52 protein-coding genes and 1 riboswitch (1 of these 53 cut by a window edge) are annotated in these 56,804 nt (G+C 70.8%); of the genes, 27 read left to right on the forward strand and 25 right to left on the reverse strand.

All coding sequences use genetic code 11. The features are described 5' to 3' along the window. The first annotated feature begins 93 nt into the window (after positions 1-93). From FXF65_RS14420 to FXF65_RS14430, 3 genes are read left to right on the forward strand one after another with little or no spacing between them, the layout of a single operon-like run. Positions 94-1,365, forward strand: a complete 1,272-nt coding sequence (locus FXF65_RS14420) for a type III PLP-dependent enzyme domain-containing protein (protein ID WP_222868552.1) — start codon at positions 94-96, stop codon at positions 1,363-1,365. A 1-nt stretch (position 1,366) separates the two neighbouring features. Then, positions 1,367-2,956, forward strand: a complete 1,590-nt coding sequence (locus FXF65_RS14425) for an N-acyl-D-amino-acid deacylase family protein (protein WP_148350412.1) — start codon at positions 1,367-1,369, stop codon at positions 2,954-2,956. 56 nt (positions 2,957-3,012) lie between these two features. Next, entirely contained in the window at positions 3,013-4,464 is a 1,452-nt protein-coding gene (locus FXF65_RS14430; protein WP_148350413.1) for a GntP family permease, read from the forward strand. 3 nt (positions 4,465-4,467) lie between these two features. Here the strand turns inward: FXF65_RS14430 and FXF65_RS14435 are convergent, their stop codons facing one another. Next, positions 4,468-5,097: a TetR/AcrR family transcriptional regulator gene (locus FXF65_RS14435; protein WP_148350414.1), complete on the reverse strand. Its 630-nt coding sequence runs from the start codon at positions 5,095-5,097 to the stop codon at positions 4,468-4,470. Between the two features lie 356 nt (positions 5,098-5,453). Between FXF65_RS14435 and FXF65_RS14440 the strand changes: the two genes are divergently transcribed. After that, positions 5,454-6,857, forward strand: coding sequence for an MFS transporter (locus tag FXF65_RS14440; protein WP_222868553.1), 1,404 nt, complete (start codon positions 5,454-5,456; stop codon positions 6,855-6,857). Here the strand turns inward: FXF65_RS14440 and FXF65_RS14445 are convergent. Further along, positions 6,803-7,678: a helix-turn-helix transcriptional regulator gene (locus FXF65_RS14445; RefSeq protein ID WP_187412289.1), complete on the reverse strand. Its 876-nt coding sequence runs from the start codon at positions 7,676-7,678 to the stop codon at positions 6,803-6,805. The genes FXF65_RS14440 and FXF65_RS14445 overlap by 55 nt on opposite strands. 142 nt (positions 7,679-7,820) lie before the next feature. Between FXF65_RS14445 and FXF65_RS14450 the strand changes: the two genes are divergently transcribed. After that, complete coding sequence (locus FXF65_RS14450) at positions 7,821-8,690, forward strand: MBL fold metallo-hydrolase (RefSeq protein ID WP_148350415.1); 870 nt, start codon at positions 7,821-7,823, stop codon at positions 8,688-8,690. A gap of 14 nt (positions 8,691-8,704) precedes the next feature. On the opposite strand, the gene FXF65_RS14455 is transcribed toward FXF65_RS14450, so the two are convergent. Together FXF65_RS14455 and FXF65_RS14460 are read right to left on the reverse strand one after the other, a co-directional pair. Further along, entirely contained in the window at positions 8,705-10,333 is a 1,629-nt protein-coding gene (locus tag FXF65_RS14455) for an AMP-binding protein (RefSeq protein WP_148350416.1), read from the reverse strand. Then, on the reverse strand, positions 10,330-12,012 hold the full coding sequence (locus tag FXF65_RS14460) for an AMP-binding protein (protein ID WP_148350417.1): 1,683 nt from the start codon (positions 12,010-12,012) through the stop codon (positions 10,330-10,332). The genes FXF65_RS14455 and FXF65_RS14460 overlap by 4 nt, the downstream gene beginning before the upstream one ends. A 159-nt stretch (positions 12,013-12,171) precedes the next feature. Here FXF65_RS14460 and FXF65_RS14465 point away from each other — a divergent pair, with 159 nt between their 5' ends. The 3 genes from FXF65_RS14465 (at position 12,172) to FXF65_RS14475 (ending at position 15,568) form a co-directional block, all read left to right on the forward strand. Further along, a complete protein-coding gene (locus FXF65_RS14465) occupies positions 12,172-12,354 on the forward strand; it encodes a hypothetical protein (protein WP_148350418.1) in 183 nt (60 codons plus the stop codon). Positions 12,355-12,460: 106 nt separating this feature from the next. Continuing rightward, a complete protein-coding gene (locus FXF65_RS14470; protein ID WP_246198639.1) occupies positions 12,461-14,257 on the forward strand; it encodes an FAD/NAD(P)-binding protein in 1,797 nt (598 codons plus the stop codon). Between the two features lie 63 nt (positions 14,258-14,320). Then, on the forward strand, positions 14,321-15,568 hold the full coding sequence (locus FXF65_RS14475; protein ID WP_148350419.1) for a putative PEP-binding protein: 1,248 nt from the start codon (positions 14,321-14,323) through the stop codon (positions 15,566-15,568). Here the strand turns inward: FXF65_RS14475 and FXF65_RS14480 are convergent. From FXF65_RS14480 to FXF65_RS14490, 3 genes are read right to left on the reverse strand one after another with little or no spacing between them, the layout of a single operon-like run. Then, positions 15,545-15,742, reverse strand: a complete 198-nt coding sequence (locus FXF65_RS14480; protein ID WP_148350420.1) for a hypothetical protein — start codon at positions 15,740-15,742, stop codon at positions 15,545-15,547. The genes FXF65_RS14475 and FXF65_RS14480 overlap by 24 nt on opposite strands. Further along, positions 15,739-16,047, reverse strand: a complete 309-nt coding sequence (locus FXF65_RS14485; RefSeq protein WP_148350421.1) for a hypothetical protein — start codon at positions 16,045-16,047, stop codon at positions 15,739-15,741. The genes FXF65_RS14480 and FXF65_RS14485 overlap by 4 nt, the downstream gene beginning before the upstream one ends. Further along, positions 16,044-16,253, reverse strand: a complete 210-nt coding sequence (locus FXF65_RS14490) for a hypothetical protein (protein WP_148350422.1) — start codon at positions 16,251-16,253, stop codon at positions 16,044-16,046. Before FXF65_RS14490 ends, FXF65_RS14485 begins: the two co-directional genes overlap by 4 nt. Positions 16,254-16,442: 189 nt before the next feature. Here FXF65_RS14490 and FXF65_RS14495 point away from each other — a divergent pair, with 189 nt between their 5' ends. Together FXF65_RS14495 and FXF65_RS14500 are read left to right on the forward strand one after the other, a co-directional pair. Beyond that, a complete protein-coding gene (locus FXF65_RS14495) occupies positions 16,443-17,240 on the forward strand; it encodes a helix-turn-helix domain-containing protein (protein WP_148350423.1) in 798 nt (265 codons plus the stop codon). Continuing rightward, a complete protein-coding gene (locus tag FXF65_RS14500) occupies positions 17,237-17,440 on the forward strand; it encodes a DUF397 domain-containing protein (RefSeq protein ID WP_148350424.1) in 204 nt (67 codons plus the stop codon). Before FXF65_RS14495 ends, FXF65_RS14500 begins: the two co-directional genes overlap by 4 nt. A gap of 113 nt (positions 17,441-17,553) precedes the next feature. Here the strand turns inward: FXF65_RS14500 and FXF65_RS14505 are convergent, their stop codons facing one another. Beyond that, the gene (locus FXF65_RS14505) at positions 17,554-18,288 is read right to left on the reverse strand and encodes a hypothetical protein (protein WP_148350425.1); all 735 of its coding nucleotides are present in this window, start codon (positions 18,286-18,288) and stop codon (positions 17,554-17,556) included. Positions 18,289-18,495: 207 nt separating this feature from the next. Then, complete coding sequence (locus tag FXF65_RS14510; RefSeq protein WP_378233706.1) at positions 18,496-18,972, reverse strand: GNAT family N-acetyltransferase; 477 nt, start codon at positions 18,970-18,972, stop codon at positions 18,496-18,498. A gap of 141 nt (positions 18,973-19,113) precedes the next feature. Between FXF65_RS14510 and FXF65_RS14515 the strand changes: the two genes are divergently transcribed. Further along, the gene (locus FXF65_RS14515) at positions 19,114-19,443 is read left to right on the forward strand and encodes a WhiB family transcriptional regulator (RefSeq protein WP_342787307.1); all 330 of its coding nucleotides are present in this window, start codon (positions 19,114-19,116) and stop codon (positions 19,441-19,443) included. 73 nt (positions 19,444-19,516) lie between these two features. Beyond that, the gene (locus FXF65_RS14520; RefSeq protein WP_148350426.1) at positions 19,517-20,131 is read left to right on the forward strand and encodes a rhomboid family intramembrane serine protease; all 615 of its coding nucleotides are present in this window, start codon (positions 19,517-19,519) and stop codon (positions 20,129-20,131) included. Here the strand turns inward: FXF65_RS14520 and FXF65_RS14525 are convergent. The 5 genes from FXF65_RS14525 to FXF65_RS14545 form a co-directional block, all read right to left on the reverse strand. Next, positions 20,118-20,867, reverse strand: a complete 750-nt coding sequence (locus FXF65_RS14525) for an SDR family oxidoreductase (RefSeq protein ID WP_148350427.1) — start codon at positions 20,865-20,867, stop codon at positions 20,118-20,120. The two genes, FXF65_RS14520 and FXF65_RS14525, sit on opposite strands and share 14 nt — an antisense overlap. A gap of 75 nt (positions 20,868-20,942) precedes the next feature. Next, a complete protein-coding gene (locus FXF65_RS14530) occupies positions 20,943-22,412 on the reverse strand; it encodes a hypothetical protein (RefSeq protein ID WP_148350428.1) in 1,470 nt (489 codons plus the stop codon). A 78-nt stretch (positions 22,413-22,490) separates the two neighbouring features. Continuing rightward, positions 22,491-23,276 (reverse strand): sporulation protein, encoded by a 786-nt coding sequence (locus tag FXF65_RS14535; protein WP_148350429.1) that lies wholly within the window; start codon positions 23,274-23,276, stop codon positions 22,491-22,493. Between the two features lie 170 nt (positions 23,277-23,446). Beyond that, a complete protein-coding gene (locus FXF65_RS14540) occupies positions 23,447-23,770 on the reverse strand; it encodes a DMT family transporter (protein WP_148350645.1) in 324 nt (107 codons plus the stop codon). A gap of 31 nt (positions 23,771-23,801) precedes the next feature. Further along, positions 23,802-23,865: riboswitch (guanidine-III (ykkC-III) riboswitch) on the reverse strand. 33 nt (positions 23,866-23,898) lie between these two features. Further along, positions 23,899-25,236 (reverse strand): UDP-glucose dehydrogenase family protein, encoded by a 1,338-nt coding sequence (locus FXF65_RS14545; protein ID WP_148350430.1) that lies wholly within the window; start codon positions 25,234-25,236, stop codon positions 23,899-23,901. A gap of 240 nt (positions 25,237-25,476) precedes the next feature. Here FXF65_RS14545 and FXF65_RS14550 point away from each other — a divergent pair, with 240 nt between their 5' ends. Both FXF65_RS14550 and FXF65_RS14555 read left to right on the forward strand, forming a co-directional pair. Then, positions 25,477-27,312, forward strand: coding sequence for an acyl-CoA dehydrogenase (locus FXF65_RS14550; RefSeq protein ID WP_148350431.1), 1,836 nt, complete (start codon positions 25,477-25,479; stop codon positions 27,310-27,312). A gap of 136 nt (positions 27,313-27,448) precedes the next feature. Then, a complete protein-coding gene (locus FXF65_RS14555; RefSeq protein WP_148350432.1) occupies positions 27,449-29,170 on the forward strand; it encodes an OmpA family protein in 1,722 nt (573 codons plus the stop codon). Positions 29,171-29,218: 48 nt separating this feature from the next. On the opposite strand, the gene FXF65_RS14560 is transcribed toward FXF65_RS14555, so the two are convergent. The 4 genes from FXF65_RS14560 to FXF65_RS14575 all read right to left on the reverse strand — a co-directional run bounded on the left by FXF65_RS14560 (position 29,219) and on the right by FXF65_RS14575 (position 34,704). Further along, a complete protein-coding gene (locus tag FXF65_RS14560; RefSeq protein ID WP_148350433.1) occupies positions 29,219-30,592 on the reverse strand; it encodes a dihydrolipoamide acetyltransferase family protein in 1,374 nt (457 codons plus the stop codon). Positions 30,593-30,597: 5 nt separating this feature from the next. Continuing rightward, positions 30,598-31,575, reverse strand: a complete 978-nt coding sequence (locus tag FXF65_RS14565; protein ID WP_148350434.1) for an alpha-ketoacid dehydrogenase subunit beta — start codon at positions 31,573-31,575, stop codon at positions 30,598-30,600. A 73-nt stretch (positions 31,576-31,648) separates the two neighbouring features. Then, positions 31,649-32,779, reverse strand: a complete 1,131-nt coding sequence (pdhA, locus tag FXF65_RS14570) for a pyruvate dehydrogenase (acetyl-transferring) E1 component subunit alpha (protein WP_148350435.1) — start codon at positions 32,777-32,779, stop codon at positions 31,649-31,651. A 305-nt stretch (positions 32,780-33,084) separates the two neighbouring features. Continuing rightward, the gene (locus FXF65_RS14575) at positions 33,085-34,704 is read right to left on the reverse strand and encodes a hypothetical protein (RefSeq protein ID WP_148350436.1); all 1,620 of its coding nucleotides are present in this window, start codon (positions 34,702-34,704) and stop codon (positions 33,085-33,087) included. Between the two features lie 140 nt (positions 34,705-34,844). Here FXF65_RS14575 and purS point away from each other — a divergent pair, with 140 nt between their 5' ends. From purS to purL, 4 genes are all read left to right on the forward strand, one after another. Then, positions 34,845-35,087 carry a phosphoribosylformylglycinamidine synthase subunit PurS gene (gene purS, locus FXF65_RS14580; protein WP_067897450.1) on the forward strand — a complete coding sequence of 81 codons (243 nt, stop codon included), beginning with the start codon at positions 34,845-34,847 and terminating at the stop codon, positions 35,085-35,087. Between the two features lie 242 nt (positions 35,088-35,329). Next, on the forward strand, positions 35,330-35,770 hold the full coding sequence (locus tag FXF65_RS14585; protein WP_246198640.1) for an ATP-binding protein: 441 nt from the start codon (positions 35,330-35,332) through the stop codon (positions 35,768-35,770). Between the two features lie 99 nt (positions 35,771-35,869). After that, positions 35,870-36,550 (forward strand): phosphoribosylformylglycinamidine synthase subunit PurQ, encoded by a 681-nt coding sequence (gene purQ / locus FXF65_RS14590; protein WP_148350438.1) that lies wholly within the window; start codon positions 35,870-35,872, stop codon positions 36,548-36,550. A gap of 1,202 nt (positions 36,551-37,752) precedes the next feature. Continuing rightward, a complete protein-coding gene (gene purL / locus FXF65_RS46110) occupies positions 37,753-40,029 on the forward strand; it encodes a phosphoribosylformylglycinamidine synthase subunit PurL (protein ID WP_148350646.1) in 2,277 nt (758 codons plus the stop codon). Between the two features lie 121 nt (positions 40,030-40,150). Here purL and FXF65_RS14600 read toward each other — a convergent pair whose 3' ends face one another. From FXF65_RS14600 to FXF65_RS14610, 3 genes are all read right to left on the reverse strand, one after another. Next, positions 40,151-41,116: a coiled-coil domain-containing protein gene (locus tag FXF65_RS14600; protein ID WP_148350439.1), complete on the reverse strand. Its 966-nt coding sequence runs from the start codon at positions 41,114-41,116 to the stop codon at positions 40,151-40,153. A gap of 159 nt (positions 41,117-41,275) precedes the next feature. Beyond that, positions 41,276-42,436, reverse strand: coding sequence for a S8 family peptidase (locus FXF65_RS14605; protein ID WP_148350440.1), 1,161 nt, complete (start codon positions 42,434-42,436; stop codon positions 41,276-41,278). 171 nt (positions 42,437-42,607) lie between these two features. Then, on the reverse strand, positions 42,608-44,446 hold the full coding sequence (locus tag FXF65_RS14610; RefSeq protein WP_148350441.1) for a serine/threonine protein kinase: 1,839 nt from the start codon (positions 44,444-44,446) through the stop codon (positions 42,608-42,610). Positions 44,447-44,641: 195 nt separating this feature from the next. Between FXF65_RS14610 and FXF65_RS14615 the strand changes: the two genes are divergently transcribed. Further along, entirely contained in the window at positions 44,642-45,100 is a 459-nt protein-coding gene (locus FXF65_RS14615) for a sterol carrier family protein (RefSeq protein ID WP_148350442.1), read from the forward strand. A gap of 2 nt (positions 45,101-45,102) precedes the next feature. Here the strand turns inward: FXF65_RS14615 and FXF65_RS14620 are convergent, their stop codons facing one another. Then, positions 45,103-45,474 (reverse strand): hypothetical protein, encoded by a 372-nt coding sequence (locus FXF65_RS14620; protein WP_148350443.1) that lies wholly within the window; start codon positions 45,472-45,474, stop codon positions 45,103-45,105. A 204-nt stretch (positions 45,475-45,678) separates the two neighbouring features. Between FXF65_RS14620 and purF the strand changes: the two genes are divergently transcribed. Beyond that, positions 45,679-47,133, forward strand: coding sequence for an amidophosphoribosyltransferase (gene purF, locus FXF65_RS14625; protein ID WP_148350444.1), 1,455 nt, complete (start codon positions 45,679-45,681; stop codon positions 47,131-47,133). After that, positions 47,130-48,155: a phosphoribosylformylglycinamidine cyclo-ligase gene (gene purM, locus FXF65_RS14630; protein WP_148350445.1), complete on the forward strand. Its 1,026-nt coding sequence runs from the start codon at positions 47,130-47,132 to the stop codon at positions 48,153-48,155. The genes purF and purM overlap by 4 nt, the downstream gene beginning before the upstream one ends. 432 nt (positions 48,156-48,587) lie before the next feature. On the opposite strand, the gene FXF65_RS14635 is transcribed toward purM, so the two are convergent. Together FXF65_RS14635 and FXF65_RS14640 are read right to left on the reverse strand one after the other, a co-directional pair. Next, entirely contained in the window at positions 48,588-48,791 is a 204-nt protein-coding gene (locus tag FXF65_RS14635; protein WP_148350647.1) for a DUF3073 domain-containing protein, read from the reverse strand. A gap of 274 nt (positions 48,792-49,065) precedes the next feature. Continuing rightward, positions 49,066-50,199 (reverse strand): Leu/Phe/Val dehydrogenase, encoded by a 1,134-nt coding sequence (locus FXF65_RS14640; RefSeq protein ID WP_148350446.1) that lies wholly within the window; start codon positions 50,197-50,199, stop codon positions 49,066-49,068. Positions 50,200-50,282: 83 nt separating this feature from the next. Here FXF65_RS14640 and FXF65_RS14645 point away from each other — a divergent pair, with 83 nt between their 5' ends. Together FXF65_RS14645 and bldC are read left to right on the forward strand one after the other, a co-directional pair. After that, entirely contained in the window at positions 50,283-51,218 is a 936-nt protein-coding gene (locus FXF65_RS14645) for a DUF8083 family protein (protein ID WP_483902922.1), read from the forward strand. Positions 51,219-51,491: 273 nt separating this feature from the next. Next, positions 51,492-51,695 carry a developmental transcriptional regulator BldC gene (bldC, locus tag FXF65_RS14650; protein ID WP_012850682.1) on the forward strand — a complete coding sequence of 68 codons (204 nt, stop codon included), beginning with the start codon at positions 51,492-51,494 and terminating at the stop codon, positions 51,693-51,695. A gap of 436 nt (positions 51,696-52,131) precedes the next feature. Here bldC and FXF65_RS14655 read toward each other — a convergent pair whose 3' ends face one another. Then, positions 52,132-52,815: a TetR/AcrR family transcriptional regulator gene (locus FXF65_RS14655; protein ID WP_148350447.1), complete on the reverse strand. Its 684-nt coding sequence runs from the start codon at positions 52,813-52,815 to the stop codon at positions 52,132-52,134. Between the two features lie 380 nt (positions 52,816-53,195). Here FXF65_RS14655 and FXF65_RS14660 point away from each other — a divergent pair, with 380 nt between their 5' ends. The 4 genes from FXF65_RS14660 to FXF65_RS14675 all read left to right on the forward strand — a co-directional run. Beyond that, complete coding sequence (locus FXF65_RS14660; RefSeq protein ID WP_148350448.1) at positions 53,196-54,197, forward strand: LacI family DNA-binding transcriptional regulator; 1,002 nt, start codon at positions 53,196-53,198, stop codon at positions 54,195-54,197. Between the two features lie 300 nt (positions 54,198-54,497). After that, complete coding sequence (locus FXF65_RS14665; protein WP_148350449.1) at positions 54,498-54,734, forward strand: hypothetical protein; 237 nt, start codon at positions 54,498-54,500, stop codon at positions 54,732-54,734. Between the two features lie 108 nt (positions 54,735-54,842). Continuing rightward, positions 54,843-55,697 (forward strand): N-acetylmuramoyl-L-alanine amidase, encoded by an 855-nt coding sequence (locus tag FXF65_RS14670; protein ID WP_148350450.1) that lies wholly within the window; start codon positions 54,843-54,845, stop codon positions 55,695-55,697. Positions 55,698-55,738: 41 nt separating this feature from the next. After that, positions 55,739-56,804, forward strand: the 5' portion of a protein-coding gene (locus FXF65_RS14675; RefSeq protein WP_187412291.1) for a DUF7059 domain-containing protein. Its footprint extends 377 nt past the window's final position; the window shows 1,066 of its 1,443 coding nt (coding positions 1-1,066); the start codon lies at positions 55,739-55,741; its stop codon lies beyond the right edge, outside the window.

Below are 56,804 nucleotides of genomic sequence, written 5' to 3' on the forward strand. Positions count from 1 at the left end.
CCGGATCGTTGACCGATCACCGGCCGCGATGCTACAACCACATCGGCGCAAGGCGCAATTAACGTTGCACATTGTGCAACAACGGAGGTCATGATGGTCGCGACCAGTTCCGGTGAAGCGATCGACGGGGCGGCGGTCGACGCGCTCGGCGACGAGCGGCTCGACTGGCGCTTCAAGGCGGTCCCGGCGTCCGCGCACGGGACGACGGTCGCGGAGCTGCGCGCCGCCCGCGTCCCGCTCTCCGACTTCGGCACCCCGCTGATGACGCTCGACGCGGGCGCGCTCGACCACAACGTCGGCGCGCTGGCCCGCTGGACGGACGAGGCCGGGGTCGCGCTCGCCCCGCACGGCAAGACGACGATGGCCCCGCAGCTCTGGCGGCGGCAGCTCGACGCGGGCGCGTGGGGGATCACGGTCGCGAACCTGCCGCAGATCCGTGTCGCGCGCGCGTTCGGCGTCCGCCGGGTGATGCTCGCGAACGCGCTGCTCGACCCGGCGGGCCTCGCCTGGCTGGGCGCCGAGCTGGACGAGCATCCGGAGTTCGAGTTCGTGTCGTGGGTCGACTCGCCGCGCTCGGTCGAGCTGATGGACGACGCGCTCCGCGCCGCCCGCGCGCAGCGTCCGGTGGACGTGTGCGTCGAGCTGGGCGGGCCGCACGGCCGGACCGGCATCAGGGACGACGCCGACGCCCGCGCCCTCGCCGACGCGGTGCGCAAGGCGCAGACGCTGCGCCTCGCTGGGCTCGCGGGCTACGAGGGCGCGCTCGCGCACGACGCGTCCGACGACGGACGCCACACCGTCGACGCCTACCTGCGCCGGATGGCGAACCTGTTCGGCGGCCTCGACTACGAGACGGACGAGCCGTTCGTGACGGCGGGCGGCAGCGCCTTCTTCGACCAGGTCGTGGACGTCCTCGGCGGAACGGGCGGACAGGTGGTGCTGCGGTCGGGGGCGTACATCGTCCACGACGACGGCTTCTACCGGGAGATCTCGCCCTTCTCACGCGGGACGGGCGACGCGCCGCTGCGGTCCGCCATGCACGGCTGGGCGCGCGTCGTGTCGAAGCCGGAGCCCGCGCTCGCCCTCCTGGACGCGGGCAAACGCGACCTGCCGTTCGACGAGGGCCTGCCCGAGCCGCAGTTCGTCAAGGGAAAGGGCACCGGGCCGGTGGAGAACGCGCGGGCCACGGCGATGAACGACCAGCACACATTCCTCGTCGACTCGTCGGTCGAAATCGGAGACGTGGTCAGGCTCGGTCTCTCGCATCCGTGCACCGCGATGGACAAATGGACGCTCATTCCGGTCGTGGACGACGCCGACGCGGAAAACCCGGTCGTGGTCGACCTCATCAGGACGTGGTTCTGAAATGCCCGGCACGGTGATCCGAGGCGCCATCGTCGTGGACGGCACCGGCGCCCCCGGCCAGGTGACCGACGTCGCGATCGACGAAGGCCGCATCACCGAGATCGGCCCCGGACTGAGCGGCGCGACGACGCTCGACGCGGACGGGCTCGTCCTCGCGCCCGGCTTCATCGACATGCACGCCCATTCCGACCTGGCACTCCTCACCGACCCCGACCACCTCGCCAAGGTCGGCCAAGGCGTGACGACGGAGGTCATCGGACAGGACGGCCTTTCCTACGCGCCCGCCGACGACAAGACCCTCGCCGAGATCCGCCGCACCATCGCCGGATGGAACGGCGACCCGCCCGGCTTCGACTGGAACTGGCGGACGGTCGGCGAATACCTCGACCGCCTGGACGAAGGCATCCCCGTCAACGCCTGCTATCTCGTCCCGCAGGGCACGGTTCGGATGCTCGCCATGGGATGGGACGACCGTCCGCCCACCCCTGCCGAACTCGACCGGCAACGCGAACTCGTCGCGGACGGAATGCGCGACGGCGCGGTCGGAATGTCGAGCGGGCTCACCTACGTGCCCGGCATGTACGCGGACGACGACGAGTTAACCGAGCTGTGCCGCGTCGTCGCGTCCCTCGGCGGCTTCTACGCGCCCCACCACCGCTCCTACGGGGCGGGCGCGCTGGAGGCGTACGCCGAGATGGTCGAGCTGTCGCGGCGCTCCGGCTGCCCGCTGCACCTCGCGCACGCCACCATGAACTTCGGCGTCAACCGCGGCCGCGCCCCCGACCTGCTCCGCCTCCTGGACGACGCCGTCGCGGCGGGCTGCGACATCACCCTCGACACCTACCCGTACCTGCCCGGTTCCACGACGCTCGCCGCGCTGCTGCCGAGCTGGGCGTCGGCGGGCGGCCCCGAGGCGCTGCTCGCCCGCCTCGCCGACCCCGCCGGGCGAGCCGAGATCCAGCACGCGATGGAGGTCGAAGGCTCGGACGGCTGCCACGGCGTCCCCGCCGAATGGGAGACGATCGAGATCTCCGGCTCCCCGGACCCCGCCGTCGTCGGACGGACGATCGCCCAGCTAGCGCGGGAGTCCGGCCGCCCGCCGTTCGACGTCTACCGCGAGCGCCTCATCGCGGACGACCTCGCCACCACGATCCTCCAGCACGTCGGGCACGAGGAGAACGTCCGCGCGATCATGCGGCATCCGTGCCACACCGGCGGCAGCGACGGGCTCCTCGCCGCCGCGAAACCGCACCCCCGCGCATGGGGGACGTTCCCGCGCTACCTCGGGCACTACGTCCGCGAGCTGGGCGTCCTCTCGCTCGAAGAATGCGTCTCCCATCTCACCGGGCGGGCCGCGCGGCGGCTCCGCCTCGACCGGCGCGGGCTGATCCGGCCCGGGTACCACGCCGACCTCGTCCTGTTCGACCCGGCGGCCGTCCGCGACGCCGCCACGTTCGACGACCCGAAGCGGCAGGCCGAGGGCGTCCCGCACGTGTTCGTCGCCGGAACCGCCGTCGTCTCCGACGGGCGCCGCACCGGCGCGCTCCCCGGCCGCTCCCTCCGCCGCTCCCCGGACGGCACCACCCGCTGACCCCCGCCCACCCTCGACTCCCCCCACCCCCGCCATCACCGAGAGGGCCCACCCCCATGGTCCATTGGCTGCAACACGAGACGGGCGGCCTGCTGCTGCTCTGCGCCGTGTCCATCGCGGTCCTGCTGTTCCTCATCATCAAGGTCAAGCTGGAGCCGTTCATCGCGCTGCTCGTCTCCGGCCTCGCCCTCGCGCTGGCCGCCGGGCTGAGCGTCGAGGAGATCGTCGGCACCGCGCTCAGCTCCAAGGAGTCGGTGCTGGAGAAGGGCTTCGGCGGGCTGCTCGGGCACATCGCCCCGATCGTCGGGCTCGGCACCATCCTCGGGGCGATCCTGGAGCGGTCCGGCGGCGCGGACGTCCTGACCCGCCGCCTGCTGAGCGTCGCGGGCGAACGCGGCGCACCCCTCGCGATGGGCCTCGCCGGGCTCATCTTCGGCATCCCGGTCTTTTTCGACGTAGGCATCTTCGTCCTGGCGCCGCTCGTCTACATCACCGCGCGGCGGGGCGGACGGTCGCTCGTCCTCTACGCGCTGCCGCTGCTCGCCGGGCTGTCGATGACGCACGCGTTCCTGCCGCCGCACCCAGGGCCGGTCGCCGCCGCCGGGCTGCTCGAAGTCCCGCTCGGCTGGCTGATCGTGTTCGGCCTGATCTGCGGCATCCCGGCCTTCCTCGTCTCCGGCGTCGCGTGGGGCGCGTGGATCGGCAAGCGCGTCTACGTCGAGGTGCCGGAGGAGTACGTCACCGCCGAGACCGAGAAGGAGAAGCACGAGGCCGCGGAGGACGACGAGGCTGCGCAGGAGAAGGGCAAGGCTTCGCAGGAGAAGCACGAGCCGGAACCCGAGCCGTCCCTAGCCCTCGTCGGGCTGATCATCGCGATCCCGCTCGTGCTGATCCTGCTCGCCACCTTCGGGACCGTCTGGTGGGAGGACAGCCCGGCGCTGCCCACCCTCACCTTCCTCGGCAACCCGGTCGTGGCGCTCACGATCGCGGTGCTGCTCGCCATGTACCTGCTCGGCATCCGGCGCGGCATCCCGGCGGCGGAGCTGTCCGAGCTGGCCACGCGGTCGCTCCGTCCGATCGGCATGATCCTGCTGGTCATCGGCGGCGGCGCGTTCTTCGGCGCGGTCGTGTCCGCGACCGGCGTGGGCAAGGCGCTCGCCACCACGCTGTCGGACGCCGGGCTGCCCGTCATCGTCCTCGCCTACCTGATCGCCTGCGGGCTGCGGCTCGCGCAGGGCTCGGCGACCGTCGCGATCGTGACGACCGGCGGGATCGTCGCGCCGCTCGTCAAGGCGCACGACTACTCCGACCCGCACATCGCGCTGATCGCCATCGCCATCTCGGCCGGGTCGATCATCGCGTCGCACGTCAACGACGGCGGGTTCTGGATCATCTCCCGCTACTTCAACATGTCGGTGCGCGACACCCTGAAGACGTGGACGGTGCTGGAGACGATCCTCTCCGTCGTCGGCTTCGCGATGGCGGCGCTGCTCAGCACCTTCATCTGACGGCTAGTGGTCGAGGAGGGCGCCGACGTGGGCGAGGATCGGCGCGCACAGCTTCGGCAGCGTCGCGTGCTCGCCCAGCGCGACCTTCGCGGTCACCATCGAGGCGATCCCGCCGATCAGCATGCCGCAGGCGAACTCGGGGTCGGGCTGGGCGCGGAACCGCTCGTCCTCGATCAGCAGTCCGGCGATCAGCTCGACGAAGTCGCGCTGCACCCGGAACCGGAGCGCCGCCGCGGCGGGCCCGGCCGCGTACACCTCCAGCAGGAACGTGCGGGCCGCGCCCCCGTCGGCGGCGAGTTCGCGCAGGTACCCGCGCAGCGCGGCCTCGAGCCGTCCCATGACGGGCTCACCGGTGTCGGCGAGCGCCTCGTTCACGACGCCGATGATGCGGTCGGCGGCGGACTGGTAGGCGGCGAGGAAGCACGCCTGCTTGTCGTTGAAGTGCTCGTAGAACGTCTCGCGGGACACGTGCGCGCGTTTCAGCACGTCGGCGACCGAGGTGCGGGCGTATCCCTTCTCCCCGACCGCGTCCGTCATGCCCTGGAGCATGCGGTCCCGCTGGGAGGCCGAGACCTGTTCGCGCGTGAGGTGATGACGCCCGCGCGGCAGCGAGGTGTAGCCGTCGGAGTCCACCGGCACAAGCTACCAACGGGACGCGGCCCCCCGAGGTAACCCATTTACGGAGCTGTCCATGAACAATGTTGTTCGCCGAGATGTTACGGTTTTCTGCGTATATCGGGGGACGGACGTCCACGCCCGGACGAGGCGGGACGGCCGAACGATCACGGCCCGGCGCAGCCGGCGTGGGGTGAGCGTTCCGTCCAGGCAGTGCGCCACGGGGGCCGATCTGTTCTGGACGACGCGCGCCGCCGCACGTACGCGCTGACCCCGTCGCCGGGCCCGATCCCCGGGAACACCGCGCGGCCCCGCGGTACCTTCCCGGCGCGCCGCCGTGCAACGCGGCGGGGGCGGACGGTGTTCCAGCGTCCGTGATCACCAAGACCCCCGCCGCCGCCGGGATGCTGGCGGTGCTGCTCGCCGGCCAGTTCATGGTCAACGTGGACGTCGCGATCGTGAACGTCGCGGCGCCCGCCGTCCAGGACGGGCTGCGCCCGTCCGGCGGCGCGCTCGAACTTGTCGTGTCCGGGTATCCGCTGGCGTACGCCGTCCTGCTGGTCACCGGCGCGCGCCTCGGCGCCGCACGCGGTCACCGGCGGATGTTCCTGCTCGGCCTGGCCGGTTTCACCCTCGCTTCCCTCGCCTGCGGGTTGGCCCCGACCACCGGCGTGCTGATCGCCGCGCGACTCGCGCAGGGCGCGGCCGGGGCGGTGATGGTGCCGCAGGTGCTGTCCGGCATCCAGCTCCACTTCACCGGACGGGCGCGCGCACGGGCGCAGGGCTTGTTCGCGGTCGCCCTGTCGGGCGGCGCGGTGGCAGGCCAGGTGCTCGGCGGCGTCCTGGTCTCGGCTGACCTGGCCGGGCTCGGCTGGCGCCCGATCTTCCTGGTCAACGTGCCGGTGGGGCTCGTCCTGTTCATTGCCGGTATACGCCTGCTGCCAGTGGACCCACGCGGCGCGAAGCCGAAGCTGGACGTAGGCGGCGTGGTGTTGCTGTCGTTGGCCGTGCTGCTCGCAGTCGTTCCTCTGGTGTTCGGACGCGAGGAAGGCTGGCCCGCGTGGACGTGGGCGTCCCTCGCGTCCTGCCCGCCCGTGTTCGCTCTCTTCGTCCGCCGCCAGCGCCGCGTAGCCGCGCCCCTCCTCGACCTGACCGTCCTCGCGCGCCCGGTCGTCTCGTGGACGCTCGCCGCCCTGGCCGCGGCGACCGGAACCTACTTCGCGATGCTGTTCGTCTTGGCCCTCTACCTCCAACAGGGCCTAGGCAGAAGCGCCCTGTTCTCCGGCCTGGTACTCGTGTCATGGGTCTCCGCGTTCGGTATCGCAGGCCCGCTAACACCGCGCCTTCCCGCGTGGGCGCCGGTCGCCGGATATGTCCTACTGGCGTCCGTCTACCTGACGATCGGCCTGACGCACCCAGACGGAGCGGCGCTGGTAGCCCTACTCGGCTTCGGCGGCCTCGGCCTCGGCCTGGGCTTCGCCCCCCAGTTGGTCCGCCTCACGTCCGCCGTCCCGTCACACCAAGCGGCAGACCTCAGCGGGCTGATCAACACCAATTTCCAGCTGGCCGGAGTCACCGGCGTAGCCGCCTTCGGCGCCCTCTACCTGGGCGTCCCCGGCGGTCACGCCCACGCGTTCACCGTGGTCATGCTCGCCTTCACCGCCACAGCCCTGACCGCCGCCTGCGCCGCCTACGCCGGTCACCGCGCCGCGCGCCGCGACGGTCAGGGGAGCAGCCCCGTTCGGCGGGCCGTGGTCACTGCTTCCAGGCGGGTGTGACTGTCCAGCTTGCGCATCGCGGAGCGGAGGTAGCTCTTCACTGTTTCTGGGAGGAGACCCAGGTGGGCGGCGGCTTCGGCGTTGGTGCAGCCGATCGCCACGTAGGAGAGGACGTCCAGTTCGCGGGGGGAGAGGGCGGGGCGACGGGACGTGTCGGGCGCGTCGTTCAGTCCGGCGGCGGCCAGCCGCAGAGACGCCTGGCGGAGGCGGTCGCGGGTCGGCTCGTCGGTGACCTCGTCGGCCAAAGCGCGCAGTTCGGCGTGGACGGCGCGCACCTCCTCCCAGCGGGCGGACGACGTGGCGGGACGGGCGCGGGCGAGCGTCTCGTCGGCGCGGTCGCGGACGGCGAGGTCCTGTTCGAGGTCGCGGGCCGCCTGGACGGCCGCGCCCACCACCCGGTCGGCCAGCGACAACGGCTCCCGCAGGGCCCCGTACAGGACGCCGCGCACCCGGCGGCGGACGACGATCGGCACCGCGAGGATCGACAGCAGCCCCTCGCGTCCGACCGGCTTGTCGTAGTCGTGGCTGATCGACGCCGAGCACGGATAGTTGCTCACCCAGAGCGGGCGTCCCATCGCCATCGCCTTGCCGCCGAGCCCGTTGCCGTTGTGGACGACGAGCCCGTCCAGCGAGTCGGTGGTGTTGCCGACCAGCTCGGTGATGCGCAGGCGGTCCCGCGCGGCGGACGACACGGCGCCGCCGAACACGACGGGAAGGCCGGTCGTCCGGTGCAGCGTCAGCACCGCCGACCGGACGGCGCCCGCGTCGTCGGGTATTCGTCCCGACAGAGAATTTCCCAGGTCCCCCGGTTGCGCAGCCATGGTCAGAGCATGCCCCGCCGGAGGCGCGTCCGGAAAGTCGTGCAGGCGAAAAGGGCGCCGGATGATCAGTCGGCGTCCATCGGGTGGCGACGCGTGCGTCAGGGTACGGACACCCTGGGCGGCACGCGACGAAGGAGCCTTGATGGACGACGGATGGTTCGTCGACGCACGCTGCACCAACTGTGACGTGGCCCGGCAACTCGCTCCCGAGTTGATCGGCGAGCGCGACGGTCGTTCGGTGTTACTGCGGCAGCCGCGCGACGAGACCGAGCGCGCCGCGCTGCACGCCGCGGCGTTCGCCTGCCACACCCGCTCCATCCGCCACTCCGCACGGCCGCTGGATCCGGCGCTCGACCCGTTCCCCCTGCGGCTGGACGACGACGTCTACCTGTGCGGGCACAACTCCCGGCAGACCGCGGGCGCCAACTCGTACCTGGTGCGCCGCCCGACCGGCAACCTGCTGATCGACACGCCGCGCTGGGCGGAGCCGGTGGCGGCCCGGCTCGCGGAACTGGGCCAGGTCGGCGACGTCCTGCTCAGCCACCGGGACCACGCCGCCCACGGCCGCCGCTTCGCCGACCGGTTCGGCGCCCGGCTCTGGATACACGAGGGCGACCTCGACGCGGCCCCGGACGCCGACCAGGTCATCCGCGGCGTCGAACCGATGGAGATCGCCGAAGGGGTGATCGTCCATCCGCTTCCCGGGCACACCGAGGGCAGCGTCCTCTACCTGGTGGACGACCGGTTCTGCTTCAGCGGCGACAGCTTCTACTGGTCGCGGACCACGGCGGACATCGAGGTCGCCGAGACCGTCACCTGGTACTCCATCGAGGAACTGGCCGCCTCGCTGACCCGGACGGTCGACCGGCTCCGCTTCGAGTGGCTGCTGCCAGGACACGGAGACCGCAAGCGCCTCCCAGTACAGGAGATGCGCCGGCGGCTGCACGGGCTGGCCGAGCGCACCCGGGCCCTGCGTCCCCGACCCGTGGACATCTCCGCCGTGCGCTGGTGACCGCGCCTGTCGGTCTACATGTCGGGGAGGCCGAGGATGTCGACGGCCTCGGCGCGCATCTGCACCTTGCGGATCTTCCCGGTGACGGTCATCGGGAACTCGTCCACGACGTGCACGTAGCGCGGGATCTTGAAGTGCGCGAGCCTGCCCTCGCAGAACGAGCGCAGCTCACCGGCCGTCATGCCGGGCACGCCCTCGCGGAGCCGCACCCAGGCCATCAGCTCCTCGCCGTACTTCTCGTCCGGGACGCCGATGACCTGCGCGTCCACGATGTCCGGATGGGTGTAGAGGAACTCCTCGATCTCGCGCGGATAGACGTTCTCGCCGCCCCGGATCACCATGTCCTTGATGCGGCCGGTGATGTTGACGTAGCCCTCGTCGTCCATCACGGCGAGGTCGCCGGTGTGCATCCAGCGGGCCGCGTCGATCGCCTCGGCGGTCTTCCCCGGCTCGTCCCAGTAGCCGAGCATCACCGAGTAGCCGCGCGTGCAGAACTCGCCGGGCACGCCGCGCGGAACGGTGACGCCCGTCTCCGGGTCGATCACCTTCACCTCCAGGTGCGGCAGCACCCGTCCGACCGTGGACACGCGCCGGTCGAGCGAGTCGCCCGCGCGCGTCTGCGTCGACACTGGGGACGTCTCCGTCATGCCGTAGCAGATCGCGACCTCGCTCATCCCGAGCCGGTCGATGACCTGCTTCATCACCTCGACCGGGCACGGCGACCCGGCCATGATCCCGGTGCGGAGGCAGGACAGGTCGAGGCCGTCCAGCGACGGCTCGTTCAGGACGGCGATGAACATCGTCGGCACCCCGTACAGCGACGTGCACTGCTCGGCCGCGACCGCCTCCAGCGTCGCCTTCGGGTCGAACGCCGGGGCCGGGATCACGACGCACGCGCCGTGGCTCGTGGACGCGAGGTTCCCCATCACCATCCCGAAGCAGTGGTAGAACGGCACGGGCACGCAGATGCGGTCCTCTTCGTCGTAGCCGCACAGTTCGCCGACGAAGTAGCCGTTGTTCAGGATGTTGTGGTGCGAGAGCGTCGCGCCCTTGGGGAAGCCCGTCGTCCCGGACGTGTACTGGATGTTGATCGGGTCGTCGGCGGTGAGCGTCCGGCCGATCTCGGCGAGGACGCCCGGGTCGCTCTCCCGGCCGGATTCGAGGAGCGCGTCCCAGTCCGGGGTGCCGAGGAGCAGGACGTCCCGTAGCGCGGCGCACTTCGGCCGCACCTCCGCGATCATCGCCGCGTAGTCGGACGTCTTGAACGCGGACGCCGACACCAGCGTCCGGACGCCCGCCTGGTTCAGCACGAACTCCAGCTCGTGCACCCGGTAGGCCGGGTTGATGTTGACGAGGATCGCGCCGAGCTTCGCCGTCGCGTACTGGACGAGCATCCATTCCGCGCAGTTCGGCGACCAGATCCCGACCCGGTCGCCCTTGATGACGCCGAGGTCGCGCAGGCCGAGCGCCACCGCCTCGACGTCGTCGGCGAACTGCTCGTACGTCCAGCGGCGGCCGGTGGCCCGCTCGACCAGCGCGTCCCGCTCGGAGTGGGCGGCGACGATCCGGTCCAGGTTCGCGCCGATCGTGTCGCCGAGCAGCGGCGTGGTCGCCGTGGCGGACGCGTAGGCGAGCGCCGTCATCGCAGGTCCTCCTCGCGGTACTCGCCGCCCGGACGGGCGTCCCCGGCGGGATGCTTGCCGATCTCGCTCGTCCGCAGCTCCACCCGGCGGATCTTCCCGGAGATGGTCTTCGGCAGCTCGCCGAACTCCAGCAGCCTGATCCGCTTGTACGGGGAGAGCTGCGCCCGGCTGTGCTCGAAGATCGCCCTGGCGGTCGCGGCGTCGGGCGCCCACCCGGCGGCGAGCGTCACGTACGCCTTCGGCATCGCGCCGCGCACCGGGTCGGGCGACGGCACCACGGCCGCCTCCGCGACCGCCTCGTGCTCGATCAGGACGCTCTCCAGCTCGAACGGGGAGATCTTGTAGTCGGACGCCTTGAACACGTCGTCGGAGCGTCCGACGTAGGTGATGTAGCCGTCGGCGTCGCGGGAGCCGATGTCGCCGGTGTGGTAGACGCCGCCCGCCATGGCCTCGTCGGTGCGGTCGTCGTCGCCGTGGTACCCGGTCATCAGCCCGAGCGGGCGGTCCTCCAGGTCGAGGCAGATCTCCCCTTCGTCGGCGGGCTCGCCGGTCAGCGGGTCGATCAGCGTCACCTTGTAGCCGGGGACGGGACGTCCCATCGATCCGGGCTTCACCGGCTGGCCGGGCGTGTTCGCGATCTGCACGGTCGTCTCGGTCTGGCCGAAGCCGTCGCGGATCGTCCGGCCCCAGGCGGCCTTGACGCGCTCGATCACTTCCGGGTTGAGCGGCTCACCGGCGGCGACGACCTCGCGGGGCGGGTTGGCGAGGCGTCCCAGATCGGCCTGGATGAGCATTCGCCAGACGGTCGGCGGGGCGCAGAAACTCGACACTCCGCAGCGTTCGAGGGTGTCCAGCAGGCGGTCGGGATCGAAGCGCGTGTAGTTGAAGATGAACACGCAGGCTTCGGCGTCCCACGGGGCGAAGATGTTGCTCCAGGCGTGCTTGGCCCAGCCCGGCGAAGAAATGTTGAGGTGGACGTCGCCTGGTCTTAGGCCGATCCAGTACATGGTCGACAGATGCCCTGCCGGATAGGACGCGTGCGTGTGCTCGACGAGTTTCGGCTGCGCGGTCGTCCCGGACGTGAAGTAGAGGAGCAGCGTGTCCCGCGACATGGTGAGGCCGTAGGGCGTGAAGTTCTCGGCCTCCTCGTAGGCGTCGGAGTAGCGGATCCAGTCGTCCACCGGGTCGCCCGCCGCGATCTTCGTGTAGTCGCCCTCGACGCCGTCGAACTTGGCCGCGTCCGCCGCCGCGACCACCACGTGCTTGGCGTTCCCGCGTTTTAGCCGGTCACGTAGGTCGGCGGGGCCGAGCAGCGGCGTGCACGGGATCAGGACCGCGCCGAGCTTCATCGCGGCGAGCACCGTCTCCCACAGCTCGACCTGGTTGCCGAGCATGAGGATGATCCGGTCGCCGCGCCGCACGCCGGACCGCCGCAGCAGGTTCGCCACCTGGTTCGACCGCCGCGCGAGCTGGGAGAACGAGTACCGCTCCTCCGAGCCGTCCTCCTCGACGATCCACAGCGCGGGCGAGTCGTTGCTCTCGGCGATCTTGTCGAACCAGTCCAGCGCCCAGTTGAAGCCGGTGAGCACGGGCCAGCGGAACTTCTCGTACGCGGTCGCGTAGTCGTCGCGATGCGCGAGCAGGAAGTCGCGCGCCGCCCGGAACTCGACTGCGGGCATGTTCTCTCCTCGTAGCCGCACGGACACCCGGTAGCAGGATCGTGGCCACCCCGAGTGACCCACGCCACCCCCGAACGGGGGTAGTCCGGATCTTCATACCCACCCGGACCGTTCTCTGGACGGCTGGCAGAATCGGCTTCGGGGTCGTGAGGAGAACACATGACCACGAGTGGGGACGATCCGCACATTCATGTGGCGGCGCACGCGCGGCGCGAGCACCTCCGTTTCGCGGACGAGGTCGAACGCCTCGGGACCATGCCCGGCTCCGTCATCAGCCCCGCGCAGGCGAGGCAGGCCGCGGCGAAACACCGCGACCTGGCGGACGAGTTCTCCGGCCCCTGACCCGCGCGCCATGCCGATGACGCTGGGCGGGCAGGGCGATGCGAGATACGCTCAACCGGCAAAATCCTTTGTCGCGGACCGTTCGGCGTGTGCGGGAGTGGCCACGGTGGGCTTCTCGGAACCACGGAGCGTAGTCATCGTCGGAGCGGGGCTTGGCGGTACCGCCACCGCTGTCCGCCTCTTACAGTTCGCCCGCGAACCCTTGCGGGTGGTGGTGGTGGAGCGGCGGCCCGAATACCGGAGCGCCGGAGTCGCCTACCACCGGACGGGCAACCACTGGCACCACGTCTTCAACATCCAGGCCGGACGCATGTCGATGTTCCGCGAGGACGTCGACGATTTCCTCGACTGGGCCAACAACGAGGCCGACCGCGCGGGCTGGCCGCCGGAATGGAGCGGGTTCATGTTCGTTGAGTCGGGGCCCGCGCCGCGCCGGATCTACGCCGACTACCTGGCCGCCCGCCTCGCCGGGGCCGCACGCGAAGCCGCGAAGGGTGTGACGCTGCTCGAAGCCGACGGGGAAGTGGTCGACTTGGAAATCGGCGGCGGCCGCGTGGGCGTCGTCGTGGAGAACTCGTCCTTACCGGGTTCTTCGGGGCGGACGGTGCTCCAAGCCGACCATGTCGTCCTGGCGACGGGCCTGGAGGAGCGTGACCTGCCGTTCGCGGCCGGGGTGAAAGACCATCCCGCGTTCGTGCGGCACCCGTATTCCAAGGACGGAATCGAGCGAATCATCAGTGTTCGGCGGGACGCCGTCGTCGCCATCGTCGGCACATTGCTGAGCGCGTACGACTCGGCCTCGCTGCTCCTCCGCCGCGGCCACACCGGGCCGATCCACATGATCTCGCGGTCCGGCCTGAGACTCCGCACCTACCCCACGGACCACCGGCACCATGTGCTCGACCTGCCCGCGCCGCGGCTGCACGCGGACGCCTATGAGGGACGCGACGAACTCGTCCGGCGCGTAAAAAGCGAATGGCAGCGGGCTTGCGACATCGTCGCCCGCGAACATCCCGCCGTGCCGCGCGCTGTGGTGACCGAACGGGTCGCCAAATCCTGGGAGCCGTTTCTGCCTGAGGCGTTGGCGCGCGTTCCGTCGTCCGACCTCCGGGCGCTGCTCGACGGGTACGGGAGCCTCCTCGCCACGCTGCGCGTGAACGCCGTCGCGTACATCACCCATTTCGTGGACGCCGCGCTGGAGTCTGGAAGACCGATCGTGCGCACCACCGGGAAGGTCGACGAAATCGTCGGCACGGCGTCCGGGGCCCTGCGACTGACGGTGTCCGGGCCCGGGGCGTCGCGGACCATCGAGGCGGATCTCGTGATCTCGAACTTCGGCCGCGAGACCGACTACGCGCAGGTGGGCTCGCCTTTGTGGAAGAACCTGCTGCGGAAGGGGATCGCCATGCGGCACCGGCGCACCGGACGCGGCATCGAGGTGGACGCCTCCGGCGGCCTCCTCGGACCGTGCGGCGTCCCGGTCGCCCCCATCTCCGTGGTCGGGTGCCCTCGTGAAGGCGACGAGATCGTCCGCTACGGCCGGATGGGCGCGTTCGCGTTCAACCTCGCCGCCATCAAGAACCATTCGGTGGGCGTCGCCGCCGCCGTCCTGCGAAGCCTCGAATCCTGCTTCGACGACACTTCCTCCATCGATGCCGGTGCATTCCCCCGCCTGATCAGCCTCGATGTGCGCCGAATGGCTGCCCGGCGCCGCTGCGACCGCGAAGCCTGGACGGCGCGGTTCGAGGAATGCCTCCAATCCGTTCGCGATGGGCGCGTTACGGACCGTGCGTTGCGGTTCGCTGTGAACACGGCCGCGACGACGAGGCTCAACGACCTTTCCGTGACGCCCCGAGACCTCCGTTCCCTGCTCGGGCTGGATGAGCCGTCCGAGGCTGATTAGCCGGAAAGCACCTCGGCATTCGGGAAGGTGCGCACCCGTCGCCGCCGCTGCGAGTCTTCCCCTATGAGGACATCCGCCAGCCCTCGTGAAGTACCCGGGGTATTGCTCGTCGATTCGCACAAGCGAAGCGTTCACGGACCCTGCAATCGCACCGGAAAGCCGGTTCAAGGTGCCATTCTGGTGGTCGACTCGCTCGGCCCCGAACTCTATGACGCGATCGTCGCCAGTTCCGCCGTGATCTGCGCGAGGGGCGGCCGGACCGGGCACATGCAGTCCCTCTGCCGCTCGCGCGGCATCCCCGTCCTCCGGATCGAGCCGTCCGATCTGGACGCCCTTCCCGCCGAGGTCACCGTCCAGCTCGACCGTGAATCAGTAGTCCTGGGTCAGGCCGGACCATCGCCCCACCCCTCAACACTCCCGCCCGGCGCCCTGGACCGCACCGAATCGATCTGCGTGGTCATCGCCGACGCCACCGACATCCGATCGACGAACGCTCTGGAACCCCGCGTCCACCAGGCGAGTTCGTTCTTCGTCCGCGAGGAGTTCGTCTGTTTCGCCGCCGGTCTGAGCCCCATCGACGCCCTACGCGCAGGCACCCGCGAGGCCGAGCACTACGGCGCCGCCGTGGCCTCCGAGATCTGCTCGATGGTGGACGAACTGCTCCCCGGCCAACGCCTCATCATGAGACTCCTGGACCTCCGCTCGGACGACGCCGCCAAGATCACGACCGGTGACCACGTGGACGACGAACCGAACCCGGAGCTAGGCCGCCACGGCGCCCGATGGCTCCTGCACGAACGCCATTACCCGCACGCTTTCCGCGCGCTCCGCGCCCACATCGGCAAACACCTCGGCGCCGACGCGGACCGGGTGCGATTCGCCGTCCCCTTCATCAACGACCGCGACGAATTCCTGCTCCTCCGCCGCCGCCTCGGCCTGCGATACAACACACCGCTGGGCGTCTTCATCGAGACCCCGGCCGCCGTCCATTCAGCCGCCGAATTCTGTGCCTCCGGAGCAAGCGAGTTGTTCGTCGGCACCAAAGACCTGATCCAGTTCTACCTGGCCGCCGACCGAGGAAACCACCTCGTATCAGCCACCTATCAGACCCGCCACCCAGCCGTCCTGGCGGCATTGCGCCAAGCCGTAGACTCCGGCCGCGCCGCCGGAGTCCCGGTCCACGTATTCGCCCTAGGCGCCGACCTGAACCACTACGTCCAGCACATCCCGACCCGCAACCTGATGATGTGCACCGCCGAACTACAACACCTGGCCAAAGCCCGATGCTCACTCGCCGGACAATTCCATTAGCCGCTGCCGGAGCACGACACCGTCCGTCGCCTTGATGAACACATCGCCTCGAACCGCCATCCATATGGGACGCCACGGATCGGCGACGATCCCGAACCCCGGGAATTCACGCCGCAGTTCGGCGAGGTAGGCGGCCGGGTCGGTGCGCCACGTCCCGTCGTCGCCACACGTCACGCGGGCGCCCCCAGATAGCCCTTGATCATCACCAGCGCGTCGGTGATGCGGTCGGACTCCGCGATCGGCTGCTGCCAGGAGGTGAAGAACCAGTAGCGTCCCTCGTCGTCCTCGTGCGGGCGGCAGGCGATCACGTCGCCCGCGACCCCGGCCGACCCGCACAGGCTCCGCGCGGTCATGTTGCGGACGACCAGCGAGCCCGCCACCATCTGCGTCGCGAAGCCGTGCGCCCGGAGGTGCATTTCGAGCGCCCGCAGCCGGACGTACGACTCGACGGCCGGGGCCTTGTGCTCGGGGACGCTCACTGCCGCCTCCCCAGTGCCTCGGCGAGCGCGACCCGCTCGGACAGCCGGTTCTGCGCGTCGCACAGCAGCCACAGCTCGCCCTCGTCCCGAGCCCGCACGCTGGCCAGGCAGCCGTTGGAGCGCTGGTACTCGCTCAGCTCGCCGACCCGGCGCGCGACGAACCCGCCGTCCCTCCGCTCGCCGAACCATCCAGACATGAAGGGCATTCCCCTCACTCTCCTGAAATTGGCCGATACCGTCATGTAGAAGCCCCATTTTCGATTGCCGCCGTCGAAAAGCTTGCAATCACACTCACAGCCAAGGTAAAAATCAGCTAGCGACCGTTCCACACTTCCGGTCAAGTCGAGCGAAGATCGCATCAACCAGTGCCCTGGTGAACTCCCCGGAGGCTCCCGATGACTGAGAATCGAGCCCGCGTCTTCTTCGGCGGAGAACTCCGCCGCATGCGTGACAAGGCCGGCCTGACGGGCAAACAACTGGCCGACGCCCTGGGCTGCACGCCTCAATGGATCAGCATGATGGAAAGCGGCCGCAAGCTCTCCGAACAGAGCGCCCACGACCTCGACACGTTCTTCCAGACCGACGGGACGTTCCACCGTCACTGGAAGCTCGCCAGCGAGATCGAGGTCCAGTTCATCCTGCCGCCCGGCTTCCCCGAGTACTTGGAGTACGAGAAGGAGGCGACGTCCTACCGCATCTTCTCCGCACTCCTCATCAACGGCCTCTTCCAGACCGAGGACTACACGCGCTCCATCCTCCTTGCCAGTGACGGGAGCAACGTCGCGGAGCTGACCGCGAAACGCATGGAGAGGCAGGCGGTCCTCACGCGCGAGAACCCGCCACACACGTGGCTCGTTTTGGACGAGACGGTATTGCGTCGCATTGTAGGCAGCCCGGCCATCATGCGAGAGCAGCTCAATTACTTGCTCACGGCATCGGAGCGAATCAACACGATGATCCAGGTAGTTCCGAACGGATCGGGCTATCACGCAGGGCTCGGGGGAGAATTCACCATCCTGGGATTCGAGGACAGAGTGGATCTGGCCTACACCGAGTCGGCGGGCGAAGGTCTCTTGATCGAGAGGGCTGCCAGGGTCAGAGACAAAGTCGTACGCTGGGACCTGCTCCGAGGTTACGCACTCCCCGTTGAGGAGTCGCGAGCCCTGATTAGGACGGTAATGGAGAGTCTATGAAAGACGTGCCCAGCGTCCTCTGGCGCAAGAGCAGCCACAGCGACCACAGCGGTGGCAACTGCGTTGAGGTGGCGGACCTTGCCCGTGTGATCGGCGTGCGTGACTCCAAGGATCCGAACGGTCCGAAGTTGGCCCTCTCCACGTCCGCGTGGAGTGCCTTCACTGCCGAAATCAAGTCAGGCGCACACGACCCGTCCTGACGTCCCCCGCTCACCCTGAGCCCTCGGCCGAACGACCGCCGGGGGCTTTGCATAGGACGGTCGGGGCCGGACCGCGTGTCCTCGACCGGCCCCGACCGCCGGTCAGACGGCTCTCACAGGCCCGTGAGCTGGGTCAGGGTGGTCTGGGCGACCTCCCAACTTGTGTTCACCATCGCGTCCTCTTGTGCGCGGGCCTGAATGATGCTGTCGCCTCGATTGCCGTTGTAGGCCGTGCAGAACCACAGCTTTTTGTGGGAGTCGGCGTCGTAGAGCTGGGAGCACCTGGGCGTCAGGCTGGTGCGGATCTTCTGGTTGGACTCGCGGAGAACCGGGATGAGAGTGTCGTTGTGCAGGCCGGCCTTGCTGCGTGCCATGAGCGCGATGGGGCCGACGGCGTTGACCGAGAAGCCGAGTTGATCCAGGGCGGCCCCGCTGGTGACCGCGGACATCAGGCTGTTGATCTGGGTGATACAGGAGGTCGCGTTCAGCGCGAAGTTCTGCTTGTTGTCCGTGGTCAGATTGTCGAAGTCGGGGAAGTTGATGACGGCGCTGTGCGCGCAGGCGCGCGCGTCGGCGGCGGCGACGGCGTCAATGTGGTTGATGATGTCGCGTTGGGCGGACTGGATCGCGGAGATGATCTGTGCGGTGGCGGCCGCCGATGAGCCGCCACCGGCGAAGGTCTTGTACGCGTCGTACGCGGCCTTGATCGCCGCGGCGACCGTGGCGGGATCGACACTGGGTTGGACCTTGGAGTTCGCTTCTTTGAAAGTGGCTGCCCCGGCCGGACCGGCCGTGGCCGTGACAGCCACGGCAAGCGCCACGCCAACGCCGATGAGTTTCCGCCTCACTTCGTGCCTCCCTTGACTGACGAGAAGACCTCTTCCAGAAGTACGCGTCCGGGTTACACGAAACACGGTCACGGACCGTCGGGTTGAAATGCCACGGTGTTTCGGCGCATCGGTCGCCAGGCTTGGAAACGGTCCCCTAGTGATCAATGAAGACCTCTGTCAAGCGGCCGCAATCGGCGTGGAGCGGCATCCGCACATCGGCGTGGGCTAGGAGTCGGTGAGGTGGTACTTCATGCCCATGTGGGAGGGGTGGAAGCCGAGTTTTTGGTAGAAGCGGATGGCGGCGGGGCGTTGGCGGTCGGTGGTCAGTTGGACGAGGCGGCAGCCGCGGGCGCGGGCCTGGGCGATGGCGAAGTTGATCATGTCTTGGCCGATGCCGGCTCCGCGTTGGGAGGCGGCCACGCGGACGCCCTCGATCTGGGCTCGTTCGCCGCCCGTGTAGGTCAGGCCGGGGATGAAGGTCAACTGGAGGGTGCCCGCGACCTCTCCGGCGACCTCGGCGACCAGGACGGTGTTGTTCGGGTCGTTCTGGATGGCGGTGAACGCGGTGAAGTACTCATCCGGAATCGTGTCGCCCGGCGTTTCGCGGGTCGATCCGAGGGGATCGTCGGCCAGTAGCCGGACGATCCCCGGCAGGTCGGCGACCGTAGCCTCGCGGAAGGTCACTTCTTGATCACGCTGCACACCCGACAGGTTATCCGCACGCTAAGTTGCAACGTTTACGAACGTCCTGTAGTACTACGGGTTGTAGTACTACACTGAGTGGAGACCACCTTCCAACGCACCCGACTGCCGGTGGTCACGTCGCCGCGCAGGGAGATGTCGATGTACCACAACGAGAACGAGGAACACTGGAGCGACCACGCCATCTGCCGTGGCGCCGATCCCGACCTGTTCTTCCCGATCGGGTACTCCGCGCCGGTGCTCAAGGCGCAGGAGGACGCCGCCAAGGCGATCTGCGCGAACTGCCCGGTGAAGGCCGAATGCCTCTCCTGGGCCCTCCAGGTCGGTGAACCCGACGGCGTCTGGGGCGGGACGACCCCGGAGGAGCGCCGCTACCTCCGCCGCACGTCGGACGCGCCCGTCCGCAAGCCGCTGCCGGTCATCGTGGTGCGCGGCGACGCCTCGGAGTCGGAGCACGCCTCCGCCGCGTAACGGGAGGCCGTGGCACGTTCCGGACGTGCCGCGCGTTGACTGGGCAGGGTCGTCCAGACTTACGGTGGCTGACATGAGCTATACCCCCGAACGGCGGCGCTCCGAATCGCTGGCCATGCACGGGACGCGGGCGCTGTCCGCGGCCGTGCTGGTCGGGGCCGTGACCGCGCTGATGTGGGTCCTGGAGGCGTTCGACTACACGACCGACGGCTGGCTCGACCGGTTCGGCATCCAGCCGCGCGACGTCAACGACCTGCCCGACATCTTCACCGCGCCGTTCATGCACGCCGGGTTCGGGCACCTGATGGCGAACACCGTCCCGTTCCTGGTGCTGGGGTTCATCGCGGCGGCGCGCGGCATCGCCAAGTTCCTCGTCGCCAGCCTGATCGTGATCGTCGTCGGCGGGCTCGGGGTGTGGTTCACGAGCAGCGCGAACACGCTCGGGTCCAGCATCCTGATCTTCGGGTTCTTCGGCTACCTGGTCGGACGCGGGATCTTCGAGCGCCGCCTCGCCGACATCGCGATCGCCGTGGCCGTGGTCGCCGTGTACGGGACGATGCTGCTCGGCGTCATCCCCGGCGACCCCGGCATCTCCTGGCAGGGACACCTGTTCGGGCTGCTCGGCGGCGTCCTCGGCGCGTGGTTCCTGCGCCGCTCCCCGAGCCGGGGCGCGCCTAGTTCGGCCTGACCGTCACCTCGGAGACGACCGCGTCGCGCGGCGTCTCCAGCGCGGACACCAGCACGCGCGCCACCGTCGCGGGCGCGGCGAAGTCGTCCTCGGCGTAGGGGTGGCCCTCCTCGGCGCGCACCTTCCGCTGCATCTCGGTGGCCGTCCGACCCGGGTAGACGGTCGTGACGCGCAGGGAGCGCTCCTCGGCCCGCAGCGAGTCGGCCAGCGCGCGCAGCCCGAACTTCGACGCCGCGTACGCCGACCATTCGGGGTTGGCGCGCAGCCCGGCCGTCGAGTTCACGAACACGACGTGCCCCTCGGCGGCGCGCAACGCGGGCAACAGGAGCCGGGTCAGCTCGGCCACGGAGACGAGGTTCACCGAGAGGTGCTCGATCCACTCGTCCGCGCCGAGGTCGGAGACGGGCGCGAGGTGCACCATGCCCGCCGCGTGGACGACGCCGTCCAGTCGCGCGGGGACGTCCGCCATCCCGAGGGACGCCTCGATCCGCAGCGGCTCCGTCAGGTCGACCGGGATCGTCGTGATGCGCGGCGTCGGACGCGGAGCCGTGGCGGCCCCCGGGTTGAAGACCTGCGTGGCGGCGTGCGCCGCCCCGGTGCGCAGCCGCGCGGCCAGCGCGTCGAGGCGCTCGGCCGAACGCGCCGTGAGGACGAGGTCGTGTCCCCGCTCGCGCAGCAGCTCGGCGACGGCCGTCCCGATCCCGCCCGTCGCCCCCGTGATCAGATACGTGCCCATGACCGTCCATTCTCGTCGGGTCCGCCATACGTGTGGACGCGGGGGGCGGTCCCCGGGTTCGCGGCCACCGGAAGATCAGCCCGCGGTGGACGACGGGCGCAGCACCCGCGTCGCCCCCGCGATCAGCGCCGTGGCGAGCACCCAGCCGATCGCGACCAGCCCGTAGCCGATCCAGCGCGACCAGCCGACCGCGTCGTAGGACAGCTGCTGCCCGAACGTGTCCAGCGGGATCAGCAGGTCGAGCGTGTAGATCAGGGCGTGGAAGGCGGGCAGCTCGTCCGGCGGCTTCACCGCGCGCGGCCGCTCGATGGAGAACACCGTCGTCCCGAGCGCGACCAGTGCGGCGAACCAGGCGAACGCGAGCCACGGCCGGTAGCCGAACCCGACCGTCCAGTCCAGGACGTGGTTCCACGCCTTGCCGACCGTGTTCAGGTTGCGGCGGCGGGCGCGAAGTTTCGCGAGCTGCACCTTGCGGGCCATGTCGTCGTGCCCGGCGCCGTGGAACCAGGCGGCGAGCTGCTCGTACGGCTGGAGGTGGAAGTCGGGGTCGCGGGACACCCAGTCGAGCCGGTCGCCGCCCTCGACGCTGCGCAGCGTCTCGTACGTCAGGCCGTTCAGGAACAGCTCGTCCGGCCAGGCGGTGTCGATGTCCATGATCAGTTTGATCCGGGAGTAGGACAGCGACACCCGGCCCTCGATCTTCCCCTCCGGCAGCAGCAGCAGCTCGTCGGCGACGATGTGGCTCGCGTGCAGCGCCATCCGGTCCGGGTCGCCGGAGTCGAGGCGTCCCCGGGAGAACGACAGGATCCCGTTGAAGCGGGCGCTGCGCAGCCGGACGGTGCCGAGCGCGGAGAAGCCGCGGCTGAACTCGGCGGCGTCCTCGACCACCAGGTTCTGCGCGTCGAGCGCGATGCGGCCCGGGTTGACCAGGCTCGTGCCCTGCATGAACAGGCCGCCGTTCATCCGGCCGCCGACGAGCCGCATGCCGCCGGTGATCGTCGCCTCCTGGACGAACATGCCCGCCTCGACGACGAGCCCGCCGGTGAACACCGCCCACGCCTGCTCGTCGGGCGCGGTGATCGTCGTCCGGTTCATCCGCAGGCCGCCGCCGATCATCGCCCGGGTCAGCTTGACGGTGCCGTCGATCCGCGACCCGGACAGGCTGACGTAGCCGTCCGCGCGCAGGCCGCCGCCGTCGAAGCCGGGCATCCGGCAGTCGGCGAACCGGAGCTGCCTGGTCTCGGCGTTGGAGAAGTCGGGGGGCTCGACGAGCCTGCACCGCTCAAGGCGCAGTTCGTGCTCGACCGTCCCGCCGGAGACGTCCAGCGTCCCGGTGATGTACGCGCCGCGCAGCCGGACGGCCGCGACCGCGCCCGGCCGCGACTCGCCCGCGCCGAGCAGCAGCTGCGTGATGATCTCCGCGCGGACGATGCGGTCGGGGAGCGGCCCGGCGGGCAGGTCGTCGCCGAGCACGATCTTCGCGCCGGTCGGGAAGGCGGCCCAGAGCCGCCGTTCGGCGTGGTTCAGTCCGGGGGGCTGGGGCACGGGCACCCTTTCTACACCGACACCCTTTCTACGCGGCGATCCCCTCCGCGATCAAGCTCGCGGAGGGGATCCCGAAGGCTAGAAGAAGCCCCGGCGGCGCCCGGCGTCCTGGAGGAGGCCGTCGAGCTGCCGCTCCCAGTCGGTGTGGTCGACGGTGCCGTAGTCGACCGTGAAGCGGCTGAACGCGTCGTGCCCCTCGGTGAACACGCCGCCGCGCTTGTCGAGCTCCAGCACGACCTCCATCGACTGCGGGTAGGACACGAACGTCACTTCGAGCTGCTTGATGCCGCGCGCGTACTGGCCCGGCGGGTAGAACTCGATCTCCTGGTAGAAGGGCAGCTCCTGGTGGACGCCCCAGATCCGCCCCTTCTCGCAGTCGGCGTTGCGGAACTGGAACCCGAGGTTGGAGAACGCCGCGAGGATGCGCTCCTGCGCGGGCAGCGGGTGGACGGCGATCGGGTCGAGGTCGCCCGGGTCGAGCGCGCCCGCGACCTCCAGCTCGGTGGCGAGCCCGACCGTCGTGCCGTGCAGCGGATGCCCGTACATGTGCGTGAGCGGCGCTTCCCACGGGATGGGGAACTGGAACGGGATGCTGTGCCGCGCCCCCTCCTGGAGGCTGAACCCGCCGGCGACGGGCATCTTCGAGTACTCCAGGTTGGACGTGTACTCGTTGTCGCCCGACTCGACCTCGACCTTGGTCCGGAGGGCGAGGTTCACCGCCTTGATGTCGGAGTTGAACTGCCCGCCGATGATGGTGATCTCACCTGTCACCACACGTCCGGGGGCGGTGTTGGGGTCGTGCAGGGTCGTTTCGATCGACGGGCCGCCGATGCCCATCGCCTGGCGCAGCTTCTTGAAGACCAAGGTCCGTCCCTCCCGTGTACGAGCGCCCCCGGTTGCCTGATTGGGGGCGCTCTCGTCCCATAGACGCTGTTAGGGGAGAGTACGTTCCGGAGTACCGGCGTGACCTGCGAATGGCCACGTCCGGTGACGGCCGCGCGGAAGGGTTTCGGCGGCGGATTCAGCGCCCGGTCTCAGTGGCCGCCGCCCGCGAGGTTCAGGCCGACGACGCCGAGCACGATGAACGCCAGCGCCGCGATCTTCAACGCGGACACCTGGTCGCCCATGACGAGCATGCCGAGCGCCGCCGTCCCGACCGCGCCGATCCCGACCCACACGGCGTAGGCGGTGCCGACGTCGAGGTTCTTCAGGGCCAGGCTGAGCAGGCCGAAGCTGGTCACGGCGAACACCGCGAAGCCGACGGACGGCAGCGGCTCGGTGAAGCCCTTGCTGCCCTTCAGGCACAGGGCCATCGCGACCTCGAAGAGGCCGGCGACGATGACGAGGATCCAGGCCATCATGTACTCCCGGAAGGCGAGAAGGTCAGGTCGCGCGCCGTCTTCGCCTGCCGGGTACGTCGCACCTCGTCCGGGAGGACGCCTCGGTCCTCACCTGGTCCAACGGCCCTGTGCCGCCGGATGTTCCGTCAGGAGCGGCCGAGGGCGCGGTACTCCCAGCCCGCGCCGCGCCACTGCGCGGCGTCGAGGGCGTGCCGGCCGTCCACGATCCGTTTGTGCTTGACGACCTCCGCCAGCGCCTCCGGCCGCACCTCGCGGAACTCCGACCACTCGGTCAGCAGGACGACGACGTCGGCGTCCCGCGCCACGTCGAACGCGCTGTCGCCGTAGCGGAGTTCGGGCGCGGCGCGGCGCGCGTTGTCCAGCGCGGCCGGGTCGTGCACGCGGACGTCGCCGCCGAGGCCGTGCATGGTGCGGGCGACGTCCAGCGCGGGCGCGTCGCGGATGTCGTCGGAGTTCGGCTTGAACGCGGCGCCCCACACGGCGATCCGGCGGCCCGCGATGTCGCCGCCGAGCACCTCGCGGACGAGGTCGACGGTGCGGGCGCGGCGGCGCCGGTTGATGTCGTCCACCTGGCGCAGGAACGACACGGCCTGGCCGACGCCGATCTCCTCGGCGCGGTGCGCGAACGCGCGGATGTCCTTCGGCAGGCAGCCGCCGCCGAAGCCGAGGCCCGGTTTCAGGAACTTGCCGCCGATGCGGTCGTCCAGGGCGAGGGAGTCGGCGAGGTCCTTCACGTCCGCGCCGACCGCCTCGCAGACCTCCGCCATCGCGTTGATGTAGGAGATCTTGGTGGCGAGGAAGGAGTTCGCGGCGACCTTGACCAGCTCGGCGGTGGCGAGGTCGGTCCTGATCACGGGGGTGCCGAGGTCAAGGACGGGCCTGAACGCGGCCCGCAGCCGCTCCTCCGCCCAGTCGGAGGCGACGCCGAACACGAGCCGGTCGGGACGCATCGTGTCGTCGACCGCGAAGCCCTCGCGCAGGAACTCGGGGTTCCAGGCCAGCTCGACGTCCGTGCCCGCGGGAGCGAGGTCGCGCAGGACGCCGGTCAGCCGCTGCGCCGTCCCGACCGGGACGGTCGACTTGCCGACGACGAGCGCGCGGCGGCCCAGGTGCGGGGCGAGGGAGTCGATCGCCGCCTCGACGTAGGTCAGGTCGGCGGCGTCCGAGCCGGGGAGCTGCGGTGTGCCCACGCACACGAAATGGACGTCGCCGAACTCACCGACCTCCTCGTAGGAGGTGGTGAATCGCAGCCTGCCCGAGTCGAGCGCCTTGGTGAGCAGCTCGGGCAGACCGGGTTCGAAAAAGGGCACCTCGCCGGACGCGAGCCGGGCGATCCTCTCCCGGTCGACGTCCAAACCGAGGACCTCGAAGCCGAGCACAGCCATGCAGATGGCATGTGTGGCGCCGAGGTAGCCGGTCCCGATGACGGTCAGTCGCGGGACCTCGGCCGTCCTCTGATCCATGCGCACCTCCCTTTCGCGTCGCGGGTGTCGCGCGGTGAATGGCACGTCCGATCTTCCCACCGGAAGGGTGCCAAGCCGCGGCGGGTGCGGTGCTGGCGACGATGCGTGAACAGTGTGTGAACTACCCGGTAACTCGGTCCGGGGGTGCCACCACCGGTTACCAGCGGGTAGCATGAAGGCGAGTTACCGACCAGTACGCAGCGGGACCGCCGGTCGCCGCAGGACCGAAACGGAGTCTCGATGGGGCACTACAAGAGCAACCTCCGAGACCTCGAGTTCAACCTCTTCGAGGTGTTCCGGCGCCAGGACCTCCTGGGCAAGGGCCCCTACGAGGAGGTCGACGAGGACACCGCGCGCAGCGTCCTCGACGAGGTGAACCGGCTGGCCGAGGGCCCCATCGCCGACTCCTTCGAGGACGCCGACCGGCACCCGCCGGTCTACGACCCCGCCACCGGCGAGGTGGCGATGCCGGAGGGCTTCAAGAAGTCGTTCAAGGCGTGGATGGACGCCGAGTGGTACCGGCTCGACCTCGCCCCCGAGTTCGGCGGCAGCCGCGCCCCGCGCTCGCTGACCTGGGCTGTCGCCGAGCAGATCCTCGGCGCGAACCCGGCGGTGTACATGTTCGCGTCCGGTCCCGGCTTCGCTCAGATCCTGTGGCGCATCGGGACGCCGGAGCAGAAGCGGTTCGCCGAGCTGGCCCTGGAGCGGCAGTGGGGCGCCACGATGGTGCTGACCGAGCCGGACGCGGGCTCCGACGTCGGCGCGGGACGGGCCAAGGCCGTCCAGCAGCCCGATGGAACGTGGCACATCGAGGGCGTCAAGCGGTTCATCACGTCGGCCGAGCACGACATGGCGGAGAACATCTTCCACCTGGTGCTGGCCCGTCCCGAGGGCGCCGGCCCGGGGACGAAGGGGCTGTCGATGTTCCTCGTCCCGAAGTACCTGGTCGACCTGGAGACCGGCGAGCTGGGCGAGCGCAACGGCGCGTACGTGACGAACGTCGAGAAGAAGATGGGGCTCAAGGTCTCCACGACCTGCGAGCTGACCTTCGGCGAGAGGCACCCGGCCGTCGGATACCTGGTCGGGGACGTCCACCAGGGCATCAGGCAGATGTTCCTCGTCATCGAGTACGCGCGGATGATGGTGGGCACCAAGGCGATCGCGACCCTGTCCACCGGCTACCTGAACGCGCTGGAGTACGCGAAGGAGCGCGTGCAGGGCGCCGACATGACGAAGATGACCGACAAGACCGCGCCGCGCGTGACGATCACGCACCACCCGGACGTCCGGCGCAGCCTCATGACGCAGAAGGCGTACGCCGAGGGCATGCGGGCGCTGGTGCTGCTCGCCTCGTCCTACCAGGACGCCGTGCAGGTCGCCGAGTTCGAGGGCCGCAAGGACGAGACGGCCGAGAAGGTCAACGACCTGCTGCTGCCGATCGTCAAGGGGTTCGGCTCGGAGCGGGCCTACGCGCTGCTCGGCGCCGAGTCGCTCCAGACTCTCGGCGGCTCCGGCTTCTTGCAGGACTACCCGATCGAGCAGTACATCCGCGACTCCAAGATCGACACCCTGTACGAGGGGACGACCGCGATCCAGGGGCAGGACCTGTTCTTCCGCAAGATCCTCCGGGACAACGGAGAGGCGCTGAAGGTGCTCTCCGGGGAGATCAGGGCGTTCGCCGACTCGGGCGCCGGGAACGGGCGGCTGAAGAACGAGCGGGCCCTGCTCGGCCGGGCGCTGGACGACGTCCAGGGCATCATCGACCCGATGGTCGGCTGGGCGCTCGGCTCGATGGAGGACCCGAGGGAGCTGTACCGGATCGGGCTCAACTCGTCCCGGCTGCTGCTCGCGCTCGGCGACCTGATCGTCGCCTGGCTGCTCTGCCGCCAGGCCGAGATCGCGCTGGACCGGCTCGGCGGCGGCGACATCTCGGACGCCGACAAGTCGTTCTACACGGGCAAGGTCGCGGCGGCGCAGTTCTTCTGCCAGACCGTCCTGCCGCGTCTCGCCTCCGAGCGGGCCATCACCGAGGGCACCACGCTGGACGTCATGGACCTGCCCGAGGCGTCCTTCTAGCGCGGTCGGTCGATCTTCCAGGCGGTTCCGCCTGGAAGATCGACGAGTGCGCAAGACCCCCGATGGCAAGGGGTCTCGCATGTGGCTACTGTGGGCGCGTCCCCTCGCTCGTCCTCCTCCCCCGACCGGAACAACGATGCGACGTGTCCTGCCCCTCGCCATCTTTCTCAGCGGGCTTCTGCTGCTCGCCGGGTGCGCCGACACCGACCGGGCGGTGTCGAGCGATCCGCCGACGGCCGGGCCGAACGGCTCGCCCGTCCCGCGCACCGGCCCCGGTTACGCGAAGGAGGGCTGGTTCGGGACGGCGGACGGCCTGCACGCCCGCTTCGAGGTCAGGGCCGTAGAGCGGCAGGGGACGAAGACCGTGCTGCGGTACGGCGTCACGTCCCTGGACTCGGCGGTGAAGTCGGTCTCGTTCGGCGTCCAGCTCCTCGACCCGGTCGGACGCAGGCTCTACCGGCCGACCGGCTCGACCAGCGGCGAGAACTTCACGCCGGGGACGGCGCGGGACATGGCGGCCGAGTTTCCCCCTTTGCCGACGGAAACGCAGAAGGTCACCGTCCTCACGCCGGGGACGGCGGGGGAGTTCACCGGCATTCCGGTGACCACCGCGACGGGGACGCCGGGCCTGCCGTCCGGAGGGCCGCCGTCCGGAGGGCTGCCGTCCGGGCCGGGCGTGCCGCCGACCGGGACCGGGGTGCCCACGTGGTCCGGGCCGCCGAGCGGGTTCACGCCGCCGTCCGGGGCTCCGAACGGCGGGACGACGACGTCCGGGCCGTCGCTGCGGGCCGAGCCGTTCGAGCGGGCGTTCGCCGGGGCGCCGTCGCCGGTGACCTCGTCGCCCTCGTCCTCTCCTTCGTCCTCGTCGGGCGGGACGCCGTCGCCCGGCACCGGGACGTCGCCGCCCGCGACCGGCGCCAACCCCGCCGACCTGTACGACATCACCGAGAGCCAGACCAAGGACGTCACGGCCAGCGGCTCGCAGGTCACGTTCGCCCTGCACACCGACGCGCTCTTCAACGGCGGCAAGGCCACGCTCACCGGCGGGGCGAAGGCCGTCCTGGACGAGACCGCGCAGCAGATCAAGGCGAAGGGCGCGCGGACGCTCACGTTCGAGGGGCACACGGACGGCGAGGGCGACGACGCGAAGAACCTGAAGCTGTCCAAGGACCGGGCGGAAGCCGTCATGAAGGAGCTGAAAGCGCGGCTCGGCGGCGGCCTCACCTACACCGCGCGGGGGATGGGCGAGGCGCAGCCGGTCGCGCGTGAGGGCGGCGCGGACGACGCCGCGGCCCGCGCCCGCAACCGCCGCGTCGAGATCTCCTTCCCGGTCGGCGCGACCCTGCCGGGCGCGCCGGGCGGTTCGTCCTCGCCTGGAGGTTCGTCGCCCAGCACTGCGGCTGGTACACCGGCGGCGTTCCACGCACAGGACGGGAAGACCGTCGCGAGCCGCTCCGCCCAGTTCGGCTCGGCGAAGCGCCGCATCGACGTCAAGCCCTTCTACCGCGACGGCCCCTACGTCGTCGCCGTGTTCGACATCGTGAACGAGGGCCCCGGCACCACTCCGCCGGACGCGTCCTACCCGAACAAGGACTATCCCGGAGGAGCGTTCACGGCGTTCTCCGTCCAGGTACAGGGCGGGAAGGAGACGTACCGGGGCGTGCGCGTCGGCGCGGAGACGGGCGCGGCGGAGGGCGGCGTCGGCGCGTACGTCGACCCGGGGCGCGCCGTTTTCCGGACGGCGGTCAACCAGCCCGTCCGCGGCTTCGTGTACCTGCCCGCGCCGCCGGGGAACGCCACGTCCGTCACCTTCAACGCGGGCCCCTTCGGAAACTTCGACAAAGTCCCCGTCTCTTAACCGCAGAACCCGCGGAGCCGGTGAGCGGCCCCGCGGGTTCGCGCTCCGTCAGGACCAGGCGAGCATCCGGATCGGGTCCTCCAGCATGGCGCCGACGTCGCGGAGCACCTTCGAGCCCAGCTCACCGTCCACGATGCGGTGGTCGAACGACAGGGACAGCGTGGTGACCTTGCGGATCGCGAGCTCCCCCTCGTGCACCCACGGCATGTCCCTGATCTGGCCGAACGCCAGGATCGCCGACTCGCCCGGCGTGAGGATCGGGGTGCCGGAGTCGACGCCGAACACGCCCACGTTGGTGATCGTGATCGTCCCGTCGGACAGGTCGGCGGGCGTCGCCCTGCCCGCGCGGGCCTTCTCCGTCAGCTCGCCCAGCGCGCGGGCGAGGCCGGGGAGGTCGAGGTCCTGCGCGTCCTTCACCTTCGGGACGATCAGGCCGCGCTCCGTGGCGGCCGCGATCCCCAGGTTCACGTAGCGCTTGACGACGATCTCCGCGCCGTCCGGGCCGTCCGCCCAGGACGAGTTGACCATCGGGTTGCGCGCCACGGCGGTGAGCAGGGCCCGCGCCACCAGCAGCAGCGGGGACACCTTCACGTCCGCGAACTCGGGCAGCTCGCGGAGCCGTCGCACGGTCTCCATCGTCCGGGTCACGTCGACCTGGAGGAACTCGGTGACGTGCGGCGCGGTGAACGCCGACCCGGTCATCGCCGCCGCCGTCGCCTTGCGCACGCCCTTGACCGGCACCCGCTCCTCGCGCGGCCCCGCCTGGACGGCGGGCGCGGACGGCGCGGACAGCGCGGCCTGGACGTCGTCCCGCGTGATCGAGCCCTGCGGGCCCGACCCCGTGATCGCGGCGAGGTCGACGCCGAGGTCCTTCGCCATCTTCCGGACGGGCGGCTTCGCCAGCGGCAATCCGTTGTCCACAGGCTGTGGACGAGGCGCGGGCGGCCTCACGACCGGAGCCGCGGGGGCGGGCGGCGGGGCCGTTCCGTTGGACGCCTTGCGCGGGCGCCGCTTGGTCGCCGCCTCCTTCACCCCGTACCCGACGAGCACGGGCGTCCGCTTGGGCGGCTGCTCCGGCGACACCATCCCCGGCTCGTCCGGGGTCGGCACCCGCTCCGCGTCCCGCGCGGGCGCCCGCGCGGACTCGGCGGGCCGCGCGGGCTCGGGTGCCGCACCGCCCTCCGCGTCCACCGAGATGATCGGCGCGCCGACGTCCACCGTCTGGCCCTCGGTGACGTGCAGCGCCGTCACCACGCCCTCGAACGGGCAGGGCAGCTCCACGATCGCCTTGGCCGTCTCGATCTCGACGATCGTCTGGTTGATCTCCACCGTGTCGCCCACCTGGACGTGCCACTTGACGATCTCGGCCTCCGTCAGGCCCTCGCCCACGTCCGGCAGGTTGAAGACTTTCGGCTGGCTCACCGGCGTCACCACGCGAAGGTCCGGTCGACCGCGTCGAGGATGCGGTCGAGGTCGGGCAGGTACTGGTCCTCGATGCGGGACGGCGGGTACGGCGTGGAGAACCCGCCGACGCGCAGCACCGGCGACTCCAGCCGGTAGAAGCACCGCTCGGTGATCCGCGCGGCCAGCTCGGCGCCGAACCCGTTGTAGACCGGGGCCTCGTGGACGACGACGCAGCGTCCCGTCCGGTCGACGGACTCGACGACCGTGCCGATGTCGAGGGGGTTGAGCGAGCGCAGGTCGATGACCTCCAGGGAGCGTCCCTCCTCGGCGGCGGCGCCGGCCGCCTCAAGGCACGTCTTCACCGACGGCCCGTACGCGAGGAGCGTCACGTGCTCGCCCGGCCGGACGACGGTGGCGCTGTGCAGCGGCGTCCAGTCCGTGGACTCGACGTCGACCTCGGCCTTCTCCCAGTACCGGCGCTTCGGCTCGAAGAAGATCACCGGGTCCGGCGAGGCGATGGCCTGCTGGATCATCGAGTAGGCGTCCACCGGGTTCGAGCACGCGACCACGCGCAGCCCGGCGGTGTGCGTGAAGTACGCCTCCGGCGACTCCGAGTGGTGCTCCACCGCGCCGATCCCGCCGCCGCACGGGATGCGGACGACCACCGGCAGCGACAGCTTGCCGAGCGACCGCATGTGCATCTTCGCGAGCTGCGTGATGATCTGGTCGGCGGCCGGGAACACGAACCCGTCGAACTGGATCTCCACGACCGGCCGGTAGCCGCGCAGCGCGAGCCCGATCGCCGTCCCGACGATGCCGGACTCGGCGAGCGGGGTGTCGATGACGCGCTCTTCGCCGAAGTCCTTCTGCAGGCCGTCCGTGATGCGGAAGACGCCGCCGAGCTTCCCGACGTCCTCGCCCATCACGAGGACCTTCGGGTCGTTCTCCATGGCTTTGCGAAGGCCCTCGTTCATCGCCTTGCCGAGGGTCAGGGTCGTCATCTCGCCCTGCCTTTCTGGGGGACGACCCCCAGGCCCCCGAGGTGGAGTCCCGAAGATCCTCGCTTCGCTCCGGTCATCGGGCCTCCTCCTCGAACGACGCCAGGTAGGCGGCGAACTGCTCCTGCTCCTCGGTCATCAGGGGGTGCGGTTCGGCGTAGACGTGCTCGAACGCCGACAGCGGCTTCGGGTCGGGCATGGAGAGGCAGCCCTCGCGCAGCTCGCGCGCCGTCTGCTTGGCCTCGTCCTCGATCTTCTGGAAGAACGCCGCATCGGCGAACTCGTTGCGCACCAGGTACGCCTTGACGCGCTCGATCGGGTCCTTGAGCTTCCACGCCTCTTCCTCGGCCTTGAGCCGGTAGCGCGTGGGGTCGTCCGTGGTGGTGTGAGCGCCCATCCGGTAGGTGAACGCTTCGATGAGCGTGGGGCCCTGACCCGTCCGGGCGTTCTCCAGTGCCTTGCGGGTGACGGCGAGACAGGCGAACACGTCGTTTCCGTCCACGCGGATGCCGGGGAACCCGTATCCCTGGGCGCGGCGGTAGAGGGGGATGCGCGACTGCCGTTCGAGGGGCTCGGAGATGGCCCACTGGTTGTTCTGGCAGAAGAACACGATCGGCGCGTTGAACACGGACGCGAACACGAACGACTCGTTGACGTCGCCCTGCGAGGTCGCTCCGTCCCCGAAGTAGGCGATCGTCGCGGCGGCGGACGGGGTGCCGAGCACTCCGTCCCGCTGGACGCCCATCGCGTACCCGGTGGCGTGCAGGGTCTGGCTGCCGATCACGACGGTGTAGAGGTGGAAGTTGTGCTCGGCCGGGTCCCAGCCGCCGTGGGTGACGCCCCGGAACATGCTGAGCAGCTTCAGCTGGTCGACGCCGCGACACCAGGCGACGCCGTGCTCCCGGTAGGTCGGGAAGACCATGTCGTTCTCGGACAGGGCCCGTCCGGACCCGATCTGCGCCGCCTCCTGTCCCAGCAGGGACGCCCAGAGCCCCAGCTCTCCCTGCCTGGTGAGCGCCACGGACTCCAGGTCCAGGCGGCGGACGTTCACCAGGTCGCGGTACAGGTCGCGGACTTCCTCGGCGCTGAGGTCCAGGGGGTAGTCGGGATGCTCGACGCGCTCGCCCTCGGGGGTGAGCAACTGGACGAGCTCGGGCTCGGCGAGCTCGGGGGTGTCTGGCGCGCCGCGCACGGAGTCGATCGTCATCGATGACACTCCTCGTTCGGGGCCGGCACGCGGGATCGCCGCGCATCGGCCGATGTCCGCGGCTTGAGGCCCCGGTAAGGGACAAAAGCCGCTAATGCCATCGTGGCAGACATCACACCCTGCGATGCAAGTCCCACCTGTGACCGTCCCTACCCCGGTCGGACGCCGTTGACGCGGACGTGACGCACGCCACCTCCGGGCAAAATCGCGCCGTTCGTCAGACAAGCCTGAACCATCTGGCTTGGGGCAGTCTTAGGCCGGTCTTGCGCCGGTGAGGGGAGTCGCTCGCAGGATCGTTCGCAGGGTCATTCGCGGGAGAGGGCGCGGGTGGCGCCCGCGGCGACCGTCAGGCCGAGGACCAGCCCGGCGGCGACGATGAAGTTCGCTATCCACTGGTAGACGCCCTTGGGCGCGAACTCGACCTCCTGCCCCAGGCTGCCGATCGGCAGGAGCAGGTCGAGCGTGTAGAAGAACGCGTTGAAGTGCGGGTGGTGGCCGTCGTCGAGGACGTCCGGCCTGTGGACGGAGAACACGATCGTGCCGAAGGCGAGCAGCCCGATCAGCCAGCTCGCCGCCCGGAACGGACGGTAGCCGTAGCCGACCAGGACGTCCTGGAACCAGCCGACGACCTTGCGGGTGGGGCCCTGCGTGGCGCGCCGGTCGCGGGCCTTCGCGAGCAGGACGGAGCGTCCGTCCGCGTCCAGCCCGAGGGACCGGTACGTCTGGGCGAGCCGCTCGTACGGCTGCGGAGCGTAGCCGTCGTTGTCGCGGCGCAGCCAGGCGAGCCGCTCGCGGGCGGTGAGCGGCGGGTCGAGCGTCTCGTACTGGAGGCCGTCGAGCTGGAGCTTCGCGGGCCAGGACGCGGCGTCGTCGCGCAGCAGGCCGATGCGGGCGTAGGAGAGGTCCGCGGTGCCCTGGATCGGCTCGGAGGTGCGCAGCAGCAGCTCCTCGGCCTGGACGCGCTGCAGGCTGAGGGCCGTCCCGTCGTCGTGCTGGAGCCGGGCGCCGCGCAGGCTGAGCTGGCCGGTGATGCGGGCGCCGGAGAAGCTGACGGCGCCGACGGCGCTGAACCCGTCCGAGCAGTAGACGTCGGTCTCGACGGCGAGGTCGTCGGCGTTCAGCGCCGTCCGCTGCGGCGCGGACAGCTTCGCCCCGACGAACGACAGGTAGCCGCCGACCCGCGCGCCGCGCAGCCGGACCTCGCCCTCCGCCGAGAAACCGCCGTCGCAGAACACGTTGGCCGCGACGTCCAGGCGGCTCGCGTACAGCGCGGGACCGGACGCGTTGTGCAGCCGCGCGCCGCGCAGGATGAGCTGGCCGCCGATCCGGGCGCCCGGCACCCGCACCTCGCCCTGGGCGGAGAAGCCCTGGTCGCAGTAGACGTTCGCCTCGACGGTGAGGCGGTCGGCGAGCAGCGCGTCCCCGCTCGGGTTGTGCAGCTGGACGCCCGACATGTTCAGGATGCCGGTGATGTTCGCGCCGTCCAGCCACAGCCCGCCCGCGATCCGGCTGCCCTCCAGCCACAGGTGGCCGTCCACCCGGGTGCCGGACGCGATCAGCCCCGGCAGCCGGCACCGCATCAGGTGGACGCTGTTCATGTTCGCCCAGTACAGGTGCGGGGCCTCGTCGAACGAGCAGCCGGTGAGCGCCAGCGGGACGCTCACCTCCGCGTGCCCGAGGTTCAGCGAGCCGATGATCCGCGCGCCGACCAGCCGGACGGCGGCGACCTGCCCCGGCTCCGACTCCACCGCCCCGACGAGCAGCGCGACGAGCACCTCGGCCCTGATCACCCGGTCGCGTCCCCAGGAGTCCGACCGGCCGACGTCGTCGAACGTCTGGTCGCCGGACGACAGGTCGACGGATTCGCCCTTCGGGAACGCCTCCCAGAGGCGGCGCTCCGACGGGGTCAGGTCCTCGATGTTCATCGGGCGGCTCCGGGGGGTGCGGTGGACGTGTTCGGGACGTGTTCGGCGGGAGCGGGTGGGACCGTGTCCGGCCATGGTGCCGTACGCTTCAGGATCGTAAGCAGTCGTAACGAAAAGCGCAGATCAGTGAGGGGGCGGCCGTGGCGCGTGTCGTCGTCGACGTCATGCTCAAGCCGGAGATCCTCGATCCGCAAGGTCAGGCGATCGCCCGGAAGCTGCCGCAGATGGGATTCGACGGCGTCGTCGCCGTCCGGCAGGGCAAGCGGTTCGAGGTGGAACTGGAGGGCGAGGCCGACGAGGCCGCCCTGGAGCGCGTCCGCAAGATCGCGGAGACGCTGCTCGCCAACCCCGTGATCGAGAACTACGAGGTCCGGGTTCTCTAGCGGGACCGGCCCGTCGGGCGGGGCCGGGAGCGGAATGCCGTTCGGTCGCGGGACGGCTTTGGCGCGTTCCAGGCGGCACCCGGCCACCGTCCGTGCCGCCGAGACCTCCGTGAGCGACCCGCGAGTATAACGATTACGGAAGATTGCTCCGGGGAAGTGTTAGCTGCGTCGAAGTCGTCGAGCACGCTCCGGGACCGGGGGAACGGTCGTTCCGGGGCATGACACGAGGTGTCCGGGTGGAAATGAGGTTCTCGCTCGCGCTGCCGTGCGAGGCGCCGAGCATCCCGGTGATCCGGCGGGTGGTGGGGGACGCGCTCCGCGGGCTCGGCGTCACCGCCGACTGCGTCGACGACGTCCTGGTCGCCGTCTCCGAGGCGTGTACGAACGTCGTCCAGCACGCCCGCCTCACGGGCGACTACGAGGTCTCGGGACAGGTCGACGACGGCGTCTGCACGCTCAAGATCGTCGACTGGGGGCGCGGCCCGCGGCCCGCCCCGCGCGACCCCGACCCGTTGAGCGAGTCCGGCCGCGGCATTAAGATCATGCGGGCGCTGGTGGACGACCTGGACATCGACTCGGCGCCCGACCGGGGCACCGTCGTCCACCTGCGGAAGCGGCTGACCTGGCGCGACGGGGCGCTGGTCCGACGCCTCGACCGCAGCCTCATGCACAGCGCCGGGTAGATTGGTACGCGCGCGGGGGGAAATGCGACGCGCATCGGGGTGATCGGCGGAACGACCCGCCCGTCCCGGCCGCCCCTTCATTTCGGAGGAACAGAAGAGATGGACGCTGCCCGGGTCGGGATCATCACCTTCCCTGGTTCTCTCGACGACAAGGACGCCGCACGCGCAGTGCGGGTGGCCGGCGCTGAGCCGGTCCCCCTCTGGCACGGCGACCACGACCTGCGCGGGGTGGACGCCGTCGTCCTGCCCGGCGGGTTCTCCTACGGCGACTACCTGCGCGCCGGGGCCATCGCCCGGTTCGCCCCGCTGATGACCGAGCTGGCCGCCGCGGCGGACGCGGGCCTGCCCGTCCTCGGCATCTGCAACGGCTTCCAGGTGCTGTGCGAGTCGCACCTGCTGCCCGGCGCGCTGCTCCCGAACGCCGGCCTGCACTTCGTGTGCCGCGACCAGCGGCTCCGCGTCGAGAACGCCGAGACCGCCTGGACGACCGAGTACCGGGAGGGCCAGGAGATCGTCATTCCCGTCAAGAACCGCGACGGCCGCTACACCGCCGATCGGGAGACGCTCGCCGAACTGGCCGACTCCGGCCGGATCGTCGCGCGGTACGTCGACCTGAACCCCAACGGCTCCCTCGACGACATCGCCGGGATCTGCAACGAGGCGGGCAACGTGGTCGGGCTGATGCCCCACCCGGAGCACGCCGTGGAGTCGCTGACCGGTCCGTCCACGGACGGTCTCGGGTTCTTCACTTCGATCGTTAAGAGACTGGTCAACGCATGAGTGAGCAATCCCACGGCTCCCCGCGAGCCACCCGGGACGGTTCGGACGAGCCCTCGATGGAGTGGCTCGGCGAGCTCAAGTCCGACGCCGACGACCCGGAGCTACAGCCGGTCGACCCGTCGGTGACGCAGGCGTTCGAGGCGATGCTGGAGGAGGCGAAGCCCGCCGACCCGGCCGCGCCGCGTCCGGAGCCCGCCGTCCCCCCGGCCGCGTCCCCGGCCCCCTCCGCCCCGGAGGCGGCGCTCCGCCCGGAGCCGATGATCACGGTCGACCCGGACGTGCGGGAGGCTCTCGAAGCGGCTCAGGCCGCGCTGGCCCAGGCGCAGAACGCCGTCCCGGCTCCCGCTCCGGCCCCGGCGGCCGGTGTCGGTCAGAGCCCGGAGCAGGAGTTCGCGCGGGCGCTGGCCGAGGAACGCGCCGCCGCCGACCTGGCCGACCCGACGCTCACCACGCCTGACCTGGACGAACACAACCCGCCCCGGCGCCCGACCGGCCCCCAGCCCACCGTCGGCGCCGGCACCGCGCCGCAGCCCGCGGTAGGCACCGGCACAGGCCCGCAGCCAGCAGTCGGCACGGGCACGGGCCCGCAGCCCGCAGTGAGTACCGGCACGGGCCCGCAGCCTGCGGTCGGCACCGGCACGGGCCCGCAGCCCGCCGTCGGCACGGGCACAGGCCCGCAGCCCGCGGTGGGCCCGAACACAGGGCCGCAGCCGGTCGTGGGGCTCAACACGGGCCCGCAGCCGCTCGTCCGCGAGGAGGGCCCCGGCACGGGTCCGCAGCCCGCCATCGGTTCCGGGACGGGCCCGCAGCCCACAGTCGGCCACGGCACCGGACCTCAACTGACGGTCGGCCTGAACACGGGCCCGCAGTCGGCGGTCGGCTGGGGCACCGGCCCGCAGCCCGCGGTCGGCACCGGGACGGGCCCGCAGCCCGCGCTCGGAACCGGCCCGCAGCCCGCGCTCGGCCGAGGCACCGGCCCGCAGCCCGCCGTCGACTCGGGAACGGGCCCTCAGCCCGCGGTCGGCCAGGGGCAAGGCCATGGTCAAGGACAGGGCACCGGCCCGCAGCCCGCCCTGGGCCAGGGCACGGGCCCGCAGCACGTCGTCCGCACCGCGACGGGCCCGCAGCCCGCCATCGGCGGTGGCCCCGGCACCGGCCCGCAGCCCGCGATCGAAGCGCCCACGCCCACGCGGGCTCCCGCCGTGTACCCGGGGACGGACACGGTCGCGATCGCCGCCGCGTCGCCCGAGCGGCCGCAGCCGTTCGCCGAGCTGGGCATGAACGAGGACGAGTACCAGCGCGTCCGCAACATCCTCGGACGCCGTCCCACGTCCGCCGAGCTGGCGATCTACTCGGTGATGTGGAGCGAGCACTGCTCCTACAAGAGCTCCAAGGTCCACCTCCGCCAGTTCGGCGACAAGGCCCCGAAGACCGACAAGCTGCTGGTCGGGATGGGGGAGAACGCCGGTGTCGTGGACATCGGCCACGGCTGGGCGGTGACCTTCAAGGTCGAGTCGCACAACCACCCTTCCTACGTGGAGCCCCACCAGGGCGCGGCGACCGGCGTCGGCGGGATCGTCCGCGACATCATCTCGATGGGCGCCCGGCCGGTCGCGGTCATGGACTCGCTGCGCTTCGGCCCGGCGGACGCCCCCGACACCCAGCGCGTCCTGCCCGGCGTGGTGGCGGGCGTGGGCGGCTACGGCAACTCGCTCGGCCTGCCCAACATCGGCGGCGAGACGGCGTTCGACGCCTGCTACGCGCAGAACCCGCTGGTGAACGCGCTGTGCGTGGGCGTGATGAAGCACGGGGACATCAAGCGCGCCGTGGCCCCCGGCCCCGGCAACCGGGTGATCCTGTTCGGCGCCCCGACCGGGCCGGACGGCATCGGCGGCGCGTCCGTCCTGGCGTCGGCCACGTTCGACGAGGAGTCGCACCAGAAGCGGCCGTCCGTCCAGGTGGGCGACCCGTTCATGGAGAAGCTGCTGATCGAGTGCTGCCTGGAGCTGTTCGGCGAGGACCTCGTCGTCGGCATCCAGGACCTCGGTGCGGCCGGCGTGTCCTGCGCGACGACGGAGCTGGCCGCGGCCGGCACCGGCGGCATGCACGTCGACCTCGACACCGTCCCGCTCCGCGACGCGACCCTGCTCCCCGAGGAGATCCTCATGAGCGAGTCGCAGGAGCGCATGATGGCGGTGGTCGAGCCGGGCAAGGTCGACCGCTTCCTGGAGATCTGCGCCCGCTGGGAGATCCCGGCCACCGTGATCGGGACGGTGACCGACACCCGCCGCCTCGTGATGACGTGGCGGGGCGAGACGATCGTCGACATCCCGCCGGTCACGGCCGCCGACGAGGGCCCGGTCTACAACCGTCCGCTGGCCCCGCCGCACGACCTCGGCGCCCTCCAGTCGGACACGCCGGGACGGCTCACGCGCCCGTCCACCGGCGACGAGCTGCGCCGGACCGTCCTCTGGCTGGCGGGGTCGCCGAACCTCGCGAGCAAGACGTGGGTGACCTCCCAGTACGACCGCTACGTGCTGGGCAACACCGTGATGGCTATGCCGGAGAACGCGGGCGTGGTGCGCGTCGACGACGAGTCCGGCCTGGGCATCGCCCTCTCGCTGGACGGGAACGGCCGCTACACCAGGCTCGACCCGTACGCGGGCGCGCAACTCGCCCTGTCCGAGTCGTACCGCAACGTGGCCGCCACCGGCGCGCGCCCCATGGCCGTGACCAACTGCCTCAACTTCGGCTCCCCGGAAGACCCGGGCGTCATGTGGCAGTTCGCCCGCGCGGTCGAGGGCCTGGCGGACGCCTGCCAGTACCTCGGCATCCCCGTCACGGGCGGCAACGTCAGCTTCTACAACCAGACGGGCGAGACCCCGATCAACCCGACGCCGGTCATCGGCGTGCTCGGCGTCCACGACGACGTCCGCCGCCGGGTGAACATGTCGCTCACCACCGACGGCGCGACGATCGCGCTGCTCGGCGAGACCCGCGAGGAGTTCGGCGGCTCGGAATGGGCGCACGTCGTCTACGGCCACCTGGGCGGCCTGCCGCCGCTGGTGGACCTGAAGGCGGAGGCGGCCCTCGCGTCCGTGCTGGTCAACGCGGCCCGCGACGGGCTGGTCACGGCCGTCCACGACCTGTCGGACGGCGGCCTGTCGCAGACGCTCGTCGAGTCGTGCCTGCGCGGCGGGCTCGGCGCCCGCATCACCCTGCCCGGCGACCCGTTCGTCACGCTGTTCAGCGAGTCGGTGGCCCGCGCCATGGTCGCCGTCATGCCGGGCGCGGAGGCGCGCCTCGCGGCCCTGTGCGAGTCGGCGGGCGTCCCGGTGACCCAGATCGGCGTCGCCGGCGGCGACGCCCTCAACGTCACCGGCCGCACTCCCGAGGGCGACCAGCAGGAACTGTTCAGCATCCCCTTGCACGAACTACGCGAGTCCCACGAACGAACCCTCCCCACCTACGCCGACTAAGCCCGCACCACGCGGGGACTACCGAAACGCAAAGGGCGCTCCGAAAGGAGCGCCCTTTCGCGCGCTACGAGGCCAGGCGGAGACTCCACACATCCGTCGCCGCGCAGAGCGCGGGTATTGGTCAGAAGACGGAAATGTGGACGTGGTCGTAGTGGTTGGCGGTCACGCCGCCGCGGTTCTCCATGGAGCGCCAGCCGGGGCTGCGGAGGTCGTAGATGCGTTGGCGCCAGATGATGTATTTGATGCCGAGCGCGCTGGCGTGGGCGATGGCGTAGTCGGCGGTGCGGTCGCCGAGGGCCTTGGCGCTGCCGGCGGCCATCGTCCCGCCGGTGGTGACCATGAAGTCGCAGGCGTGGCCGGTGCCGTGGTCCTGCGGGTCGCCGGTGCTGCGCACGCAGCCGATGGTGGGGAACGGCCCCTCTTCGAGGTCGATGGTGTTCTTGACCTTCAGCATGCGGGGCGTGACGCCGCCCATCCCGACGCTCGGCGACTCGGGCTTGTACTGCTTGACGAGCTGGGTGATCCGGGACTTGCGGCTGAGGAGGTCGCGGATCTCCTTCCGCAGCTCCGTCATCTTCTGCTGGGCTTCCTTGCGGGCCTGCAACTGGTCGTTAACGAGCTTCTGGATCTGCGCGACCCGGGCGGCCTTGTTGCGCGCCAGATGGCTGACGAGCGTGGCGTTGCTCAGCAGGTCGTTCGGGTTGGAGTCGGTGACGAACGTGACGGTGGGGTCCTCGCCGTTCGTCATGTACTGGGTGGCGGCCATCTGGGCGACGAGGTCGCGGGCTTCGGCGAGGTCGCGCTGGAGGTCTCTCGACTTCTCCAGGGCCTGCTGGGCGGCGTACTGGGAGTCCTTGAGCTTGGCGAGGTCGCCGCCGTACTCCTTGTCCAGCTTCTCGATCTGCCTGTTCAGCTGGGCGAACTTCTTGCTGTCGCCCGGGTCGGCCGCGTAGGCCGCGAGGGCGGCGGGCGCGGCGCCCGCGGACGGCGTGGCATGGCCGATCAGCGGCAGGGCCGCGGCGAAGGCCACGAGAGCGACGGCGGCGCGCTGGCGGACGTGCCGACGGGCGGAGGCGGGGGTCTCCACGTGTACTCCTCTCGTCATGGCCGGGGAATTGCGGACGGTCGATCGTCTGGGGCGCCGTCCGTGCCTCGCCAATCTAAACCCATGGGCCCGGCGGGACGGCGGGAAGCGCGAGAAGCCCGGCCCCCACGCTGGGAGCCGGGCCATCTTACGTGACGGGTCTCACAGGCTGCTCTTGTACACGAGCCGGTTCGCCTGCTGCTTCAGCCGCTTGAGGCTGTGGGTGGAATTGTCGTTCAGCCATTTCTGCACTTGCGAGAACGTGGCCGTCTTGTGGGTGGACAGGTACAGCGCCGCGACGCCGGTCACGTGCGGGGCCGCCATGGACGTCCCGGAAAGCGACTTCGTGCCGCCGCCCGGCCAGGTGGACGGGATGCTGTAGCCGGGGGCGCTGATGTCCACGCACTTGCCCCAGTTGGAGAAGTCGGCGCGGTTGTCGTAGACGGTCGACGCCCCGACCGTCATGACCCAGCTCGCGCCGGACGGCGAGAACTTGCAGGCGTCCTTGTTGTCGTTGCCCGCGGCGACGGTCACGAAGACACCGGACTTGGAGAGGTTCGCCACCGCGGTGTTCACCGCCGCCGAGCTCGGTCCCCCGACCGAGAGGTTCGCCACGGCCGGCTTGGCGGCGTGGCCGCGCAGCCAGTTGGCGGCCTCGACGATGTCGGACATGTAGCCGTAGCCGTCGCAGTCCAGGATGCGCAGCGCCCGCAGGTTGACGTTCTTGGCGACGCCGTAGGTCTTGGAGCCGATCGTCCCCGCGACGTGGGTCCCGTGGCCGTTGCAGTCGTTGCCGTCGCTGAAGCTGGACGCCCACCACGCGATGGACGCGCGCCCGCCGAAGTTCGGGTGGGTCACGTCCAGGCCGGTGTCGATGACGTACGCGTTGACCCCGCTCCCGGTCGACTTGTACGTGTAGCTCTTGGAGAGCGTCCGGGACCGCTGGTCGATGCGGTCGAGGCCCCAGGACAGCGGCGCCTTCTGCGTGGTGTTGACCGAGATGACCTGGTCCTGCTCGATCGCCGCGACGCGGCTGTCGTGCTGGAGCTTGCCGAGCTGGTCGCCGGTCAGCCGGGCGGCGAACCCGTTGAGGACGCCGTCGAACCGCCGCACCCCCGCGGCCCTGACCTTCTTCGCCGTGGCGTCGGGGGAGGCCCCGGCCTTCAGCGTGACGATGTACTGGCCAGGCACCGGCTTCCCCGTCGCAGCCGTGACCTTGACGGCGGCCGAGCCGTCGGAGGCGAGCACCGGAAACGCCGCGGCGCCCCCGACGCACGCGGCGACGGCTCCGATCAGCAACAGCCTTCGGTGGACAGTCCGCAAGGCCTCTCCTTCCCCCGTGGGCCGCATCGAAGGGCCCGCTAGATGATCGATGATTTCGATCGAGGGAACCTTAGCCGAGCTGTCCTGATTTAGGACGTTAAAGCGGGCGAATTACCACCTGTGGACACCCGGATCTTCCGGAACCCACCCGTTCCGGAGCGAATCGGGAATTCAGCCGCGGTTCAGACGACCGCCGTAGCCGAGGGACGTGCCGGGCCTGCTCCACGTGTACTGGAGCGTGCCGTCCGGCTGCCGCGAGACCTGGACGACGCCCGCCGTGCACGGCTTCGCGATGGACAGCGACATCTTCAGCGCGCTCTCGGTCCCCCTGGTCAGCGTCAGGGTGCCGGTGCACCCTTCTCGCTGGTAGAAGGCCGTGCCGGTCGTCCCGCCCGCCTCGAAACGGACCACGACGGGGAACGAGACGTTGCGCGTGGTGTTGACCAGCGTCCCTTTCCAGGTGCCCGCGAACCCGGACGGGATCGTGGTCACCGGACGGTTGTTGGACGCGTTCGTGCTCTCCGGCGGAGAACTGCCGTCGTCGTCCTTGAGCTGCGGCCACAGCACCAGCGCGATGATGGCGATGCCCACGCCGACCCCGATGACCAGGGAGAGCGCGACGCCGAGGACGTGGCTGCTGGGCCGCCGCATCCGGGCGAGGGACGCCATCGGGGACGGACGCCGCTCCCCGCCGGTCTCGCGTCCGTGCCCCAGGCCGGGGATGAGATGCGGTGACGAGTCGGCGGTGTTCGGGGGATCGTCCATGCCGACCGCGTCGAACGTGGCGGTCGGGTCGGGCGCGATCGGATCGCTGACCGGCTCGAAGCGCGTGGTCTGGCTGCTCTGGTCGCGCTGACGCGGTTCGTCCGCGCCGAAGGCGTTGAACGTCGTCGTCTCGTCGAAGGCGGCGGGATCGAGGTCGGCCGCCGGTTGCTCCGCCATGGGCTGGGGCGCGGCCTTGGGACGACGCGCCCGCGACAACTTCCCGAGGAGGGGAACCTTCTGTGCGTGCGCCGGTCCGCCCGGAGTAGGCGCGCCCATGGGCGTCCGGGGCGGCGGCATCTGCGCGGGCGGAGGCGGCCCTACAACGGGCGGAGGCGGGGGCACCTGCTGTGGCGCGGTCGGTTCCGCGACCGTGCCGTAGGCGAGCGCACGCCCCTCCTGAACCATCGAGGACGGCATGCGCCCAGAGAGTGGGTTGGCCTCGTCCAGGAGACGCTGGAGCAGATCCTTCGGGGACGGACGATTGGCCGGTTCCTTGGCGAGGGCGTCGGTGATGACGTCCCGCAGCGAATCAGGCACCTCTGACAGGTCTGCCTCGTCGTAGACGATCCGCTGCATCACCTCGGACGGCGAACCGTCCCCGAACGGAGGTCTGCCAGAGAGGGTGAACAGGATTGTGGAGGCCCAGGCGAACACGTCCGCCGCCGGTCCGATGCCCATTCCGCTGAGCTGTTCCGGCGCCTTGTAGGCGGGGTCGTCCGTGATGTGCCCTGTGAAAGAGACGTTCACGGCCTCCAACGCCCCCGCGATGCCGAAATCGCTGAGGCGCGGCCCGCGCCGTCCCAGGAGAACGTTCCCGGGCTTCAGATTGTGATGAACCGCACCCGCGCGATGGACTGCCGCCAGAGCGATCGCGGTACCGACAGCCACTCGTTCGATGACCGCGACACCGCGCGGGCCCTCCTCGTCCACGAGCTGCTGGAGGGACGGCCCGTCCACCCACTCGCTGACCACGTAGGGACGGTCGCCCTCCACATCGGCGTGCAGGATCGCGGCCGTACAGAAGCCGGACACCTTGCGGGCGGATGAGAACGCGCCCGCGAACCGCGTCCGCGCCGCGGGCTCGCCGCTCAGCCGGACGTGCAGGACCTTGACGGCGACGTCGGCGCCGGACGGATCCCGGCCGAGGAAGACGGCGCCCTGCTCGCCGACGCCGAGCCGGCCCGTGACCGCGAACGGGCCGAGTCTTCGCGGGTCACCCGGCTGCAGGGGCAGCGCCTCGGGCATCTGACGAAACCTCCGTGTCCGCCGGGGACGGCGTCCCCGGCCTCCCCGTTTCCCTCACCTGGCCTGGCGCCGGGGGGTCCCTTTCTATCGCCTGCGCGGCGGCGCGGCGCCACCGGTCGCCAGGTGTTCACCGGTGGCCGGGTGTTCGCCCGCCGACCGCCGCCGCTCGGACGCGACACGGTAGCGTCGGTGGGGATGCCGCGAAAACCGCTGACCCGCGACGTGCTGAACGAGCGGCGCGCCGCGCTCGGCCTGCCGCCCTACGGCGGACCCGACGAGCCCGCCGCGCTGCGCCGCGCGGCGCTCGGCACCGTCCTCGCCGCGTCCGAGGCGGGGAGCGCCGAACCGTCCAGGCCGGTCGTGATGGGAGCGGTGCGTTTCCTGCTCGACCGGCTCGCCGAGCTGGCGCCCGGCCGTTCGGTGGAGGTTCGGGTGCCTCCCTACGCCGCCGTCCAATGCGTCGACGGCCCGCACCATACCCGTGGTACCCCACCGAATGTGGTGGAGATGGACGCCGTCACATGGATCGGCCTGGCCACCGGACGCCTGGCCTGGGCCGACGCGGTGGCGGACGGCCGCGTCCGCGCCAGCGGCGCCCGCGCGGACCTATCGGAGCATCTCCCGCTGCCCCTCGACCGCGAGCCACTCGCCTGACCTCACGGGCGGGTGTCGGCCTTGGCGAAGGGGAACTCGCGTTCGACGCAGCCCCGGCGGGACGTGTCGTCCGGGTAGCGCGCCTCGTCCCCGCACTGGGCGGCCTTGCTCAGCAGCCAGAAAAGGACGCCCGCGCCTATCGCGAGGGCCAGGAACGAGCAGACGACGCCCACCAGCGCGGGACGGCGGTCAGCGTCCCGGCGAACGAGGCAGACCGTCCCCAGAACGAGCCCGCCGAGCGCCGGGACCATGCCCGCGAAACAGAGCAGGAGCCCGGCCAGACCGGCGATCCCGAGCACCTGCGAGGTCCTGGCCAGAGCGCTCCGCCGGGGCGGTGCGGGCGGCGAGTACGTCTGGTACCCCGGCAGCGTCATGCGGTTCCCACCTTTCTGGGGACGCCCCCCAGACCCCCGAGGCGGAGGACGCATGATCCTCGCTTCGCTCCGGTCATGCGTCCTCCACGTGTCGGTCACCAGATTCCCCCGCCCTACGTGATGCCCATGCTTCACAGGCGTAAAGGTCGGTTAAGGAGATGCCACCGATCGGAGCAGGTGAACCGGGCAACTAGACTGGCTGGCGTGCCTCTCCGTGACGGTCGACTGAGCCACGACATCGATCCCTCCGACCGCCCCCCGCAGGACGCGTGCGGGGTGTTCGGCGTCTGGGTCCCAGCGGACCAGGCGTCCAGGGCCGAGGTGAGCAAGCTCACCTACTACGGCCTGTACGCGCTCCAACACAGGGGGCAGGAGTCGGCGGGCATCGCCGTCAGCGACGGCTCCCGCATCGTCGTCTTCAAGGACATGGGCCTCGTCGCCCAGGTCTTCGACGAATCCGTCCTGAACACCCTGCGCGGCCACATCGCGGTGGGCCACTGCCGCTACTCCACGACGGGCTCGCCCACGTGGGAGAACGCGCAGCCCACGTTCCGGTCGTCGGACGCGGGCGGGCTGGCGCTCGTCCACAACGGCAACCTGATCAACACCCCGGAGCTGGCCGCGCGGCTGGCGCCCGGCGTGCTGACCGCGACGACCGACACCGAGGTCCTGACGGCCCTGCTCGCCACCAGCGGCGACGGCGGGCCCCTGGCCGCGGCGCGCGAGATCCTGCCCGCCACCCGCGGCGCGTACTCGCTGGTCTTCATGGACGAGGGAACGCTCTACGCCGCCCGCGACCCGGAGGGCATCCGCCCCCTCGTCCTCGGCGCGCTGGAGGACCGCGGCTGGGTCGTGGCGTCCGAGACCGCCGGGCTGGACATCGTCGGCGCCCGGTTCGTCCGCGAGATCGAGCCCGGCGAGATGGTCGCGATCGACGGCGACGGGGTGCGGTCCGAGCGGTTCGCCGAGGCCCGCCCCAAGGGCTGCCTGTTCGAGTACGTCTACCTGGCCCGTCCCGACACGACCATCGCCGGACGCAGCGTCCAGGCGACCCGCGTGGAGGTCGGCCGCCGCCTCGCCCGCGAGCACCCGGTCGAGGCCGACATGGTCATCCCGACGCCCGAGTCGGGCACCCCGGCCGCGATCGGCTACGCCGAGGCGTCCGGCATCCCCTACGGGCAGGGCCTGGTCAAGAACTCCTACGTCGGGCGGACGTTCATCCAGCCGTCCCAGACGATCCGCCAGCTCGGCATCCGCCTCAAGCTCAACCCGCTGCGCGAGGCGATCGAGGGCAAGCGGCTGGTCGTCGTGGACGACTCGATCGTCCGCGGCAACACCCAGCGCGCCATCGTCGGCATGCTGCGGGACGCGGGCGCCGCCGAGGTCCACGTCCGGATCTCCAGCCCGCCCGTCTCCTGGCCGTGCTTCTACGGCATCGACTTCGCCACCCGCGCCGAGCTGATCGCGGGCAACCTCTCGGTGGAGGAGATCCGCGACTCCATCGGCGCCGACTCGCTCGGCTACATCTCCCTGGACGAGCTCATCTCCGCCTCGCACATCGCCAAGGACAACCTCTGCCGGGCCTGCTTCGACGGCGTCTACCCCATCCCGGTGGAAGAGGCCGCCCGCGGCAAGCACCTCCTGGAGGTCGGCCGGTGACGTCCTACGAGGACGCCGGGGTCGACATCGGGGCGGGCGAGCGCGCCGTCGAGCTGATGAAGTCCCGGGTGGCCCGGTCACGCCGTCCCGAGGTCGTGGACGACGTCAGCGGCTTCGCGGGCCTCTTCGACGCCTCCGCCTTCCTGCGCTACAAGCGTCCCCTGCTCGCGACGTCCACCGACGGGGTCGGGACCAAGGTCGACCTGGCCCGGCGCCTCGGCGTCTACGACACGATCGGGCACGACCTGGTCGGCATGGTCGTCGACGACCTCGCCGTGTGCGGCGCCGAACCGCTGTTCATGACCGACTACATCGCCTGCGGCAAGGTCGTCCCGGAACGGATCGCCGACATCGTCGGCGGCGTCGCGGACGCCTGCGCCCTGGCCGGATGCGCCCTCGTCGGCGGCGAGACCGCCGAGCACCCCGGCCTGCTGGAGGCCGACGAGTTCGACCTGGCGGGCGCCGGGACGGGCGTCGTCGAAGCGGACGCCGTGCTGGGCCCCGACCGGGTCCGCCCAGGGGACGCCGTCATCGCGCTGGGGTCTTCTGGCATCCACTCCAACGGGTACTCACTCGTCCGCCACATCCTCGCCACCACGGACCTCACCCTCGACTCACGTCCCAGCGAGCTCGACCGGACGCTGGGCGAGGAGCTGCTCACCCCGACGCGCATCTACGCCCAGGACTGCCTGGCCCTGGTGAACGAGGGCGGAGTGCGCGCTTTCGCCCACATCACGGGCGGCGGCCTGACCGCGAACCTGGCCCGTTCCCTGCCGCCCACCGCGGACGCGGTGCTGAACCGCTCGTCCTGGGAGGTCCCGGCGCTGTTCCGCGTCCTGCAGGCGAACGGCGACGTCCCCTGGCCCGAGATGGACAAGACCTTCAACCTGGGCGTGGGGATGGTCGCCGTAGTGGCCCCCGAAGCCGCCGACGCGGCCCTCCGCCTCCTGGCGGCCCGAGGCGTCCCCGCATGGCCACTGGGCGAGATCACGACCGGCACAGGACAGGCGGCCTACGCCTGACGCCCCCCGAAAACGCCCCTCAGAGCCACGCTGAGCCCCCCACGGCCCCCAACGGCCACACGGTGTAACCCATGGCGCCAACGCCCAGCGAAAACGCCCCTCAGCCGCGAACACCACCGACCAGCAATGACGATCACAACAGCGAGGCGCGAAGAACCCGGCCGGTGCTCAAAACGACTCACGAACAACAACCACGCCAGGCGAGGTTTCAGACACCTCAGCCACGGCTCACGTGTGTTTCAGAGACCTCAGCCACGGTTCACGTGTTCCGGGACCTCAGCCACAGGTCACGTGTTGGGGGCCTCCGGCGCCCCAGCGCCGGAGGCCCCCAACACGCCGGACGGCGGGGCGTTTCCCAAGCCGCGAACGCGGTCTTGGGAAACGCCCCGCCGTCCGTAACGGGGGTTCCAGGGGGTCGCCCCCCTGGGTAGATCAAGAGGTCCCGTCTTTGCGGTCCTCCGTGCCGTAGTCATCGGCGTAGTCGGCGTACTTCTCGGCGAGCTCGTCGTAGGAGTCGTCGCCAGACTCGCTGACTCCCAGTTCGCTCTTCAGGCGGTCGAGGTCCGTGTTGCCGCTGTTGTACTTGAGCTGTCGGGCAACCTTTACCTGCTTGGCCTTGGCTCGGCCGCGACCCATTGGCTCGACCCCCTCGATGGTCAGGGCTTTCGTGGGCCCATCAACGCGCGCGTGTACCACACGAACCGGTGCCTGATGAGCCATGCGTCAGTCACGAGTACAACCGTACCCGTTTTGCGCCCGGCTCGGTACATAGACGGAACGTGGCGGCGCCCTTGTTGCTGATGGCGACAGTGTATCCGGTGGTCACGGGTAGGTGCCAAAGGCCGCCATGGGGACGTTCCCACGGCGGCCGTTCGGCGGTCCGAACACGCGAATGTTCAGATTCCAGGGGTTAGAGGAGGATCGTTCGGAGCCTTCCGACTTCGGTCATCCGCCGCTCCGCGAGCCGGTCGGCGGCGACCGCCGGGGGGACGCCCTCGTCGTCGGCAAGCGCGAAGATCTTCCGCGTGGTGTCGTAGATGCCGGTCGCGCGCGCCTTGGCACGGTCGAAGTTGAAGCCTCCGATCTCGTCCGCGACCTGGATGACGCCACCGGAGTTGACGACGTAGTCGGGCGCGTACAGCACGTCACGGTCGGCGAGGCTCTTCTCCACGCCGGTGTGGGCGAGCTGGTTGTTGGCTGCTCCGCAGACCACCTTCGCCTTGAGGGCGGGCACCGTGTCGTCGTTGAGGGAACCTCCGAGCGCGCAGGGCGCGTACACGTCGAGGTCGGTTCGGACGATCGCGTCGGTGTCCGCGACGACCTCGACCTCGGGGTGCGCGGCGCGGACCCGTTCGACGGCGGCTTCGCTCACGTCGCAGATCACGACGTCCGCGCCGTCCTTGATGAGGTGCTCCACCAGGCGGTGGCCGACCTTCCCGACGCCCTCTACCCCTACCCGCCGACCACGGAGCGTGGGATGGCCCCAAACCGTCTCGGCCGCCGCGCGCATGCCCTGGAAAACGCCGAAAGCGGTGAGGATGGACGAGTCGCCCGCGCCGCCGTGCGCGACCGTCCGTCCGGTTACGTACGTTGACTCGCGGGCGATGACGTCCATGTCCTCGCTGAACGTGCCGACGTCGCACGCGGTGTAGTACCGGCCGTTCAGGGACTGGACGAACCGTCCGTACGCCCTCAGCATCGCCTCGTTCTTGTCGACGGACGGGTCGCCGATGATGACGGCCTTGCCCCCGCCCAGGTCGAGCCCGGCGAGGGCGGTCTTGTACGCCATGCCCCTGGACAGGTTCAGCACGTCCGTCAGGGCCTCGTCCTCCGAGGCGTAGGGGAAGAAGCGGGTGCCTCCCAGGGACGGGCCGAGCGCGGTGGAGTAGATGGCGATGATGGCGCGCAGGCCGCTGGCCTCGTCCTGGCAGAAGACGACCTGCTCGTGGTTCCCGAAACGCGATGTCCCGGGGGATTCAGCGGGGTCGCCCCCCTGGGTGGCGTGTTCGGCGCCCTTGTGGGGCGTCCCGAAGACATTAGGCACGGTAGTGCCCTCCTCTCTGTCTCTAAGATCAGCCTAGGACGCGGGATAGCAGCGCGCTTGGGTGAATCTCATGTCACGATGCGATGGTGCTTCCGTACGCCGCGTACCTACGGGTTTATGAACCGGTGACCGCCTTCCCGGAGCCCGCGCGGACCCTGTGGACGGTCTACGCCGACTCCAGGCGGCGCCCGCGGCGGATCCACGCGCTCGGGGTCGAGCACCGCGACGCCGCACGCAGGCTGACCGCCTCGCCGGCCGAGGCGGTGCCGGAGCGGGAGAGCCGGGACGCGTACGTCCGCCGCCTCGACGACATGGTCTACGTGTGCCCGTGGGAGACGCGGCTCCGCTCCTGGCTGGCCTTCGAGCGGTTCCGGGACATGCACGCCGCGGACGTCGCGGCCGCGTTCGTCCCGCCGCCTGCGGCGGAGCGGGCGACGGCCGAGTTCGAGCGGTGGAAGCGGTCCGGGCGGACGCTGCGCCCGCACATCCTGACGAGCACCTGGCACATCCCGCTGGACTGGTTCGTCCCGTTCACGCGCGGTGAGCGGTGCCTGATGCTCGGCACGCCGGGCACCGGGTACCGCCGGTCGGACGAGGCGCCCGAGCAACACGCCGAACCGCCCGTCCCAGGTCAGGGCCCCGCGACGGCGGCGCCCGCGCGTACCCTCATCTACGTCACCTCGATGGGCGAGGCGCGGCGGCGGGTGTCGGCGGCGCTGCCGGTGGTCCGCGAGCACCTCGGCGACGGGACGGGCGACGTGTACCTCCTGTCGGCGGGGCGACTGGACACGCTCGGTCGCTGGCTGGAGGTGTTCCATCCGAGGTCGCTCGTGGAGCTCGACTACGGAGGGCTCGTCCACCTGCTGGACGACCGGTCCCTCAGCGCGGACGAGTCGGTCGCCGAGATGACCGTGGCCCTGACCGGGATGGAGCGCGGTGAGGTCGAGCTGACCGTCGCGATGTACAAACGACTCCTCGCCCGATGGCGCCCCGTACGGGCGCTGGAGGCCGCGAACTAAAACAAATTTCCCGAATCCGCGCGCGATACGACTATACGTGTCGCTAGAATCACGCAGCGTGACCCACTCGCCGCCGGAGACGCGCCGCTCCCCGCACACCGGGGGATGTTTGCACGCAACTACCGCCAGGAACTTGCTTGTTGCGCTGAGTGGTGGCAAGGTTACACGTTGTGATGTCATAGTGGCTCTTTCGGGCCATAGGGGACATCAGTGACCGCGCGAGGATCAATCGCAGGATCGCTGTCATCGGTCCACGGAGGAGAGGCCGCAAACATGTCAGCACGTACGCCAGAGGCTGAGCCCCTGCTGACGCCGGCGGAGGTGGCGACGATGTTCCGCGTCGACCCCAAGACCGTCACGCGGTGGGCGAAGGCGGGGAAGCTCACGTCCATCCGTACGCTCGGCGGGCACCGCCGCTACCGCGAGGCGGAGGTCCGGGCCCTGCTAGCGGGAATCCCGCAGCAGCGCTCGGAGTGACCGCTGCCGTGCTCTGCGCGGCGGCCGCGGCCGGAGCCGGCTGAGACCGGCGGCCGGGGCCGGCGATGACGTGGGGGGACGGCTGCCGCAGGCGTTGCTGCAGCCGTGCACGTTCGCGTCGCCCTTGGTGCGGGCCTGAGAGCGTTCCGCACCAAGGGCGGCCCGTGTTCGCACTGGTCGCGCTCAGACTCGATCGTTCGCGCGCGCCGCTCGCCGCGCTCACCCGGGGGGAGCGTTCACGCACCGTGATCGCGCCGCGCTCGTCGCGGCGCGTCAGGGAGCCGCTGCGGGGAGTCCGAAGGCCCCGCTGACATGCACGGAATTTGGGACACGAGTGACTTTTTGTCCACATGAGGACAGGGCCTGAGCAGGCCGACGCGGAGTCCAAAATTGGATAAAGCGTCCAAACAGTGACCTGCGGCGGGCGGGTCCGGGCTCAGCCCATCTCCTCGTGGGCGAGGCGGTCGAAGAGCTCGCCCGTGCCCGGGTCGTGCCGTCCGGCGGCGTGGAACATGACCACCAGATGGTCGACGAGCAGGGCCTCCAGCTGCGGACGGGTCACATCGCGGTTGTCCAGCCAGTCCAGCCCGGCCGTCTCGACGGCGGCCATCCATGAGCGGAGCGTGATGCGCAGGACGGGCGACGGGGTCACGACGTCCAGCGAGTGGAGGATGCGGTCGAGCAGCAACTGGCGGATGCCGTCGACGATCTCGCCGACCTCGCCCGAGCGGTCGGCGGGCCCGCCGCGCAGCAGCGCGGTGTAGCCGGCGGCGTGGCTCTCCACGAAGTCGAAGTAGCGGCTCAGCGAGATGCGCAGCCGGTCCAGCGGCTTGCCCTCGGTCGGCGGCTCCAGCAGCACGGACAGCTGTTTCGCGGCGCTGCCGAGCGCGGCGAGGTACAGCTCGTACTTGCCGCCGAAGTAGTGGTAGACCAGCGCGCGGGACGCCCCGGCCGCCGCGGCGACGTCGTCGATCGAGATGTCCTCGGGCGAGCGCGTGCTGAACAGCTGCAGCGCCGCCTCGATCAGCTCGTCCCGCCGTTCGTCGACGCTGAGCCTGCGACGTGCGCGTCCGCCGCTCTGCCGGCCTCGCGCCTTGCCGGCCACCGCTCGATCACCCACCCGGGAAGCGTATCCGAGCCGGGGACCCCGAGACCCTCCGGCAACGTGCGGACCGGGCTTTTCACCGGCTCGTGATCAACATTCGGCGGGCCTGTGATCCGGAACACCACAGCCCCGAACCACCATTGTCGGATGCCCGTTACTCGCTGTTGCGGCAGTTTGGGGGGAAGGCGCGGCATCATGGCATCTCCTCCCGAGCGGAGGACGGTCCGCGCGAGACTCCCACCGCGCGTGTCGTCGCGGCAGGTCCTGCAGGTCCCCCTGGACGGAGTGCCATGTCAGCTGATGAAGCGAATCCCCCGCACGACAGGCGGGGCGAGGGTGCGGTCCCCCGGCCGCGCAGCGAGCCCTCTCCCGCCGCACGCGACGAGGGGAGGGCCGTGCCAGCGCCGAAACCGACCATCCGCAACGTCGCGGAGCGTGCCGGCGTCTCCAAGTCGCTCGTCTCACTGGTGATGCGGGGGTCACCTCATGTGAGCGAACGCCGAAGGCAGGCCGTCCTCCAGGCCGCCAGGGAACTCGGCTACCGTCCGAACGCCGTGGCGCGGAGCCTCGTCGAAGGGCGCACCCGGCTGATCGGCGCGATCGTCGCCGACCTGCACAACCCGTTCTTCGCCGAGTTCCTCGACGGGTTGCAGGAGAGCCTGCACGGCGCGGGCCTGCGGATGCTGGTCGGCAGCGGCCGCTGGGACCCGCTGTTCGAGGCCGAGGCGGTCGAGGCGTTCCTGGAGATGCGCGTCGACGGGCTGGTGCTGCTGAGCGTCGTCCCCGAGTCGCTGAAGGAGGCGGCGGCGAGCGTCCCGGTCGTGGTCGTCGGCGAACGCGACGTGGTCGGCGTCGACATCGTGGTGGACGACGACGAGCTCGGCGCGAGCCTCGCCGTCGACCATCTCGTCGAGCTCGGCCATCGCCGCATCGCGCACATCGAGGGCGCGCGCTCGACCACGGCGCGTTACCGCCGCGCCGGATACGAGAAGGCGATGCGGCGGCACGGGCTGGCCGAGGAGATCATCGTCGAGGCCGGCGACTTCACCGAGGACGGCGGCTACCGCGCCGCGGGCGCGCTGCTGCGCCGCGACCGGCGGCCGACCGCGATCTTCGCGCCGAACGACCTGGTCGCGACCGGCGCGCTGTCGGCCGCGGACGAGCTGGAGATGCGCGTCCCGGTCGACCTGTCGATCGTCGGCTACGACAACACCCATCTCGCCGCCATTCGGCACATCTCGCTGACCAGCGTCGACCAGCCCCGCCGCGACATGGGGCGGGTGGCCGCCGAGATGCTGACCGCGCGCATCGGCGACCCGGCCCGCGCGGCGCGGCAGAACCTCGTCGTCCCGCACCTGGTGGTGCGTTCGACGACGGGCCCGGCTCCCGAGTTGTGAGCGGGCGGCCCCCGGCCGCCGTGACGTCCCCCCGCCTCGATGTTCGCTCCCGTCTCAGTGCTTTCGTCACCGGTGCCGTTCCGGCGTGCCCGGACGTCCGCGCCCGCCAGTTCCCCGAACGGGTGTGGGCGCGGTAAGGGGCCGGTCAAGACTGCCGGATTCCCCGGCCGGTGGCGGCCCCCCGGCGGGTTAATGGGGACTCCACCGTCCGGCGGGCGGATCCGGGTGGCCTCGGGGGGAGGCCGCCCGGCCGGGGACCCCGCCGGACGGAGACCGGGAGAGACCACCAGGGGGCAGCTCGTGCGTGATCCGGAACTGGTGTCGTGCGCGCAGCGCGCGGCGAGCGAATTGGAGCGCGCGTGGTCGGAATGGCGGCACGCGCGCGGCCTGGCCGAAGAGGTCGCCGAGTCCGTCGCCAGCTATGTGGCCCACTCGATCGACCATCCCTGGGGGCGTCCGCGCGTGGTCCTCGGCCTGGACGCCGACGAGGCGCGCGCCCTCGCCGCGCTGCTCGGCAAGGACGACCCGCTCGGCTGAGCGCGTTCCTTCCCCGCGGGGCGGGGCGGACCGGTTTCGCGGACTTCGTTTGACGAACCTGCGGCGGCGTGCAGACTGTCAGGGTCGGTAACGGCGACGTCACGGAGGATGCGGCCGGTGCGAATCCATCGAGGCGGCCTCGCGGTCGCCTGTCTCGCGCTGTGCCTCGGCGCCCTGACCGCCTGCAACGAGTCGGGCGACCCGGCGGGCGGAGCCGAGGCGGCCGACCCGCCCGCGGCGTCCACAGCGCCTCCCGGCTCTCCGGGCACGGGCGGGAGGAACGGGAAGAAGGGGACCGGCGGGTCCCGCGCGCTGGCCGGGAAGGTGATCGTCATCGACCCGGGGCACAACGGCGGGAACGCGTCCCATCCGTCCGAGATCGGGAAGCAGGTCCGGATCGGGAACGGCACCAAGGAGTGCGACACGACCGGGACCGAGACCCGGGACGGCTACGCCGAGCACGCCTTCACCTGGGACGTGTCCAACCGCCTCGCGAAGCTGCTGCGCGCGCAGGGCGCCAAGGTCACGCTGACGCGCCCGGACGACAAGGGCGTCGGCCCCTGCATCACCGAGCGCGCGGCGGTCGGCAACCGGCTGAAGGCGAACGCGGCCGTGTCGATCCACGCGGACGGGGCGTCGCCGTCCGGGCACGGCTTCCACATCATCGAGCCGGTCGCGGTCGGCAAGAACAGCGGGATGGTCGCGGGCTCGGCGAAGCTCGGCAAGGCGCTGCGCGACGCCTACCACCAGGGCACCGGCATCCCGTACTCGAACTACCTGGGCGAGAACGCCATCGACCGGCGGGACGACCTCGGCGGGCTGAACCTGTCGACCGTCCCGAAGGTCTTCATCGAGTGCGGCAACATGCAGAACAGGGCGGACGCGGCCAAGCTCGCCAGCGCGCCGTTCCGGCAGCGGATCGCCGAGTCGCTCGCCGGCGGATTCACGGCCTACCTCGGCTGACCGCCGGGCGGGCGGACCCGGTGAGCGGGCAGGATGGGCGGGTGCCCGATCTTCTCCGTGTTCGCGAGCTGCTGACCGACGCCGGATACACCGTGGCGGGGGTGCGGGAGCTGCTCGGGCCCGTCGCGGGCGGCGCGCTCGCGCGGGACGAGATCGTCCCGGCCCTGCGGGCGACGCGCGGCGGTTCGCCGCTGGAGGCGCTCACGCGCCTGTTCTGGCTCCAGGTCCCGGTGGACGCGGCATCGCTCAAGATGGACGCGCTCCTGGACGCGGGCCTGGTGGAGGGGGCGGGCGGGGAGCTGCGGGCGCGGCTGCGCGTCGAGCCGCTGGAGTCGGTGGACGGGGACGGGCACGCCGGGTACGCCGTGTCCGATCTGAAGATCAGGCCGGGGTCCGGGCGCGTCCCGGCGGGCGATCATGTGGTGGGGACGGGCGGCGCGTCCGCGAACCTCGCGCGACTCGCAATCCACAGGGCTGTGGATAACGTGCTCGACGTCGGGACGGGCTGCGGCGTCCAGGCGGTGCACCTCGCGGCCCGGAATCCCGGCGCGCGGATCACCGCCACGGACGTCAATCCGCGTGCTCTCGACCTCGCCGCGATGAGCCTCGCGCTGTCCGGCGAGGGGGCGCCTCCGGAGTTCATCGAGGGGTCGCTGCTGGAGCCCGTCCAGGGCCGCCGGTTCGACCTGATCGTGTCGAATCCGCCCTTCGTCGTCGCGCCGCCGGACGGCCGCCGGTTCACCTACCGGGAGTCCGGTCTGCCGGGCGACGAGTTCTGCCGCCGCCTCGTCGCGGCGGCGCCCGCCCACCTGAACGAGGGCGGATACTGCCAGCTCCTGGCCAATTGGCTGCATGTCGACGGCGTCCCCTGGGACGAGCGGCTCGCCTCCTGGACAGACGGCTGCGACGCCTGGATCGTCCAGCGGGACGTCCAGGATCCGGCCGAGTACGCCGAGTTGTGGCTGCGCGATTCCTGCGAGGCGGGCACACCCGAATACCGCGCCCGGTACGACGCGTGGCTCGACCACTTCGAGCGGCAGGGCGTCACGGGGATCGGGTTCGGGTGGATCACGCTTCGGCGGAGCGAGAGTCCGGTCGTCCGGGTCG

The sequence above is a fragment of the Actinomadura syzygii genome (genome assembly GCF_008085905.1).
GTDB lineage: Bacteria > Actinomycetota > Actinomycetes > Streptosporangiales > Streptosporangiaceae > Spirillospora > Spirillospora syzygii.

Bases quoted from the DNA above. Each gene is read 5' to 3' on its own strand.
- FXF65_RS14545 (WP_148350430.1), bottom strand. From the start codon at position 25,236: ATGGATCAGAGGACGGCCGAGGTCCCGCGACTGACCGTCATCGGGACC.
- FXF65_RS14490 (WP_148350422.1), bottom strand. From the start codon at position 16,253: ATGCCCTTCATGTCTGGATGGTTCGGCGAGCGGAGGGACGGCGGGTTC.
- bldC (WP_012850682.1), top strand. From the start codon at position 51,492: ATGTCAGCACGTACGCCAGAGGCTGAGCCCCTGCTGACGCCGGCGGAG.
- FXF65_RS14495 (WP_148350423.1), top strand. From the start codon at position 16,443: ATGACTGAGAATCGAGCCCGCGTCTTCTTCGGCGGAGAACTCCGCCGC.
- FXF65_RS14425 (WP_148350412.1), top strand. From the start codon at position 1,367: ATGCCCGGCACGGTGATCCGAGGCGCCATCGTCGTGGACGGCACCGGC.
- FXF65_RS14500 (WP_148350424.1), top strand. From the start codon at position 17,237: ATGAAAGACGTGCCCAGCGTCCTCTGGCGCAAGAGCAGCCACAGCGAC.
- FXF65_RS14525 (WP_148350427.1), bottom strand. From the start codon at position 20,867: ATGGGCACGTATCTGATCACGGGGGCGACGGGCGGGATCGGGACGGCC.
- FXF65_RS14620 (WP_148350443.1), bottom strand. From the start codon at position 45,474: ATGACGCTGCCGGGGTACCAGACGTACTCGCCGCCCGCACCGCCCCGG.
- FXF65_RS14475 (WP_148350419.1), top strand. From the start codon at position 14,321: ATGAGGACATCCGCCAGCCCTCGTGAAGTACCCGGGGTATTGCTCGTC.
- FXF65_RS14670 (WP_148350450.1), top strand. From the start codon at position 54,843: ATGCGGCCGGTGCGAATCCATCGAGGCGGCCTCGCGGTCGCCTGTCTC.
- FXF65_RS14450 (WP_148350415.1), top strand. From the start codon at position 7,821: ATGGACGACGGATGGTTCGTCGACGCACGCTGCACCAACTGTGACGTG.
- purQ (WP_148350438.1), top strand. From the start codon at position 35,870: ATGGACGCTGCCCGGGTCGGGATCATCACCTTCCCTGGTTCTCTCGAC.
- FXF65_RS14430 (WP_148350413.1), top strand. From the start codon at position 3,013: ATGGTCCATTGGCTGCAACACGAGACGGGCGGCCTGCTGCTGCTCTGC.
- FXF65_RS14610 (WP_148350441.1), bottom strand. From the start codon at position 44,446: ATGCCCGAGGCGCTGCCCCTGCAGCCGGGTGACCCGCGAAGACTCGGC.
- FXF65_RS14550 (WP_148350431.1), top strand. From the start codon at position 25,477: ATGGGGCACTACAAGAGCAACCTCCGAGACCTCGAGTTCAACCTCTTC.
- FXF65_RS14420 (WP_222868552.1), top strand. From the start codon at position 94: ATGGTCGCGACCAGTTCCGGTGAAGCGATCGACGGGGCGGCGGTCGAC.
- FXF65_RS14565 (WP_148350434.1), bottom strand. From the start codon at position 31,575: ATGACGACCCTGACCCTCGGCAAGGCGATGAACGAGGGCCTTCGCAAA.
- FXF65_RS14540 (WP_148350645.1), bottom strand. From the start codon at position 23,770: ATGGCCTGGATCCTCGTCATCGTCGCCGGCCTCTTCGAGGTCGCGATG.
- FXF65_RS14465 (WP_148350418.1), top strand. From the start codon at position 12,172: ATGACCACGAGTGGGGACGATCCGCACATTCATGTGGCGGCGCACGCG.
- FXF65_RS14645 (WP_483902922.1), top strand. From the start codon at position 50,283: ATGGTGCTTCCGTACGCCGCGTACCTACGGGTTTATGAACCGGTGACC.
- pdhA (WP_148350435.1), bottom strand. From the start codon at position 32,779: ATGACGATCGACTCCGTGCGCGGCGCGCCAGACACCCCCGAGCTCGCC.
- FXF65_RS14575 (WP_148350436.1), bottom strand. From the start codon at position 34,704: ATGAACATCGAGGACCTGACCCCGTCGGAGCGCCGCCTCTGGGAGGCG.
- FXF65_RS14615 (WP_148350442.1), top strand. From the start codon at position 44,642: ATGCCGCGAAAACCGCTGACCCGCGACGTGCTGAACGAGCGGCGCGCC.
- FXF65_RS14455 (WP_148350416.1), bottom strand. From the start codon at position 10,333: ATGACGGCGCTCGCCTACGCGTCCGCCACGGCGACCACGCCGCTGCTC.
- FXF65_RS14460 (WP_148350417.1), bottom strand. From the start codon at position 12,012: ATGCCCGCAGTCGAGTTCCGGGCGGCGCGCGACTTCCTGCTCGCGCAT.
- FXF65_RS14515 (WP_342787307.1), top strand. From the start codon at position 19,114: ATGTACCACAACGAGAACGAGGAACACTGGAGCGACCACGCCATCTGC.
- FXF65_RS14520 (WP_148350426.1), top strand. From the start codon at position 19,517: ATGAGCTATACCCCCGAACGGCGGCGCTCCGAATCGCTGGCCATGCAC.
- FXF65_RS14555 (WP_148350432.1), top strand. From the start codon at position 27,449: ATGCGACGTGTCCTGCCCCTCGCCATCTTTCTCAGCGGGCTTCTGCTG.
- FXF65_RS14585 (WP_246198640.1), top strand. From the start codon at position 35,330: ATGAGGTTCTCGCTCGCGCTGCCGTGCGAGGCGCCGAGCATCCCGGTG.
- FXF65_RS14635 (WP_148350647.1), bottom strand. From the start codon at position 48,791: ATGGGTCGCGGCCGAGCCAAGGCCAAGCAGGTAAAGGTTGCCCGACAG.
- FXF65_RS14445 (WP_187412289.1), bottom strand. From the start codon at position 7,678: ATGGCTGCGCAACCGGGGGACCTGGGAAATTCTCTGTCGGGACGAATA.